This window comes from Vibrio hepatarius (assembly GCF_001274785.1).
GTDB classification, from domain to species: domain Bacteria; phylum Pseudomonadota; class Gammaproteobacteria; order Enterobacterales; family Vibrionaceae; genus Vibrio; species Vibrio hepatarius.
Map to the genome: position 1 here is coordinate 57,672 of NZ_LHPI01000006.1, position 57,671 is coordinate 115,342.

54 protein-coding genes (1 of these 54 only partly in view) are annotated in these 57,671 nt (G+C 47.0%); 22 read left to right on the forward strand and 32 right to left on the reverse strand.

All coding sequences use genetic code 11. From position 1 onward, the window contains the following. Positions 1–86 carry the end of a GntP family permease gene (locus tag AKJ31_RS08575; protein ID WP_053408692.1) on the forward strand. Its footprint begins 1,270 nt before the window's first position, so the window shows 86 of its 1,356 coding nt (coding positions 1,271–1,356); its start codon lies beyond the left edge, outside the window; the stop codon is at positions 84–86. Positions 87–96: 10 nt separating this feature from the next. Beyond that, complete coding sequence (locus AKJ31_RS08580) at positions 97–1,227, forward strand: glycerate kinase (RefSeq protein WP_053408693.1); 1,131 nt, start codon at positions 97–99, stop codon at positions 1,225–1,227. A 194-nt stretch (positions 1,228–1,421) separates the two neighbouring features. Here the strand turns inward: AKJ31_RS08580 and acnB are convergent, their stop codons facing one another. The 4 genes from acnB to hrpB all read right to left on the reverse strand — a co-directional run bounded on the left by acnB (position 1,422) and on the right by hrpB (position 11,779). Next, positions 1,422–4,019 carry a bifunctional aconitate hydratase 2/2-methylisocitrate dehydratase gene (gene acnB / locus AKJ31_RS08585; protein WP_053408694.1) on the reverse strand — a complete coding sequence of 866 codons (2,598 nt, stop codon included), beginning with the start codon at positions 4,017–4,019 and terminating at the stop codon, positions 1,422–1,424. Positions 4,020–4,316: 297 nt separating this feature from the next. Then, a complete protein-coding gene (locus AKJ31_RS08590; protein ID WP_053408695.1) occupies positions 4,317–6,611 on the reverse strand; it encodes a patatin-like phospholipase family protein in 2,295 nt (764 codons plus the stop codon). Positions 6,612–6,947: 336 nt separating this feature from the next. Then, positions 6,948–9,323, reverse strand: a complete 2,376-nt coding sequence (mrcB, locus tag AKJ31_RS08595) for a penicillin-binding protein 1B (protein WP_053408696.1) — start codon at positions 9,321–9,323, stop codon at positions 6,948–6,950. Beyond that, positions 9,320–11,779, reverse strand: coding sequence for an ATP-dependent helicase HrpB (hrpB, locus tag AKJ31_RS08600; protein WP_053408839.1), 2,460 nt, complete (start codon positions 11,777–11,779; stop codon positions 9,320–9,322). The genes mrcB and hrpB overlap by 4 nt, the downstream gene beginning before the upstream one ends. Before the next feature lie 54 nt (positions 11,780–11,833). Here hrpB and sfsA point away from each other — a divergent pair, with 54 nt between their 5' ends. The 7 genes from sfsA to panC all read left to right on the forward strand — a co-directional run bounded on the left by sfsA (position 11,834) and on the right by panC (position 17,765). After that, positions 11,834–12,547, forward strand: a complete 714-nt coding sequence (gene sfsA, locus AKJ31_RS08605; RefSeq protein WP_053408697.1) for a DNA/RNA nuclease SfsA — start codon at positions 11,834–11,836, stop codon at positions 12,545–12,547. Between the two features lie 139 nt (positions 12,548–12,686). Beyond that, positions 12,687–13,133 (forward strand): RNA polymerase-binding protein DksA, encoded by a 447-nt coding sequence (dksA, locus tag AKJ31_RS08610; RefSeq protein WP_053408698.1) that lies wholly within the window; start codon positions 12,687–12,689, stop codon positions 13,131–13,133. Positions 13,134–13,205: 72 nt separating this feature from the next. Then, the gene (gluQRS, locus tag AKJ31_RS08615) at positions 13,206–14,096 is read left to right on the forward strand and encodes a tRNA glutamyl-Q(34) synthetase GluQRS (protein WP_053408699.1); all 891 of its coding nucleotides are present in this window, start codon (positions 13,206–13,208) and stop codon (positions 14,094–14,096) included. An 85-nt stretch (positions 14,097–14,181) separates the two neighbouring features. Continuing rightward, positions 14,182–15,549, forward strand: coding sequence for a polynucleotide adenylyltransferase PcnB (gene pcnB, locus AKJ31_RS08620; protein WP_053408700.1), 1,368 nt, complete (start codon positions 14,182–14,184; stop codon positions 15,547–15,549). Further along, positions 15,546–16,031, forward strand: a complete 486-nt coding sequence (gene folK / locus AKJ31_RS08625) for a 2-amino-4-hydroxy-6-hydroxymethyldihydropteridine diphosphokinase (RefSeq protein WP_053408701.1) — start codon at positions 15,546–15,548, stop codon at positions 16,029–16,031. Before pcnB ends, folK (AKJ31_RS08625) begins: the two co-directional genes overlap by 4 nt. 23 nt (positions 16,032–16,054) lie before the next feature. After that, on the forward strand, positions 16,055–16,849 hold the full coding sequence (gene panB / locus AKJ31_RS08630) for a 3-methyl-2-oxobutanoate hydroxymethyltransferase (RefSeq protein ID WP_053408702.1): 795 nt from the start codon (positions 16,055–16,057) through the stop codon (positions 16,847–16,849). Between the two features lie 13 nt (positions 16,850–16,862). Then, complete coding sequence (panC, locus tag AKJ31_RS08635; protein ID WP_053408703.1) at positions 16,863–17,765, forward strand: pantoate--beta-alanine ligase; 903 nt, start codon at positions 16,863–16,865, stop codon at positions 17,763–17,765. A gap of 54 nt (positions 17,766–17,819) precedes the next feature. Here panC and AKJ31_RS08640 read toward each other — a convergent pair whose 3' ends face one another. From AKJ31_RS08640 to AKJ31_RS08650, 3 genes are all read right to left on the reverse strand, one after another. Next, positions 17,820–18,590, reverse strand: a complete 771-nt coding sequence (locus AKJ31_RS08640; protein WP_053408704.1) for an ABC transporter permease — start codon at positions 18,588–18,590, stop codon at positions 17,820–17,822. Then, positions 18,591–19,505 carry an ABC transporter ATP-binding protein gene (locus AKJ31_RS08645; protein ID WP_053408705.1) on the reverse strand — a complete coding sequence of 305 codons (915 nt, stop codon included), beginning with the start codon at positions 19,503–19,505 and terminating at the stop codon, positions 18,591–18,593. It lies immediately after the preceding gene. Positions 19,506–19,700: 195 nt separating this feature from the next. Then, positions 19,701–21,371, reverse strand: coding sequence for a SulP family inorganic anion transporter (locus AKJ31_RS08650; protein ID WP_053408706.1), 1,671 nt, complete (start codon positions 21,369–21,371; stop codon positions 19,701–19,703). 282 nt (positions 21,372–21,653) lie between these two features. Between AKJ31_RS08650 and can the strand changes: the two genes are divergently transcribed. Further along, positions 21,654–22,322: a carbonate dehydratase gene (gene can, locus AKJ31_RS08655; protein WP_053408707.1), complete on the forward strand. Its 669-nt coding sequence runs from the start codon at positions 21,654–21,656 to the stop codon at positions 22,320–22,322. 49 nt (positions 22,323–22,371) lie between these two features. Here can and hpt read toward each other — a convergent pair whose 3' ends face one another. Beyond that, the gene (hpt, locus tag AKJ31_RS08660; RefSeq protein WP_053408708.1) at positions 22,372–22,902 is read right to left on the reverse strand and encodes a hypoxanthine phosphoribosyltransferase; all 531 of its coding nucleotides are present in this window, start codon (positions 22,900–22,902) and stop codon (positions 22,372–22,374) included. A gap of 297 nt (positions 22,903–23,199) precedes the next feature. On the opposite strand from hpt, the gene AKJ31_RS08665 reads away from it, so the two are divergent. Continuing rightward, the gene (locus AKJ31_RS08665) at positions 23,200–23,814 is read left to right on the forward strand and encodes a LuxR/HapR/OpaR family quorum-sensing transcriptional regulator (RefSeq protein WP_053408709.1); all 615 of its coding nucleotides are present in this window, start codon (positions 23,200–23,202) and stop codon (positions 23,812–23,814) included. 141 nt (positions 23,815–23,955) lie between these two features. On the opposite strand, the gene lpdA is transcribed toward AKJ31_RS08665, so the two are convergent. From lpdA to xerD, 7 genes are all read right to left on the reverse strand, one after another. Further along, positions 23,956–25,386: a dihydrolipoyl dehydrogenase gene (gene lpdA, locus AKJ31_RS08670; RefSeq protein WP_053408710.1), complete on the reverse strand. Its 1,431-nt coding sequence runs from the start codon at positions 25,384–25,386 to the stop codon at positions 23,956–23,958. A gap of 268 nt (positions 25,387–25,654) precedes the next feature. After that, positions 25,655–27,562 (reverse strand): pyruvate dehydrogenase complex dihydrolipoyllysine-residue acetyltransferase, encoded by a 1,908-nt coding sequence (aceF, locus tag AKJ31_RS08675; protein WP_053408711.1) that lies wholly within the window; start codon positions 27,560–27,562, stop codon positions 25,655–25,657. A 19-nt stretch (positions 27,563–27,581) separates the two neighbouring features. Beyond that, positions 27,582–30,245 carry a pyruvate dehydrogenase (acetyl-transferring), homodimeric type gene (gene aceE, locus AKJ31_RS08680; protein ID WP_053408712.1) on the reverse strand — a complete coding sequence of 888 codons (2,664 nt, stop codon included), beginning with the start codon at positions 30,243–30,245 and terminating at the stop codon, positions 27,582–27,584. Positions 30,246–30,294: 49 nt separating this feature from the next. Continuing rightward, positions 30,295–31,062: a pyruvate dehydrogenase complex transcriptional repressor PdhR gene (pdhR, locus tag AKJ31_RS08685; RefSeq protein WP_053408713.1), complete on the reverse strand. Its 768-nt coding sequence runs from the start codon at positions 31,060–31,062 to the stop codon at positions 30,295–30,297. A gap of 426 nt (positions 31,063–31,488) precedes the next feature. Further along, the gene (gene recJ, locus AKJ31_RS08690) at positions 31,489–33,228 is read right to left on the reverse strand and encodes a single-stranded-DNA-specific exonuclease RecJ (protein WP_053408714.1); all 1,740 of its coding nucleotides are present in this window, start codon (positions 33,226–33,228) and stop codon (positions 31,489–31,491) included. Between the two features lie 39 nt (positions 33,229–33,267). Beyond that, entirely contained in the window at positions 33,268–34,011 is a 744-nt protein-coding gene (locus tag AKJ31_RS08695; RefSeq protein WP_053408715.1) for a thioredoxin fold domain-containing protein, read from the reverse strand. 28 nt (positions 34,012–34,039) lie between these two features. Next, positions 34,040–34,936, reverse strand: a complete 897-nt coding sequence (gene xerD, locus AKJ31_RS08700; protein ID WP_053408840.1) for a site-specific tyrosine recombinase XerD — start codon at positions 34,934–34,936, stop codon at positions 34,040–34,042. Positions 34,937–35,098: 162 nt separating this feature from the next. On the opposite strand from xerD, the gene fldB reads away from it, so the two are divergent. Beyond that, positions 35,099–35,620: a flavodoxin FldB gene (fldB, locus tag AKJ31_RS08705; RefSeq protein WP_053408716.1), complete on the forward strand. Its 522-nt coding sequence runs from the start codon at positions 35,099–35,101 to the stop codon at positions 35,618–35,620. A gap of 79 nt (positions 35,621–35,699) precedes the next feature. On the opposite strand, the gene ampD is transcribed toward fldB, so the two are convergent. Next, positions 35,700–36,245 carry a 1,6-anhydro-N-acetylmuramyl-L-alanine amidase AmpD gene (ampD, locus tag AKJ31_RS08710; RefSeq protein WP_053408717.1) on the reverse strand — a complete coding sequence of 182 codons (546 nt, stop codon included), beginning with the start codon at positions 36,243–36,245 and terminating at the stop codon, positions 35,700–35,702. A gap of 133 nt (positions 36,246–36,378) precedes the next feature. Here ampD and nadC point away from each other — a divergent pair, with 133 nt between their 5' ends. The 8 genes from nadC to yacG all read left to right on the forward strand — a co-directional run bounded on the left by nadC (position 36,379) and on the right by yacG (position 43,491). After that, the gene (gene nadC / locus AKJ31_RS08715) at positions 36,379–37,281 is read left to right on the forward strand and encodes a carboxylating nicotinate-nucleotide diphosphorylase (protein WP_053408718.1); all 903 of its coding nucleotides are present in this window, start codon (positions 36,379–36,381) and stop codon (positions 37,279–37,281) included. Positions 37,282–37,558: 277 nt separating this feature from the next. Then, on the forward strand, positions 37,559–37,981 hold the full coding sequence (locus AKJ31_RS08720; RefSeq protein ID WP_053408719.1) for a pilin: 423 nt from the start codon (positions 37,559–37,561) through the stop codon (positions 37,979–37,981). A 3-nt stretch (positions 37,982–37,984) separates the two neighbouring features. Further along, entirely contained in the window at positions 37,985–39,673 is a 1,689-nt protein-coding gene (gene pilB / locus AKJ31_RS08725) for a type IV-A pilus assembly ATPase PilB (RefSeq protein ID WP_053408720.1), read from the forward strand. A 14-nt stretch (positions 39,674–39,687) separates the two neighbouring features. Then, the gene (locus tag AKJ31_RS08730) at positions 39,688–40,914 is read left to right on the forward strand and encodes a type II secretion system F family protein (RefSeq protein WP_053408721.1); all 1,227 of its coding nucleotides are present in this window, start codon (positions 39,688–39,690) and stop codon (positions 40,912–40,914) included. Between the two features lie 67 nt (positions 40,915–40,981). Then, entirely contained in the window at positions 40,982–41,851 is an 870-nt protein-coding gene (locus AKJ31_RS08735) for a prepilin peptidase (RefSeq protein WP_053408722.1), read from the forward strand. A gap of 1 nt (position 41,852) precedes the next feature. After that, positions 41,853–42,461, forward strand: coding sequence for a dephospho-CoA kinase (gene coaE, locus AKJ31_RS08740; protein ID WP_053408723.1), 609 nt, complete (start codon positions 41,853–41,855; stop codon positions 42,459–42,461). Between the two features lie 34 nt (positions 42,462–42,495). Continuing rightward, positions 42,496–43,236, forward strand: a complete 741-nt coding sequence (gene zapD / locus AKJ31_RS08745) for a cell division protein ZapD (RefSeq protein ID WP_053408724.1) — start codon at positions 42,496–42,498, stop codon at positions 43,234–43,236. Between the two features lie 60 nt (positions 43,237–43,296). After that, positions 43,297–43,491 carry a DNA gyrase inhibitor YacG gene (gene yacG / locus AKJ31_RS08750; protein WP_053408725.1) on the forward strand — a complete coding sequence of 65 codons (195 nt, stop codon included), beginning with the start codon at positions 43,297–43,299 and terminating at the stop codon, positions 43,489–43,491. Between the two features lie 338 nt (positions 43,492–43,829). Here yacG and rplS read toward each other — a convergent pair whose 3' ends face one another. From rplS to ffh, 5 genes are all read right to left on the reverse strand, one after another. Next, positions 43,830–44,183, reverse strand: coding sequence for a 50S ribosomal protein L19 (gene rplS / locus AKJ31_RS08755; protein ID WP_053408726.1), 354 nt, complete (start codon positions 44,181–44,183; stop codon positions 43,830–43,832). Between the two features lie 41 nt (positions 44,184–44,224). After that, complete coding sequence (trmD, locus tag AKJ31_RS08760; protein WP_053408727.1) at positions 44,225–44,968, reverse strand: tRNA (guanosine(37)-N1)-methyltransferase TrmD; 744 nt, start codon at positions 44,966–44,968, stop codon at positions 44,225–44,227. A gap of 25 nt (positions 44,969–44,993) precedes the next feature. After that, on the reverse strand, positions 44,994–45,542 hold the full coding sequence (rimM, locus tag AKJ31_RS08765) for a ribosome maturation factor RimM (RefSeq protein ID WP_053408728.1): 549 nt from the start codon (positions 45,540–45,542) through the stop codon (positions 44,994–44,996). 29 nt (positions 45,543–45,571) lie between these two features. Next, on the reverse strand, positions 45,572–45,820 hold the full coding sequence (gene rpsP / locus AKJ31_RS08770) for a 30S ribosomal protein S16 (RefSeq protein ID WP_005379962.1): 249 nt from the start codon (positions 45,818–45,820) through the stop codon (positions 45,572–45,574). Positions 45,821–46,028: 208 nt separating this feature from the next. Further along, entirely contained in the window at positions 46,029–47,402 is a 1,374-nt protein-coding gene (gene ffh, locus AKJ31_RS08775) for a signal recognition particle protein (protein WP_053408729.1), read from the reverse strand. A gap of 206 nt (positions 47,403–47,608) precedes the next feature. Between ffh and AKJ31_RS08780 the strand changes: the two genes are divergently transcribed. Together AKJ31_RS08780 and AKJ31_RS08785 are read left to right on the forward strand one after the other, a co-directional pair. Beyond that, positions 47,609–48,403 carry a cytochrome C assembly family protein gene (locus AKJ31_RS08780; protein WP_053408730.1) on the forward strand — a complete coding sequence of 265 codons (795 nt, stop codon included), beginning with the start codon at positions 47,609–47,611 and terminating at the stop codon, positions 48,401–48,403. A 120-nt stretch (positions 48,404–48,523) separates the two neighbouring features. Beyond that, positions 48,524–49,807 (forward strand): HlyC/CorC family transporter, encoded by a 1,284-nt coding sequence (locus tag AKJ31_RS08785; protein ID WP_053408731.1) that lies wholly within the window; start codon positions 48,524–48,526, stop codon positions 49,805–49,807. Between the two features lie 57 nt (positions 49,808–49,864). Here AKJ31_RS08785 and rpoS read toward each other — a convergent pair whose 3' ends face one another. From rpoS to folB, 11 genes are all read right to left on the reverse strand, one after another. After that, complete coding sequence (gene rpoS, locus AKJ31_RS08790) at positions 49,865–50,857, reverse strand: RNA polymerase sigma factor RpoS (protein ID WP_053408732.1); 993 nt, start codon at positions 50,855–50,857, stop codon at positions 49,865–49,867. 78 nt (positions 50,858–50,935) lie between these two features. Further along, the gene (locus AKJ31_RS08795) at positions 50,936–51,844 is read right to left on the reverse strand and encodes a peptidoglycan DD-metalloendopeptidase family protein (protein WP_053408733.1); all 909 of its coding nucleotides are present in this window, start codon (positions 51,842–51,844) and stop codon (positions 50,936–50,938) included. Between the two features lie 2 nt (positions 51,845–51,846). Beyond that, positions 51,847–52,473, reverse strand: a complete 627-nt coding sequence (locus AKJ31_RS08800; protein WP_053408734.1) for a protein-L-isoaspartate(D-aspartate) O-methyltransferase — start codon at positions 52,471–52,473, stop codon at positions 51,847–51,849. A gap of 2 nt (positions 52,474–52,475) precedes the next feature. Then, positions 52,476–53,234: a 5'/3'-nucleotidase SurE gene (gene surE, locus AKJ31_RS08805; protein ID WP_053408735.1), complete on the reverse strand. Its 759-nt coding sequence runs from the start codon at positions 53,232–53,234 to the stop codon at positions 52,476–52,478. After that, on the reverse strand, positions 53,234–54,277 hold the full coding sequence (gene truD / locus AKJ31_RS08810; protein ID WP_053408736.1) for a tRNA pseudouridine(13) synthase TruD: 1,044 nt from the start codon (positions 54,275–54,277) through the stop codon (positions 53,234–53,236). Before truD ends, surE begins: the two co-directional genes overlap by 1 nt. Before the next feature lie 52 nt (positions 54,278–54,329). Then, entirely contained in the window at positions 54,330–54,806 is a 477-nt protein-coding gene (ispF, locus tag AKJ31_RS08815) for a 2-C-methyl-D-erythritol 2,4-cyclodiphosphate synthase (RefSeq protein ID WP_053408737.1), read from the reverse strand. A gap of 3 nt (positions 54,807–54,809) precedes the next feature. Next, on the reverse strand, positions 54,810–55,514 hold the full coding sequence (gene ispD / locus AKJ31_RS08820) for a 2-C-methyl-D-erythritol 4-phosphate cytidylyltransferase (protein ID WP_053408738.1): 705 nt from the start codon (positions 55,512–55,514) through the stop codon (positions 54,810–54,812). Next, complete coding sequence (ftsB, locus tag AKJ31_RS08825) at positions 55,514–55,792, reverse strand: cell division protein FtsB (RefSeq protein ID WP_053408739.1); 279 nt, start codon at positions 55,790–55,792, stop codon at positions 55,514–55,516. Before ftsB ends, ispD begins: the two co-directional genes overlap by 1 nt. Positions 55,793–55,904: 112 nt before the next feature. Further along, positions 55,905–56,708, reverse strand: coding sequence for an undecaprenyl-diphosphate phosphatase (locus tag AKJ31_RS08830; protein WP_053408740.1), 804 nt, complete (start codon positions 56,706–56,708; stop codon positions 55,905–55,907). Positions 56,709–56,721: 13 nt separating this feature from the next. Further along, positions 56,722–57,216 carry a 2-amino-4-hydroxy-6-hydroxymethyldihydropteridine diphosphokinase gene (gene folK, locus AKJ31_RS08835; protein ID WP_053408741.1) on the reverse strand — a complete coding sequence of 165 codons (495 nt, stop codon included), beginning with the start codon at positions 57,214–57,216 and terminating at the stop codon, positions 56,722–56,724. Then, positions 57,213–57,566 carry a bifunctional dihydroneopterin aldolase/7,8-dihydroneopterin epimerase gene (folB, locus tag AKJ31_RS08840; RefSeq protein WP_053408742.1) on the reverse strand — a complete coding sequence of 118 codons (354 nt, stop codon included), beginning with the start codon at positions 57,564–57,566 and terminating at the stop codon, positions 57,213–57,215. The genes folK (AKJ31_RS08835) and folB overlap by 4 nt, the downstream gene beginning before the upstream one ends. Between the last annotated feature and the right edge of the window lie 105 nt (positions 57,567–57,671).

A 57,671-nucleotide genomic window follows, 5' to 3' on the forward strand; every position in this document is an offset into this window, starting at 1 on the left:
CGTACCGTGCACAAACCGCTGCGACATTCGTTCAAGGTGTAACGGCAATGACGCTGGTTTACATCCTGAGCCTAGTTTTACTGTAAGAGAGATTTCATGAAGATAGTTATTGCACCTGATTCTTTTAAAGAAAGTCTGTCCGCAATGGAAGTGGCGACGTGTATCGAAAAAGGATTTAAACAAGTCTTTCCTCACGCAGACTACGTCAAAGTTCCGATGGCAGATGGTGGCGAAGGTACGGTGCAATCCCTAGTGGATGCAACGGGTGGCCGAATTGTCACTTGCCAAGTAACCGGTCCACTAGGGCAGCCTGTTGAAGGATTTTATGGTCTACTCGGTGACGGCGATACCGCCGTTATCGAAATGGCCGCGGCTTCGGGTTTGCATTTGGTGCCACCAGCCAACAGAAACCCGTTAATTACTACCTCATTCGGTACGGGGGAGTTGATTCAAGCGGCATTAGAGCAAAACGTAAAACGCATCATTGTAGGGTTAGGTGGCAGTGCCACTAACGATGCGGGTCTGGGCATGTTGCAAGCTTTGGGGGCTCAATGTACAGACGCACAAGGTTTTGCTTTACCTGCTGGCGGGGCTGCACTCAACAGCCTTACGGCAATTGACCTTTCAACGCTGGATGCTCGTCTTCAAAACACCGAACTCTTGGTCGCTTGTGATGTGGATAATCCGCTCTGTGGTACTCACGGCGCCTCTGCGGTATTTGGTCCGCAAAAAGGCGCTACAGCAGAAATGGTAGAAACCCTCGATAACGCGTTGAAGCAGTTTGCTAACGTGGTTAAGAGTGATCTCAATAAAGACATTCTTCAGTTATCTGGCGGTGGCGCGGCTGGTGGTATGGGTGCAGCTTTAGTCGGCGTGCTAAACGCTGAGCTTCAACCGGGTGTAGATATCGTTATCGAGGCGCTCAAACTCGATAACTTAGTGCAAGACGCGGATCTTGTGATCACCGGTGAAGGCCGTATCGACAGCCAAACAATTCATGGAAAAACACCTATCGGTGTCGCTCGTACCGCCAAGCGTTACGATAAGAAAGTTATCGCGATTGCGGGCTGTTTTACTCCTGACTATAGTGTGGTCCATGAACACGGTTTGGATGCAGTATTTGCTATCGTTAACCGCTCGGTTGACCTTGCCACGGCGCTGCAAGAAGCCGAGCTCAATCTTCAGCAAACGTCACGAAATATCGCCGCCTTGCTTAAACTCGCATAACCAAGCGTACCGTAAACCAATACAACAAAAGCCACTGAGTTCAGTGGCTTTTTTCTTGCCTTCAGTTTTCCTATAAATGCCTTGTTTGCCAACCTTTCATAGTATCCTCAGTCTGCTTAGACTATCAGCAGACAATAAAAAAGCCGCCGATTTTCATCGACGGCTTTAACGATTACCAGTTATCTAACTTGAGCTTATGCTGGCTCTTGGAAGATCACTGTGTCCGCTTTCTTAGTGTACTGATCCATCTTATGGAAGTTCAGGTAACGGTAAGTATCCGCTGCTGTCGCGTTGATCTTCGCCGCGAACTCCAAGTACTCTTCCTTAGTTGGAATACGGCCAAGAATTGCACCTACTGCCGCTAGCTCTGCAGAAGATAGGTAGACATTCGCACCAGTACCTAGACGGTTCGGGAAGTTACGCGTTGAAGTCGACATTACGGTCGCTTTGTCTGCTACGCGCGCTTGGTTACCCATACATAGCGAACATCCTGGCGTTTCGATACGAACACCAGCACGGCCGTAGATACCGTAGTAACCTTCTTCCGTTAGCTGGTCGCGGTCCATCTTAGTTGGCGGAGCCACCCATAGACGCGTATCCAGTGAACCACCCCATTGCTCAAGCAGTTTACCTGCTGCGCGGAAGTGACCGATGTTGGTCATACATGAACCGATGAATACTTCATCGATTTGTGTACCTTGAACTTCTGAAAGTAGACGTGCGTCATCAGGATCGTTTGGCGCACATAGGATTGGTTCGTTGATTTCCGCTAGGTCAATCTCGATCACGTGTGCGTATTCCGCATCCGCGTCCGCTTCCATTAGCTCTGGATTATCTAACCACTCTTGCATCGCCGTGATACGACGCTCGATAGTACGACGGTCGCCGTAACCTTCCGAGATCATCCACTTAAGCATAGTGATGTTCGAGTTTAGGTACTCTTCGATTGACTCTTGAGACAGTTTAACGGTACAACCTGCTGCTGAACGCTCTGCTGACGCATCTGAAAGTTCGAACGCTTGCTCAACCGTTAGGTGCTCAACACCTTCGATCTCTAGTACGCGACCAGAGAATTCGTTGATCTTACCCGCTTTCTCTACTGTCAGAAGACCTTGCTTGATGCCGTAGTAAGGGATTGCATGGACTAGGTCACGTAGCGTGATACCCGGCTGCATTTCACCTTTAAAGCGAACCAAGATTGACTCTGGCATATCCAGTGGCATAACGCCCGTTGCCGCTGCGAATGCAACCAGACCTGAACCTGCTGGGAATGAGATACCTAGTGGGAAACGAGTATGCGAGTCACCACCTGTACCTACAGTATCAGGCAATAGCATACGGTTTAGCCACGAGTGGATAACACCGTCACCCGGACGCAGAGAAACACCACCACGGTTCATGATGAAATCAGGCAATGTATGGTGAGTGTTCACGTCAACTGGTTTAGGGTATGCAGAAGTGTGACAGAAAGACTGCATCACTAGGTCTGCTGAGAAGCCAAGACACGCAAGGTCTTTAAGCTCATCACGCGTCATAGGACCCGTGGTATCCTGAGAACCAACCGTAGTCATCTTAGGCTCACAGTAAGTACCCGGACGAACACCTTCTACGCCACACGCTTTACCAACCATCTTCTGAGCAAGCGAGTAACCTTTGCCTGTATCAGCAACGTCACCTGGCTTACGGAAGATATCAGTAGGCTCTAGACCTAGAGACTGACGAGCTTTGTCTGTCAGACCACGACCGATGATCAATGGGATACGACCACCAGCACGTACTTCGTCGATCAGTACGTCTGTTTTTAGTTTGAACTGAGCCAAAGTTTCGCCAGTTTCGTGGTTACATACTTTGCCTTCAAATGGGTAAACGTCAATCACGTCGCCCATGTTCAACTTAGATACGTCAACTTCGATTGGTAGCGCACCCGCATCTTCCATGGTGTTAAAGAAGATAGGAGCAATCTTACCGCCCAGTACATAACCGCCTGCGCGTTTGTTTGGTACGTTAGGGATATCATCACCCATGAACCAAAGCACTGAGTTGGTTGCAGATTTACGAGAAGAACCCGTACCAACTACGTCACCAACATAAACTAGCTGATGACCTTTCGCTTGTAGCTCTTCGATCTGTTTGATTGGACCGATGCTACCAGGCTGGTCTGGGTTGATACCTTCACGCTCGTTCTTAAGCATCGCAAGTGCGTGAACTGGGATATCAGGACGAGACCATGCATCTGGTGCTGGAGACAGGTCATCGGTGTTAGTCTCACCTGTCACCTTGAATACTGTCAGAGTGATCTTTTCTTGTAGCTGAGGTTTAGATAGGAACCATTCCGCATCAGCCCAAGATTGTAGAACTTGTTGTGCAAACGCGTTACCTGCTTTCGCTTTCTCTTCCACATCGTAGAAAGCATCAAACATAAGCAGAGTATGAGATAGCGCTTTTGCAGCGATTGCTGCTAGTGCATCGTCATCCAATAGATCGACTAATGGCGCGATGTTGTAACCACCTTGCATTGTACCTAGCAGTTGTGCCGCTTTTTCACGGCTGACTAACGGAGAAGAGACTTCGCCTTTTGCTACTGCAGTCAGGAAACCGGCTTTAACATACGCAGCTTCATCTACACCAGGTGGAATACGGTTCTCTAGAAGATCAAGAAGAAACTCTTCTTCACCTTGAGGGGGATTTTTAAGAAGTTCCACAAGGCCTGCAACTTGCTCGGCATCTAGTGGTTTAGGAACAACTCCTTCAGCAGCACGCTCTTCGACGTGTTTACGGTAGGCTTCAAGCACGACTTTTTCCTCTCATTGCGGCTCCTCCCCTTTATTGCTATTTATTCAAAGAATAAGGGAGTGAGCATCCTTGGAAACTTGGCTCTCCTTGCCATATTTTTCATTCAATTTGAGTGAGAAACAGCGCCAGAGAGGCCAAACTGTGGGCAGTAGAATAGCAAATTTAACCTATAATTAAAATCTCATCATTTTGACCAACATAGCAACTTAAGACTAAAGTTTTATGATTTTCACCCACTTATCATGACGATTCCCGCTAGGTAAGAATAGTAACCCAGTCACGAGAATCGCGTCTTATCACTTAAATGTGGTGCCGATGATCAAGTAAATCGAATCGTAGCGTTGTTCAGTACGACCATAACCAAACATGATTGGGCCAATCGGAGAATCAATTCCGGCAAACACTGAACCCGCGGCGTATAACGGCGCTTCGTTCAAAGTAATATCCGGATCAGACCAGACACCACCGTACTCAATCGAGCCGCCTAAATAGAATGGTGACGTAAACAAGCCAAAGTCGTTATCGAACCATTTATAGCGATAGATTAAGCTACCAAAGACTTTGTTGCTGCCGATTAGGCTGTTTCTTGGAATGCCGGACAGATGAAGAAATCCACCAATCGAGCGAGGATCAATAGGCACCGAAGACTCTTCGTTCTCCACCATGCCCACATCCATATTTGCGACCAAAGTATGGCGAGAAAAGCTGCGCGCCGCTTTCAACTTTGCGCCTAACTCATAAGATATGTCGTCGCTGTCCTCGTCCTCGATATCCCCCGAACTGCTGCTTCGGTCACGCGACATAAGATAGTTGAGATTAAAATAGACGCCCTTGGTCGGCAGCATAAAGTTATCCAAGGTATCGATGCGGTAATTGATAAAAGCACCGAGTCTGTCGTAATTAACATCCCCCAAAGTTGGTAACGTAGAAAACGCACCTCGACCATCGGTGTACCGGATCCCGACTTTTAACTCTTCCCACAGGGTTCGCTGGTAACCAAACGCTAACTCAGTTTCCCATTCGGTATAGGATACGGGTAAGAAATCTTTCGACGCACTGAGACTGGTGCCATCAAACCCTGACACAGGGGCGTTACGGCTATTGTCGCCATAGGAGAGTCCTAACGTCATGAAGGTTTTCTGCCCTGAAAAGAACGGACTGTATAGCTCACCTTCAATCAGCTTATCGGTGCCCATTTCCAGATTGGTACGAAATTCAGCACCGTGGCTGTTCAGGTCGGTAAAGTTGGTCGAAATACCAATAGAATATTGGCTATCGGTATCGAAATCGTCTTCTAGGAAGAATCGAAAGTTAACGTAGTTCGGCCCCCAAGACTTCTCGTTGACGTCCACAATCAGCGTATCTTGCCCATCAACTTCTGCATAGCGGTAAGTAATCAACTCAAAACGGTCCAATGCGTATAAGTCTAGGACGCTTTTTTCCGCTTCCGCTGCGGTGTAGATATTGCCAGCTTCTAGGTTAAGACGGTTTTCCAACAAGGTATCGGTATAGTGGGTATTGTTGTTGATGATGACTTTGTCGACTTCAATCTCATCCCCGTAACGTAACTTACGACGCGCATCTTCCTTCGCATCGATATAGTGCTGGTACTCAGCACTCGACAAGCTGTAGCGTTGCAAAAGCGCTCGGTTCTGCATCGCGATTTGATAACCTTTGTCAAAGGCTTCCGGCATACGATTAAACTCGGTCGTCTCCATATCCGCGACGTTTGGGCGCAGGAATACATCTTGATCGGTTAAGTGCTCGGCTTGGCGCGACGTACTGCTACGGACAAGATAATTAGAGAGCTGGTCCGCGACGGTAAACAAGGTGGTAAAGTCTTCCTCACCTTTGTACGCGGTACTGATATCCACGGCGATCACTACGTCTGCACCCAGTTCACGCGCAACATCGACGGGCATATTATTCGTCACACCGCCATCCACCAGCATACGCCCGTTGAGGCGATACGGTGGCAGTGCGCCTGGCACTGACATACTCGCCATCATCGCATCGACGAGATAACCGTCGCCAATTACCACAGGTTCTAACTCAACAATGTCGGTCGCGACAGAGCGATAAGGGATAGCGAGTTCATCAAATGAAGCGAAAGGTGGCAAGTTACCCGTCGTTTCACGCAGGATACGCAGCATGCCTTGGCCTTGTACAATGCCTTTGGAACCACGTACCTCGCCCCAGCGCAGACCTAAATCGGTAGTCAATTGATAACGGTCTTCGTATTCTTTGTCTCGAACACGACGGTCACCGCGGTTCACCCTGTCGCGATAACCGCTGTTCCAATCTACGGTATCGACAAAGCTTTCAATTTCATCCGCGCTCAGGCCAGTCGCGTACATCCCTCCGACGTACGCGCCCATACTTGTGCCAGTGATGTAGTCGACTGGGACTCGCAATTCTTCAAGCGCCTTTAGCACGCCGATGTGCGCTGCACCTTTTGCGCCACCGCCAGCCAATACCACGGCTACTTTTTTACGTGGAGGCTGCTCTGGTGATTCTTGTTGTTCGCTGGCTGACACTTTGTGGGTGACCAATGCGGTGCACGCCAACATCAACCCAAGCAATTTATACATCCCAGAATTCCTTTCTTATTATATTAGGGCGTGTTGACCTTTCGTGGTTAAATTTTGTTCGAGATAAAAGCGTTTTAATCGCGGCGAGAGGTTTGCCGCCTAGTATTCTAAGCAAAATACCTCTCAACAAAGAGTAAAACGCTTTTAGCCGAACCCTTTGGGCAGCGTTTGTGGCTCCTTTCTACTGCGTTATCGGCTTATCAGGTAGAGTAACTACATTTCAAAGCCTCTGCCTTGTATAAAGAATCCACAAACTGCTGCAAAATCATCTCGAAAGGTCAACACGCCCTAGTGCCGATACACACCTGTTTCACGCGCTGATTCTTTTGACTCGCTTTACCAAGTAAACAGTTTCTTTATCCACTCAACGGGTTGGTTCTCACAGTGCTGCTTAAACTCCCCATTGATATCCCAAACTGGCAACTTAAATGAGCTATGACAACTCAAGGCTAATTCACCTTGGCTTGATTGCTTAAAGCCCACCGTACTGATCCCTTTTGGCCAAGGTAGGGTTAGTTTTTCTGGGATTCGATGCTTGAGATAATCGGCATAGACTCTCAGGGCACCACTCGCGCCAGTCAACTTGGTCGACTTATTGTCATCACGACCCAACCAAATCGTCGTCACCTCACGGCCGTCCACGCCGACAAACCAGCTATCACGGGTATCATTGCTGGTGCCGGTTTTACCCGCCAGTGCTGCCCAACCAAATTGTTGATTGAGGTAACGTCCGGTGCCTTCAAGCACGCCGCGTTTCATCGCGTAAGTCGTGAGCCAAGCCGCTTGTTGATCAACACTTTGATGAACTTTAGGTAACGATTGATACAGGACGTTGCCCTCTAGGTCAACGACTGAACGTAACGCTGATAACTCGGCTTTGCGCCCTGAGTTGGTGATGGTTTGATACATCTGCGCAACTTGGAACGGTGTTAGGGTAAAAGATCCCAATAACATTGACGGTACTGGTTTGATCTCACTGCGATCCACACCGAGTTTTTCCAAGGTATTCATTACATTTGGAATACCAAGCTGCACACCCAATTGAACCGTTGGTACGTTGTAAGATTTCGCCAATGCCAGATACAGTGGCACGTCACCACGGTATTTACGGTCGTAGTTGCGCGGGGACCAAACCGAACCTTGGCTGCCTTTCAAACTAATAGGTTTATCTTGCAGTGTCGTCGCTAGGTTGTATTTTTCTGGCTGCTCCAATGCTGTCAAGTACACCGCTGGCTTGACTAGCGAACCGATTTGGCGGCTAGCATTCAATGCACGGTTAAATCCATCATAACCCGTACGCTTACCACCAACCATAGCGCGGATTTCACCCGAGTGTCGGTCTACAGCGATCGCCGCGCCTTCCAACGATTTACCCGCGACTTTACTCAGTTCCGGGATTTTCTTCGCGATGGCATTTTCCAACTCTTGTTGTGATACCGGATCGAGCGAGGTGAAGACTCTCAGTCCTTTCTCAGCCTGAAACGCTTCGCCCACTTTCTCTTTCAATTCGATCTGCAGCTGCTGGAAATAGGCTGGCTGCCTACTGGCAATTTGCGGGTTATCTTGAATATCCAGCGGACGACTCGCCGCCATGTCATACTCACTTGCAGTAAGCAAGTTTTGCTGCATCATCAGACGCAGAACTAAATCACGACGTTCTCTCGCACGTTCAGGGTAACGCACCGGGTTGTAATAAGACGGGCCTTTCACCATTCCGACCAGTAACGCAAGTTGGTCGATGCGCAGCTCTTGCACCGGCTGACCAAAATACAAGCGCGACGCCAAACCAAATCCATGAATCGCTTCACCGCGGCTCTGGCCTAAGTAGACTTCGTTTAAGTAAGCTTCGAGAATACGGTCTTTGCTGTATCGATAATCCAAAATCAGCGCAATGTAGGCTTCACGGAGCTTACGCCACAAGGTGCGGTCACTGGATAGGAACAAGTTTTTAGCTAATTGCTGGGTCAAGGTGCTGCCGCCTTGGACAGTGCGTCCGGCCTTGACGTTTGCCACCATGGCGCGGGCAATCGCAAACGGCGATACGCCATCGTGTTGATAAAAATCGCGGTCTTCGGTGACCAGCAAAGCATCAACCATCACTTCTGGGAATTGGTCGCGGCGCAAGAACAGACGCTGCTCATCCTGATTCTTCTCTAACATGCCCAACATCTTAGGCTCAATTCGCAAATAGCCTAAGTCACCTTTCTTATCCAACGACTGGATACGCTGCAAACCACTTTGGTTAAAGTGCAGCATGATACGACGGTCAGGTTCAGGGCCATCGGTAAACTCAAACGGACGACGGATAAGCTCAATCTTACTCGACGACGAAGAGTATTCACCAGCGTAGCGCGGCTGACGTACTTTACGGTAGTTCAAAACGTCGAGCTCATTGCGCACTTCCTGAATGGAAATCGAATCGCCCGGAGCAAGGTTTAGAATCCTTGCATACACCACGGTTGGTAGCGAGAACAGTTGCCCATCGAAGCGCTGGCGAACGACGCTGTCTAGGTAAATACCGACAAACAATAAAATTGCGAAGCCAGCCAATCCGACTTTCCAGCCGATACTCCAAAGCTTCTTCAACCACACACGTTGGTTAGACTTGTTTGGTGAACGTTTTGGCGATTTGGTCGTACGTTTACGAGCGGGCTTTTTAGCGGTTGTCGCTTTCTTCGTTTTATTGCCCGTTGTGGTCGTTTTTTTGGTCATGAATTCAACTGTCGCTTAGTCTTGTTAGTAGCCACATGGCTAGCAGGATCGTCTGGCCAAACATGCTTGGGATAGCGGCCTTTCATCTCTTTTTGCACTTCCTTGTAAGCGCCGCTCCAGAAACTGGCGAGGTCACGAGTCACCTGCAGCGGTCGTTGCGCCGGAGACAATAGCTCCAACACCAATGTTTTTCTTCCTTGTGCAATCGTCGGAGAGCTCTGCTCACCAAAGACCTCTTGCATGCGGACAGATAAAATAGGTTCCTGCCCTTGTTGATAACGGATCTTTTTATTTGATCCGGTCGGCACCTGATAATGCGTCGGTAACCACTGGTCGATCTCTTGGTTGAGCGGCCAACCAATGTACGCCATCAAAGCTTGGTTAAGCTCGACCTTGCTCAGCCCTTTCACGGAGTTGATCCCGTTTAAATAAGGCTCAAGCCATAGGGTTAAATTGTCCACCAGCGCGTCGTCATCCAGACTCGGCCAGTCATACTCAGGTAACCAATCTTTTGCGCAACGCAGGCGCTCGAGTGTTTCAAGGCTATGCGTTGTCCAATTTAATACCGAAAGCCCTTTGCGGCGAATGAAATTGAGTAAAGCTTCGGTCATTTTTTCGCTAGACGGTTCAGGCAGCGACTGCCTTGAGACCACCAGACGACCAATGCTCATCTGGCGCTCGGCAACCAATCGGCCTTTCGCTTCATCCCAATCCACCACTTCTTGTTCGACAAACAGATTTGGGCAGTGCTGCTGCAAACTGGCGATGTCAAGTTCGGCCGCCTGATAAATCATCGATGAATCTGACTTGCTGCGCATCAAGTCGACAGCGACCAGATAATCGCTTGCGGCAAGTTTCTCCTCGGCAGCGATTTCCGCACCGTGGCCGTTAGCCAGTAAAAAACGTCCTTGCTGATTTCCGCGTCGCTGCGCGATACGGTCAGGAAAGCCCATCGCCAGCAAGACGGGAACTAACCCTTCATCGACGTCACTCAGGGAAAACGATGCAGCGAGCTTTTTACTCAGTATCTGCGCGCGTTGTTGTACCACTTTCTGTTTGCTGTGCTTTGAGTGGATCGCGCGGTGGACACTATGGGTAAAATCGACGATGTGTCGTTCCGGTTCTTCGAGTAGTGCAACAACCAATGCCGCCGTACTCGCGTATACACCACTTTTCGCGCCAGCCAGTATCGCGGCACTGCGCGGTTCGACGCCCAGCTCAGCGGCGAGCTTACCCGCCGAGGTTAACTGAAGCTGGTTATCCATCAGATTAAGCGCAATCAGCAGTGAACGCGCTTGGTTCAGTGCGCTGCTTGGCGGGGTATCTAACCATTTAAGCTCGTTGGCATCTTGAGCGCCCCACTGCGCGAGTTCCAACGCCAAGCTTGCCAAATCCGAATGAAGAATTTCTGCCTCAGGCACTTCAACTTGTTGTTTGAGTTGGCTTTCACTAAAAAGGCGCAAACAAATACCCGGTTCGATACGTCCTGCTCGCCCTGCTCTTTGTTCGGCAGAAGATTGTGCGATACGCACCTGCTCTAAACGTGTTACACCACTTTTCAGGTCAAACTTCGCCACTCGCTCCAAGCCAGAATCGACCACCAAACGAATTCCTTCGATGGTCAAGGAAGTCTCGGCAATGTTGGTGGCAAGCACCACTTTTCTTTTACCCGCTGGCGCAGGCTGGATGGCCGCTTGTTGTTCGGCAAAACTCAACTGCCCGTATAAAGGACACACTTGAATGTCGGCAGATAGATGGGTGAGTCGATCTTGAACGCGCTTAATCGCCGCAACGCCAGGTAGAAAGGCCAGCAAAGAGCCGCTTTCTTTTGTCATTAGGCTTTCGATCTGACGGCTCATGCTTTCTTCAAACCGTTCATTGGTTTTCAACGGCTGATAACGAAACTCCACCGGAAAACTACGCCCGTTTGATTCAATGTATTGCGCCTCAGGTAGTAACTGACATAGCGCACGCTGGTCTAAAGTGGCAGACATCACCACCAACTTTAAATCGTCACGTAAGGCATCTTGGATCTCGAGACAAAACGCTAACGCAGTGTCAGCGTGGATGCTACGTTCATGGAATTCATCAAAAATAACCAGCTCTACACCTTGTAGCTCAGGGTCAGACTGCAGCATTCTCGTGAGAATTCCTTCGGTCACAATTTCTAGTTTGGTCTTAGCACTGACTTTCGTTTCCCCACGAACTCGGTAACCGATTCGCTCACCGACAGGCTCGCCCAACTGCTGCGCTAGATAGCGGGCAATATTGCGCGCGGCCAAGCGCCTTGGTTCAAGCATGATGATTTTGCCGCTGACGATACCCTGTTCGACGAGCTTTAGCGGGAAGTGAGTAGATTTACCGGCGCCAGGTGCGGCTTTGAGCACAACCTGGCTAGCGGAGCGGACAGCAGAAAGCAGCTCTGGCATCACGCCTTCAATCGGCAATTGTGACAATGTAAAAACCTTGTGGTGTAATGATGCAAACATTGTACATAAATCCAGTATTAAATGAAGTTTGAACCTAGATTAGAAGCCGCTACGCTTGTTAAACGCTATAAACGCTTTTTGGCTGACATTACTTTGCCTGACGGCAGTGAACGCACCATTCATTGCGCAAATACCGGGGCGATGACCGGGTGTGCCGACGCAGGGAATACCGTGTGGTACTCCACCTCAGACAATCCAAAGCGCAAGTATCCAAACAGTTGGGAACTGAGTGAAACGGCCGCTGGTCATAAAATCTGCATAAATACTGCGCGCGCAAACCAACTTGCGGTCGAAGCGATAGAGTCAGGCGTGATTGAAGAGTTGCAAGGATATGATCAACTTCAAACAGAAGTTAAATATGGCAGTGAAAATAGCCGGATTGATATCTTGCTCAACTCAAAAAGCCGACCAAACTGTTATATAGAAGTTAAAAGCGTCACCCTTTTGGATGATCACGTCGAGGGACAGGGATATTTCCCCGACGCTGTGACGACTCGTGGACAAAAGCACCTACGAGAACTCTCAGAAGTGAGACAAAATGGTGACAGAGCCGTACTTTTATTCACTGTTTTACACTCGGGCATTGAAAAAGTATCTGCCGCGCACCATATAGACGCGAAATATTCACAATTACTGAAAACGGCACTGGAACAAGGGGTGGAAGTACTCTGCTATAAAGCAGAACTTTCCGACACTGAAATGAGGCTAGTGAAAGCGATAGAATTTATCGATTAACGATAAAAGTGATGTCGTCTTCACATTGACAACAAGTTTACAATTCAGAGTTTGCCTCGATTAGTTCTTTTTGCTATAGATACCCGCCTTAAAATTAACTGCTGAGTGCAGTTGACTAGGTGTTAGTAGGAGATGCTGCATGCCAGAATCAAAGAAAAAAGCGCTAGGCATCCTAGCCATTGCAGGGGTTGAGCCATATCAGGAAAAACCAGGTGAAGAGTACATGTCACCTGAGCAAATGGCTCATTTTACAAAAATTTTGACAGCTTGGCGTAACCAGCTCAGGGAAGAAGTCGAACGTACTGTTCACCATATGCAGGACGAAGCAGCAAATTTCCCAGATCCAGTTGACCGTGCTTCGCAGGAAGAAGAATTTAGCCTTGAACTTCGTAACCGTGACCGTGAGCGTCGCCTAATCAAGAAGATCGAGAAAACCCTAGATAAAATCGAAGACGACGATTTCGGCTTCTGTGAATCTTGTGGTATCGAAATTGGTATTCGCCGTCTAGAGGCGCGTCCTACTGCTGACCTTTGTATCGACTGTAAAACACTTGCAGAGATCAAAGAGAAACAGATGCAAGGTTAATCACCAGATTGTCTGTATTGAGAAAGGGAGCTTTGGCTCCCTTTTTGGTTTAAAGAGAAACACGAAATCGTTATGAGTTACATTGGTCGCTTTGCCCCATCCCCTTCAGGTCCACTTCATTTTGGTTCTTTAGTCGCCGCACTAGGCAGCTACTTTCAAGCCAAAGCGAACAATGGCAAATGGTTGGTGCGCATCGAAGACTTAGACCCACCACGGGAAATGCCAGGCGCGTCATCCTTGATTCTCAACACCCTAGATGCGTATCAACTGCATTGGGACGGCGAAGTGGTCTACCAAAGCCAGCGACACGGCCTGTATCAAGAACAAATTGACGCTTGGTTGGCGTCCGGTCAGGCGTATTACTGCCAATGTACTCGCAAGCAGATTAAAGCTAGCGGTGGCTTTTATACTGGTACTTGCCGCGATTTAGGCTTGAACAACAGCTCACACTGCGCGATTCGATTGAAGATGACTCACCCGGTATATCACTTTGATGACCGCAAACACGGCCAACTCACCATACCAAAAGCTCTGGCAGATGAAGATTTCATTATAAAACGCAGAGATGGGTTATATGCGTACAACCTTGCGGTAGTATTGGACGATATCGACCAAGGCATCACCGAGGTCGTACGTGGCGCGGACCTTATTGAACCAACAGGCCGGCAGATAAGCTTGTATAACATGCTTGGGCAAACGCCTGTCAGCTATCTGCACTTGCCACTGGCACTCGATAGCAACGGACACAAATTGTCCAAACAGAATCACGCCCCGGCGATCGATAACTCGAATCCAAAGCCTGCATTACTGGACGCGATGCGCTTCCTTGGTTTTGCAATGAGCACCGATATCGAGCAATCAGATATTTCAGAAATCATCGCTTGGGGAGTAAAAACATGGCAGATAAAGCAACTATCAGACTCGATCGAAATCACACCGCGATTCTCAAACAGCTCTCTGTAAGCTATTATTAGCCGCAAATTCGCCCTAATAGGCACAAATTAGCCTGAAGCAAGGTTGGTTTTCACCACATTATTGCCAGAAGCACATGAATAAAAACGACTATACACCAAGCGAAACAAACAGTTATCCAGAGCTAGCTCTGAATGTCATAACTCGCCAAGAGCATAATATCTCTCGCAAGCAAATCAGCGATAATGCATTGAAGGTGCTATACAGACTTCATGGTGCAGGCTTTGACGCATACCTCGTCGGCGGCGGGGTACGTGACCTGCTCCTTGGTCAGCAGCCGAAAGATTTCGATATCGCGACCAATGCCACCCCTGAGCAAATTCGTCAGTTGTTTAAAAACTGTCGCCTGATCGGCCGCCGTTTCCGTCTCGCTCACATCATGTTTGGCCGCGACATCATCGAAGTGGCGACCTTCCGTGGTCACCACCAAGAGCCGAGCAAAAACGTCGCTCAGCAATCCAAAGAAGGCATGCTGCTGCGTGACAATGTTTACGGCAGTATCGATGAAGATGCCGAGCGTCGTGACTTCACCGTAAACTCGATGTACTACAGCATTGCCGACTACTCCATCCACGACTACGCACGCGGCATGGAAGACCTAGACGACAAATTGGTACGTCTGATCGGTGATCCAGAAACACGTTACCGCGAAGATCCTGTGCGTATGCTGCGTGCGGTTCGCTTTGCGGTGAAACTCGACTTCGATATCGAAGAAGATACGGCGGCGCCAATCGAAGAGATGGCAACGTTGCTGAGAGATATTCCACCAGCGCGTCTCTACGAAGAGTCTCTGAAAATGCTGCAATCGGGTCACGGTTTAGAAACCTACCACCTGATGCGCGAATACAACTTGTTCCAGCAGCTGTTCCCGACTATCTCTGAGTTCTTTACCGAAGATTACTCGTCGCACACCGAACAGATGTTAGATCTGGTTCTGGATGCGACTGACCAGCGCATTGAAGAAGGCAAGCGCATCAACCCAGCGTTTATGTTTGCGGCGATGCTTTGGTACCCACTGCAAGCGAAAGCCGAGTGGTTGATGGAAAAACGCGACCTGTCGTACTACGACGCAATTATGGAAGCGAGCAACCACGTACTGGACGAACAAGTCCGTACTATCGCGATTCCACGCCGTCACACCGCGACGATCCGCGAAATCTGGCAGTTGCAGTTGCGTATGCCTCGTCGTAACGGCAAACGAGCGTTCCGCTTAATGGAACTCAACAAGTTCCGTGCGGGCTTTGATTTCCTCGAAATGCGCGGCGAAATCGAAGGTGGCGAAACAGCCGCACTCGCGAAATGGTGGAACACATTCCAATCAGCAGGGCGCAACATGCGTCAAGCGATGGTAGCGGATGTTGATGGTGGCTCTCCGAGCTCCGGCGCACCGAAAAAACGTCGTCGTAAAAACTTCCGTAAAAATAAGCCTAAGGCGACATCATGATCACGGTATTTATTGCGGTAGGGAGTAACCTTGCCGATCCCGTTGGTCAGGCCAAAAATGCGATCCAAGCACTGCGCAAACTTCCGAAATCGGAATTTGTGAAGAGCTCGAGCCTTTACAGCAGCACGCCAATGGGACCGCAAGACCAACCGGATTACATTAACGCCGTGGTCGAAATCAAAACAGAATTAACGCCACTTGAACTGCTCGACTGCACCCAAGCGATCGAGTTAGAGCAAGGGCGCGTCCGTAAAGAAGAACGCTGGGGCCCAAGAACCTTAGATCTCGATATCATTCTTTACGGCAATGAGGTGATCGATTCCGAGCGTCTTATCGTTCCCCACTATGGAATGAAAGAGCGTGAATTTGTGCTCTACCCGCTCGCGGAAATCGCACCAAATTTAACCCTCCCATGCGGGAGCAGGCTAGAAGACTTGTTAACTGTCGTAGATAAGAATGGCCTGAATATTTGGCAATCATAGCCAACTCCTTAAAAGGAAAAATCATGAAAAAAATTACCATAAACGACCTAATGAAATGGAAGCAGGAAGGTCGTAAATTTGCTACTTCTACCGCTTATGATGCGAGTTTTGCCCAGCTGTTTGAGAGCCAGGAAATGCCGGTTCTTTTAGTCGGAGACTCTTTAGGCATGGTTCTACAAGGAACCCGTGACACATTGCCTGTCACTGTAGAAGATATTGCTTACCATACACGCTGCGTTCGAGCAGGTAGCCCAAACTGTTTGCTGATGGCTGACATGCCATTTATGAGCTACGCGACGCCAGAGCAAGCTTGTGAAAGCGCCGCTCAACTTATGCGTGCTGGCGCAAACATGGTAAAAATTGAAGGTGGCGACTGGTTAGTCGACACAGTAAAAATGCTGACGGAGCGCGCAGTCCCTGTCTGTGCCCACTTAGGCCTAACACCGCAATCGGTGAACATTTTCGGCGGCTTCAAAGTTCAAGGTCGTGAGCAAGACAAAGCAGACCGTATGGTACGTGACGCTCTGGCGCTACAAGAAGCCGGCGCGCAGATCATTCTGCTGGAGTGTGTTCCGCAAGAACTCGCGGCGCGCATTACCGAAGTGTGTGATGTACCGGTCATCGGTATCGGCGCGGGTAACGTCACCGACGGTCAAATTCTCGTGATGCACGATATGTTCGGCATCTCAGCTAACTACATGCCTAAGTTCTCAAAAGATTTCCTAGCGGAAACTGGTGATATGCGCAAAGCTGTTGCTAAGTATAAAGCGGATGTCGAAAGCGGCGCTTTCCCAGACGAATCCCATACTATTGCCTGAGGAGCTAGTTATCATGCAGACTTTTGCTGACATTGCCGCGCTTCGCGAGCAAATAAAACAGTACAAGCGTGACGGTCGTAAGATCGCTTTTGTACCGACTATGGGTAACTTGCACGAAGGTCACCTGACGCTGGTACGTAAAGCACGCGAGCACGCCGACGTCGTGGTGGTAAGCATCTTTGTCAACCCAATGCAGTTTGACCGTGCTGACGATCTCAATAACTACCCACGCACGTTGGAAGACGATCTGGCGAAGTTGAGCGGCGAAGCGGTTGAGCTAGTGTTTACCCCGACACCAGAAATCATGTACCCAGAAGGTTTGGACAAACAGACCTACGTTGAAGTGCCAGTATTATCGGGCATCTTGGAAGGGGCGTCTCGTCCGGGTCACTTCCGTGGTGTCTCTACGATTGTGACAAAGCTGTTTAACATCGTTCAACCAGATGTGGCTTGCTTCGGTGAGAAAGACTTCCAGCAACTCGCGATTATTCGCAAGATGACTGAAGACCTAGCGATGGATATCGAAATCATTGGAGTGCCAACCGTGCGTGAAATGGACGGTTTGGCGATGAGTTCTCGTAATGGTCTGCTGACTCTGGATGAGCGTCAACGCGCGCCTGTATTGGCTCGCACCATGCGATGGATCAGCAGTGCAATGCGCGGCGGCCGCGATGATTACGATTCGATCATTGAAGACGCAAGCGACCAGCTAAGAGCAGCGGGTTTACATCCGGATGAAATCTTTATCCGTGATGCGCGTACCCTGCAAGCGATCACCACAGAGACGACTCAAGCGGTGATCCTAATGTCTGCTTTCTTGGGTAAAGCCCGTCTGATCGACAATCAAGTGGTTGAAATGACGGTTGAATCGAAAGATGAAGACAGCAGTTCAGCCGATGCTGAAACCAGCGAATAAGTCTGAGAGACAAAAAAGGGTTGGCAATGCCAACCCTTTTTAATTCTGCCGCGCTTATGAACGAAGGCCAATCCCGCGGGTAACCAAGTAGTGCGCAATTGCGTAAAGAGCGATAACAAATACACCTAGCACGCCAAACGAGGTAACGATACCCACGTCTGAAACCCCGAGAAAACCGTAACGGAACGCGTTCACCATGTACACAATCGGGTTGATTTTCGACACACCTTGCCAGAACTCAGGCAACAAACTGATCGAGTAAAACACCCCACCGAGATAGGTCAATGGCGTTAACACGAAGGTCGGAATAATCGAGATATCGTCAAACGTTTTGGCGTAAACCGCGTTAATAAGCCCGCCTAGAGCAAACACGACCGACGTCATAAACACCGTCGCCACAATAATGCCCCAGTGTTCCACTTGCAGGTCAACAAACAATAACGACACACAGGTAACGATCGCGCCAACCAATAGGCCACGCGTCACCCCACCCATCACGTAGCCCGCAATGATCACGTAATTTGGCACTGGTGCCACTAACAATTCTTCAATGTTTTTCTGCAGCTTAGCGCTGAAAAACGACGAAGCCACGTTCGAGTACGAGTTGGTGATCACCGACATCATGATAAGGCCCGGAACGATGTATTCCATGTAGCTAAAGCCGTTCATTTCACCGATTCGCGAACCAATCAGGTTACCGAAAATAATGAAATAGAGCGTCATAGTGATCGCTGGCGGAACTAAGGTCTGCACCCAGATACGGGTAAAGCGAGTGACTTCTTTATTTAATAGGCTACAAAATGCAGTCCAATACAAACGGTACATCTACTTGCTCCCCTCTCTGACAATACTGACGAACAACTCTTCTAAACGGTTGGCTTTGTTACGCATCGACAGAACTCTAATGCCCTGCTCGCTGAGTTGAGCAAAAATGTCATTTAGACCTTTGGTCTTCTCGATTTCGATCTCCAGCGATCCTGAATCCATTTTCTGCGCAACCACACCTTCTAAAGTTGGTTCCGGTGAGCCGTCTTCTAGGTCGAGGATAAAGGTTTCGACTTGCAGCTTACTGAGCAGGTTCTTCATCGTGGTGTTTTCAATCAACTCACCTTTGTTGATGATGCCGATGTTGCGACACAGCATTTCAGCTTCTTCTAGGTAGTGAGTGGTGAGAATAATGGTAATCCCCTGCTGGTTGATCTCTTTGAGGAACTGCCACATTGAGCGGCGCAGTTCGATATCGACCCCAGCAGTAGGTTCATCAAGGATCAGCAATTGTGGCTCATGCATCAAGGCACGCGCGATCATCAATCGACGCTTCATACCGCCGGATAGATTTCTTGAACGTTCGCTACGTTTTTCCCAAAGATCGAGCTTTTTAAGATACTTTTCTGCTCTTTGTTTCGCAAGAGGCTTAGGCACACCGTAGTAACCCGCTTGCTGCAGAACGATCTGCTCAACCGTTTCAAACTGGTTAAAGTTGAATTCTTGTGGCACGAGACCGAGATTCTGCTTCGCCAATTCCAGTTCTTTATCGATGTCATGACCAAACACGGTTACCTTGCCCGAAGTTTTGTTCACCAACGAAGAAATCACTCCGATCGTGGTCGACTTACCTGCCCCGTTAGGGCCTAGCAAAGCGTAGAAATCTCCTTTTTCAACGTTTAAGCTCACTCCTTTTAGCGCTTCAAAACCGCCGGCATAAGTTTTGCGGAGCTGTTCAATTTCTAGTGCGTACATACTCTTTCTTATTGTGCTGAGTCGTGAATGGCGATTAGTCTATCGTTAGGCAAAGTTGATTACAATTAAACCTTTCCATTTTTTTAGAAATATTGATATTTCACTTCTCGCAAAGATCATCTTCGCGATAAATCGCGGATAATAAAACGCCCCAGCAAAGCTGAGGCGCAGTAGTAAAACTAAGCGGTAATAAGCTTAAACGGCTTGGTATTGTTGCTCGTCGCTATCTACGTGTTTGATCGCGGCTTTCAGCGCTTCATACCTAAACTTATACACGTTGTCATTCGGTACGAGGTCGACAACGTGGAATTTTTCCAGTTGCTGACGAGTGTTTTCGTTTGGACACAATAAGTAGACCTGACAGTTTGCATCAAGCGCGTCTTTGATGGCGTTTTCTAGCGCCAGACCAACAGTGACATCAATCATCGGCACGTCGGTTAAATCAAGGATCATCACTTCGTAATCCGAAATACTAGTGTGCTGACGAGAGATCGCTTTCGATACACTGAAAATCATCGGCCCTGACAGATAGAAGAACAGTACCTTACTTCTTGCTCTATCGAGTAACGCCCTTTCACTGTCAGTTAGCGGCACGTCATCGTCATCGGCGTCACTGATCGCTTTGACTTGGCGTGCCTGTTCACGGCTAAGACGCTCAATCACGATAACGTTAGAGATAAAGACCCCAAGGCCGACCGCGACGATCAGGTCAACAAACACCGTCAATAACATCACGCCGTACATGATCACCATGCCCTGCACGCTGACTTTGTGTGCTCGCTGGATAAAACTCCAATCCAGAATGTTAAAGCCAACATAGACAGCAATACCCGCCAGCACCGCCATTGGGATAGGTTCGGTCAAACCGCCTGCGACCAGTACCACCAACGCTAATACCAGCGCGCGAATTACCCCAGACAACGGCGAACGCGCACCAACCTGAATATTGGTTACCGTTCCCATGGTCGCCCCCGCACCTGGCAACGCACCGAACAGACCCGAAATCATGTTCGCTAAACCTTGACCGCGCAGTTCTTTGTCGGAGTCGTGTTCTTTACGCGTCAGAGAGTCACCAATGACTGCGGTCAAAAGCGTATCGATACATCCCAACGTACCAAGTACCAAGGCGTCAATCACCATCTCGGTAAACATTTCCGCGTTGATATGTGGAACAACCAAGCTTGGCAAGCCTGCCGGGATCTCACCAATACGGCGAATGGACTCAGAATCAAATAGGATTACCGACAGCAGCGTAACCGCGACCAACGCAACCAACTGAGCTGGGACATACTTGCGATACTGTTGAGGGAAAAAGAACAGGATGCCCAGTGTCAGCGCGCCAAGAAATAACTCGCTGAACTTCATATTGGCCACGGTATCCGGCAACGCGGTCAAGGTACCAACCACACCACCCGCGGGTGCAGCGTGACCAAGTAGTGGTGATAACTGCAAGATAATCAAGATAACGCCGATTCCCGACATAAAGCCGGATATCACGCTATATGGCATCAAAGTGATGTATTTTCCTAGCTTAAGCGTACCAATCAAGATCTGGAACGCGCCCGCCATCATCACCACGGTGAACGTCATAGCTATACCACTTTCTGGGTACTTCGCCACCATACTGGTTAGTACTGCGGTCATGATCACCGTCATAGGACCGGTCGGCTCTGAAATAAGGGTATTGGAACCGCCAAACAGCGAGGCAAACAAGCCCACCATTATCGCGCCCCATAAACCCGCTTCCGCTCCAGCGCCTGAAGCAACACCAAATGCTAGTGCAAGCGGCAAAGAGATAATCGCGGTGGTGACACCACCAAATACATCCCCTTTGAGGTTGATATCATCAAAACGACTTCCGAACACAACTCAACTCCACAATAGAACTCACCAAATTGACGCGATATGCGCCGAACTGCACTGAATTGCAGATATAAACCGAATTTTAACAAATATTACCTAACTGAGATAAGTATTAACGGTCAACGATCGGTTATCCGTTATAACAATTAGTTAGGATGTCTACTAAGTTTATGTTTTTTAGCCCTCGAACTAGTCAGATGAGTGCTAGTTTGCTCATTTATTGCGAGAACGAAATTGTAACATTGTGTATAGTAATACAAGTATTTTTTAAGGATTACTAACAAGATGCCGGAAATTAAACAGCTATTTGAAAATAACTCTAAGTGGTCTGAGTCGATCAAAGCTGAACGACCTGAATATTTTGCCAAGTTGGAAGAAGGCCAAAACCCAGGATTTTTATGGATCGGGTGCTCAGATAGTCGCGTACCAGCTGAACGTCTGACGGGTCTTTACTCTGGCGAATTGTTTGTCCACCGCAACGTGGCTAACCAAGTAATTCATACCGATTTGAACTGTTTGTCTGTGGTGCAATACGCAGTCGACGTACTCAAAGTGAAACACATCATTGTGTGTGGTCACTATGGTTGTGGCGGTGTTAACGCTGCTATCGACAATCCGCAGCTAGGCTTGATCAACAACTGGTTGTTACACATCCGTGATCTATACTTCAAGCACCGTAGCTACTTAGACCAAATGCCATTGGCGGATCGCGCTGACAAATTAGGCGAGCTAAACGTTGCTGAACAGGTCTATAACCTCGGCAACTCGACAATTATGCAAAATGCTTGGGAGCGCGGCCAAGACGTAGAGCTACACGGTGTGGTTTATGGTATTGGCGATGGAAAACTGGAGTATTTGGGCGTGCGATCTAATTCTCGTAACAGCCTAGATACCTCTTACCAAAAAGCGATGGAAGAGATCCTTAACCCAGAACATAAGCTGCTGTGTCGCTAAGCGCAGCCCACTAGAAAAAGCGCCCACATGATGTGGGCGTTTTTGTAGCTTATTCCTGAGGAACAACTTTACCGATAAACGGTAGGTGGCGGTATTTTTGTGCGTAGTCGATACCCACACCAACCACAAATTCATCAGGGATTGAAAAACCAATCCAATCAACCGGAACTTCCACTTCACGACGTGACGGTTTATCAAGCAGAGTACAAATCGCGATAGACTTTGGTTCACGTAGTGACAAGATTTCACGGATCTTATTCAGTGTGTTACCTGTATCGATGATGTCTTCAACAATCACCACATCTTTACCTTTGATGTCATCATGAAGGTCTTTCAGGATACGAACGTCACGCGAGCTTTCCATAGTATTGCCGTAGCTAGAAGCAGTCATGAAATCGATTTGATGAGTCAGTTCGATATTACGTGCTAAGTCCGCCAAGAATACAAATGAACCGCGTAACAGGCCAACCAGAACTAAATCGTCACTGCCTTTGTATCGAGCAGTAATTTGCTTACCAAGTTCACGTACACGTTCCTGAACCTCTTGCTCAGAAATCATTACTTCTACTGTATGTTTCATACTAATCTCGTTTATCGCGTTTTAACCAGTACCTACAGTGTAGATACTCGTTGATGGTTTTGAGCGCGTAGTTTAACACTGCATAAGAGCAAGGAAAAAGTCTCAACCCTCAGAAATTCAGCAACGACAACTTAAACCATATGACATACCACACGTATATTAACAATTATGGTTATAAAGTAACCTGAAAACATTGACCTTCCGCATATGCACCATTACACTCATTATGCTTTTAAGCAAATAATAAAATACTAAATAGGGCAAAGCCCAACCAACTCACTTGGCAAGGAAATTGAAATGGACTCTATAGCTAAAAGGCCTCGTACGCGCCTGTCTCCTCAAAAGAGAAAACAACAACTGATGGAAATCTCATTAGAAGTGTTTGCTCGCCGAGGTATCGGTCGTGGTGGTCATGCGGATATCGCTGAAATTGCTCAAGTTTCAGTCGCAACAGTATTTAACTACTTCCCAACTCGCGAAGATTTGGTTGATGACGTACTTAACTACGTAGTTCGCCAGTTTTCTAACTTTCTTTCGGACAACATCGATCTCGATATGCACGCAAAGGAGAACCTCGCTAACCTAACATCGGCGATGGTTGAGCTTGTGGTGAATGACTGTCATTGGTTGAAAGTATGGTTTGAGTGGAGTGCGTCAACTCGCGATGAAGTTTGGCCGCTGTTTGTTACAACCAACCGTACGAATCAGTTATTGGTACAGAACATGTTCATCAAAGCGATTGAGCGTGGTGAAGTGTGTGACCAGCATGATCCCGCGGATCTGGCAACGCTGTTCCACGGCATCTGCTACTCACTGTTCGTACAAGCTAACCGCATCAAAAATCCTGATGCTCTAGCAACTCTGACACAGAGCTACCTAGACATGTTATGCATCTACAACCGTGATCACTAAGATCAAGAAGCAATAGCACACAAGGCTGATGGTAAACATCGGCCTTTTTTATTGCCTGAATATACCTAGGCTTATCAGACTGACCCAGATATAAAAAAACCGCTGAACTTGTCAGCGGTTTTCTTCAAGCTTTAAGAAAAATTACTTTTTCTTCTTAACTGCTTTTTTGTTTGGAAGGTCAGTGATAGAACCTTCAAATACTTCAGCAGCTAGACCCACAGACTCGTGTAGAGTTGGGTGAGCGTGAATAGTTAGAGCGATATCTTCTGCATCACAACCCATCTCGATCGCAAGACCGATTTCGCCTAGTAGTTCACCACCGTTAGTACCAACGATAGCACCACCGATTACGCGATGAGTTTCTTTGTCGAAGATTAGCTTAGTCATACCGTCTGCACAGTCAGATGCGATTGCACGACCTGATGCTGCCCAAGGGAATGTTGCCACTTCGTACTTGATGCCTTCTTCTTTCGCTTCTTTCTCAGTCTTACCAACCCAAGCCACTTCTGGCTCAGTGTACGCGATTGAAGGAATAACTTTAGGGTCAAAGTAGTGCTTCTTACCAGAGATAACTTCAGCCGCTACGTGACCTTCATGCACACCTTTGTGAGCAAGCATTGGTTGACCAACGACATCACCGATCGCGAAGATGTGAGGAACGTTAGTACGCATTTGCTTGTCAACGTTGATGAAGCCGCGCTCGTCAATTTCTAGACCCGCTTTTTCACCATCGATAAGTTTGCCGTTTGGTACACGACCGATAGCAACTAGAACAGCATCGTAGCGCTCTGCTTCAGCAGGTGCTTTCTTGCCTTCCATTGAAACGTAGATACCGTCTTCTTTCGCTTCAACAGCTGTTACTTTTGTTTCCAGCATTAGCTTGAACTTGTCTTTGATACGCTTGGTGTAAACCTTAACGATATCTTTGTCTGCTGCAGGGATAACCTGGTCAAACATCTCAACAACTTCAACTTTAGAACCTAGAGAGTGGTAAACCGTACCCATTTCTAGACCGATGATACCACCACCCATGATAAGCAGTTTTTCTGGCACTTCTTTCAGTTCAAGAGCGTCAGTAGAATCCCAAATACGTGGGTCTTCATGCGGGATAAATGGCAGTTTGATTGGACGAGAACCAGCTGCAATGATCGCGTTGTCGAAGTTAACCACAGTTGACTCGCCTTCACCTTCAACAAGGATAGAGTTAGGGCCAGTGAACTTACCGTAACCATTAACCACTGTTACGTTACGCATCTTAGCCATACCGCCAAGACCACCAGTTAGTTGGTTAACAACTTTTTCTTTCCAGATACGGATCTTGTTGATGTCTGTTTGCGGTTCGCCGAATACAACGCCGTGCTCAGCCATCGCTTTCGCTTCTTCGATAACTTTAGAAACGTGCAGAAGTGCTTTTGATGGGATACAACCCACGTTTAGACATACACCACCTAGAGTGCTGTAACGTTCAACAAGTACAGTTTCAAGACCTAAGTCTGCACAACGGAAGGCAGCGGAGTAACCAGCAGGACCAGAACCAAGTACAACAACTTGGGCTTTAATTTCTTTGCTCATTTTGACCTCTTGTAGTCATTATCCCTAACAGGCTGAGTGGGTATCGATTTTATATGTTTAAGAGTTATTCGTTTTAAACAGTTATTTTCAGACCGCCAACAGTTTACAGAGATGTTAATGGTGTGAAAAGTAAATCAATTTAGCCTGTGAGCTAGACAACAATTCGATTGTGAAAACCCTGTAGTGAGTAAGGGCGATAACCAAATTGTCCGGTAGTTATTATTAGCAGAGGCGGCTAAATTGCCGCCTCTCATTCATCTAACTTCTATTAAAGAACTAGACGACGAATGTCAGATAGACATGCGTTTAGGTAAGTGATGAAGCGCGCACCTTCAGCACCATCGATCACACGGTGGTCGTATGATAGAGACAGTGGAAGTTGTAGACGCGGTTCGAACTCTTTACCGTTCCATACAGGTTTCATCTCTGACTTAGACACACCTAGGATACCAACTTCTGGCGCGTTTACGATTGGAGTAAACGCCGTACCGCCGATACCACCTAGGCTAGAGATAGTGAAACAGCCACCTTGCATGTCAGCAGCAGTTAGCTTGCCTGCACGTGCTTTCTTAGAAACAGCCATTAGCTCTTCAGATAGCTCGTAGATGCCTTTCTTGTTCACGTCTTTAAATACAGGAACAACTAGACCGTTTGGCGTATCTACTGCGATACCGATGTTCACGTATTTCTTCAGAATTAGGCTCTCACCGTCTTCTGATAGAGAAGAGTTGAACGCAGGGAACGCTTCAAGTGCTTTAGCCGCCGCTTTCATGATGAATACTAGTGGAGTGATCTTCATGCCAGTGTCTTTCTTCGCTTCAATCGCGTTTTGCTCTTTACGGAATGCTTCAAGAGCCGTGATGTCTGCGTTATCCCACTGTGTAACGTGCGGGATCATTACCCAGTTACGGTGTAGGTTGGCACCAGAGATCTTCTTAATGCGAGATAGCGGTTGAACTTCTGTCTCACCGAACTTGCTGAAGTCCACTTTTGGCCATGGTAGTAGACCAAGAGCTGCACCGTCGCCTTTGCCAGATGCTGCAGCACCAGATTCAAGACGCTTAAGCGCTTCTTTCACGTAGTTCTGAACGTCTTCTTTCAGGATACGGCTCTTACGACCAGAACCTTTAACCTTAGAAAGGTTTACGCCGAACTCACGAGCTAGACGACGAACAACTGGAGACGCGTGAGCGTACTCATCGTTCTCTTTGAAATCGCCAGTCGCTGCTGGAGCTGCTGCCGCTGGAGCTTCTGCTTTAGGAGCTGCCGCTGCCGCTGCAGGTGCTGCTGCTTGAGCTGGAGCCGCAGCCGGAGCAGGTGCTGCGCCCGCTACTTCGCCTTCCGTTGTAGAGAAAATCATGATTAGTGAACCAGTAGACACTTTGTCGCCAGCTGCAATCTTGATTTCTTTAACTGTACCAGCGAATGGTGCAGGAACTTCCATAGAAGCTTTGTCGCCTTCTACAGTGATTAGAGATTGCTCTTCTTCCACTGTGTCGCCAACTGCAACCATGATTTCAGTAACTTCTACTTCGTCGCCACCGATATCTGGAACGTTAACTTCTTTTGCCGCAGACGCTGCTGGAGCTGCTGCCGCTGGAGCTTCTACTGCTGTAGGAGCTGCTGGAGCACCTGAACCTGCAGTTTCGAATACCATGATTAGAGAGCCAGTCGATACTTTATCACCTGCTGCTACTTTGATCTCTTTAAGCGTACCAGCGAATGGGGCAGGAACTTCCATAGAAGCTTTGTCGCCTTCTACAGTGATAAGAGATTGCTCTTCTTCGATGCTGTCGCCGATTGCTACCATGATTTCAGTAACTTCAACTTCGTCACCACCGATGTCTGGTACGTGAACTTCTTTCAGTTCTGCCGCTGCTGCTGGAGCTGGAGCCGCTGCTGAAGCCGCTTCTGCCGCAGGAGCAGGTGCAGCGTCTGCTGCACCTTCGGCTTCGAAAATCATGATTAGAGAACCAGTAGAAACCTTGTCGCCTTCTGCAACTTTGATTTCTTTAACGATACCCGCTTGAGAAGCAGGCACTTCCATAGAAGCTTTATCGCCTTCAACAGTGATCAGAGACTGTTCTTCTTCAACCTTGTCGCCAACGCTTACAAGAATCTCAGTAACTTCAACCTCATCCGCACCGATGTCTGGTACATTAATTTCGATTGCCATTTCTTATCTACCTTCTTAATTAAGCGTATAGCGGGTTAGTTTTCTCAGTGTCGATGTCGAATTTCTTAATTGCTTCAGCAATTACAGACTTCTCAACTTCGCCACGTTTCGCCAGTTCAGTTAGCGCTGCTACTACTACGTAACCTGCGTTCACTTCGAAGTGACGACGTAGGTTTTCACGGCTGTCTGAACGACCGAAGCCGTCAGTACCAAGAACTTTGAAAGACTCAGCAGGAATAAATGCACGAACCTGCTCTGCGTAGTTCTTCATGTAGTCAGTTGCTGCGATAGCTGGCTCAGTACCCATTACTGTTTGGATGTAAGGTACTTTCGCTTCCGCTTCTGGGTGAAGCATGTTGAAACGCTCTGCATCTTGACCGTCACGAGTTAGTTCGTTGAATGACGTTACAGAGTAAACATCAGAAGCAACACCGTACTCTTCGCTTAGGATTTGAGCTGCTTTACGTACTTCATTCATGATAGTACCTGAGCTCATTAGCTGAACTTTCGCTTTATCGCCCGTGTAAGTTTCTAGCTTGTAGATACCTTTACGGATGCCTTCTTCAGCGCCTTCTGGCATTGCTGGCATTGCGTAGTTTTCGTTCATTAGCGTTAGGTAGTAGAACACGTTCTCTTGATCTGGACCGTACATGCGACGGATACCGTCTTGCATGATTACTGCTACTTCGTACGCGAATGTTGGGTCGTAAGAGATACAGTTAGGAACCGTACCCGCCATGATGTGCGAGTGACCGTCTTCGTGCTGTAGACCTTCACCGTTCAGCGTTGTACGACCAGCGGTTGCGCCTAGTAGGAAACCACGTGCTTGTTGGTCGCCCGCCATCCACGCCATGTCGCCAACACGTTGGAAGCCGAACATTGAGTAGTAGATGTAGAACGGGATCATTGGTAGGTCGTTTGTCGAGTATGAAGTCGCAGCAGCAACCCATGAAGACATAGCACCTAGCTCGTTGATACCTTCTTGCAGAACCTGACCTGATGTTGCTTCTTTGTAGTAAGAAACGATGTCACGGTCTTGTGGTGTGTAGTTCTGGCCGTGCGGGTTGTAAATACCGATTTGACGGAACAGACCTTCCATACCGAATGTACGCGCTTCGTCAGCAATGATAGGAACGATGTTCTTACCAATGTTCTTGTTCTTAAGCAGAACGTTCAGTGCACGCACGAATGCCATAGTAGAAGAGATATCACGCTTCTGTTCTTCTAGTAGAGGCTTGAATTCTTCTAGCTCAGGAACGACTAGTTCTTGAGTGAAGTTTGGCAAACGCTGTGGCGTGTAGCCGTGTAGCGCTTTACGACGAGCGTGCAGGTATTCGTACTCTTTTGAACCTTCTTCAAGTTTCAGGTACGGAAGTTCTTTCACAGCTTCGTCAGTTAGGATGTCTTGTAGACCTAGACGATCACGTAGGTGTAGTACGTGAGTCATATCCATCTTCTTAACTTGGTGCGCGATGTTCTTACCTTCAGCCGCTTCACCCATGCCGTAACCTTTAACAGTCTTAGCTAGGATAACTGTTGGACGACCTTTAGTTTCTGCCGCGTTTTTGTAAGCAGCGTAAAGCTTAGAAGACTCGTGACCACCACGCTTAAGTGCGAAGATTTCGTCGTCAGTCATGTCAGCAACGAGTGCAGCAGTTTCTGGGTACTTACCGAAGAAGTGCTCACGTACGTATGCGCCATCTTTCGCTTTGAACGTTTGGTAATCGCCATCGATTGTTTCGTTCATAAGCTGCAGAAGCTTACCAGTGGTGTCTTTCGCTAGTAGAGAATCCCAGTTGTTACCCCAGATTACTTTCACTACGTTCCAGCCAGCACCTTTGAACAGACCTTCAAGTTCTTGAATGATCTTACCGTTACCCATTACAGGGCCGTCTAGACGCTGTAGGTTACAGTTGATTAGGAAACATAGGTTGTCTAGCTTCTCACGCGCAGCGAAAGAGATAGCACCACGTGATTCTGGCTCATCCATCTCACCGTCACCTAGGAACGCGTATACGCGCTGCTCAGAAGTATCTTTCATGCCGCGGCCTTCAAGGTACTTAAGGAAACGAGCTTGGTAGATCGCAGAGATCGGACCTAGACCCATAGATACGGTTGGGAACTGCCAGAATTCAGGCATTAGTTTAGGGTGCGGGTATGATGGGATACCTTTACCATCTACTTCTTGGCGGAAGTTGTCTAGCTGCTCTTCAGTTAGACGACCTTCAACGAATGCGCGAGAGTAGATACCTGGTGAGATGTGACCTTGGTAGTAAACTAGGTCGCCACCATCCTTCTCGTTTGGAGCACGGAAGAAATGGTTGAAACATGTTTCGTAGAATGCAGCAGAAGACTGGAAAGACGCCATGTGGCCGCCTAGTTCTAGGTCTTTCTTCGACGCACGTAGAACGATCATGATTGCGTTCCAGCGGATGATGGAACGAATACGACGCTCAAGTGTTGTGTCACCTGGGTAAGCTGGTTCTTGATCTGCTGGAATCGTGTTGATGTAGTTCGTGGTGATACCAGTTGGCATGTCAACACCGTCTAGACGTGCTTTATCTAGAACTTGCTCAAGTAGGAACTGAGCACGCTCTACGCCTTCTTCACGTACAACTGACTCAAGTGCTTGTAGCCATTCTTGAGTTTCCAGTGCATCTACGTCATGCTTCATATCAGACATGGCGATCTATCCTTCTGTTGGTTGGATCTATAAAACTAGCAAATCGTCGTTATGAGTCATTGCCCTGTTGCATTCGACGTAAAGAGCGTTCACGACGAGACTCTTCTCTTGTCAAATCCAACAATGTTTCTTCAATATAAGCTAAATGTGAGTGAGACATCTCGCGCGCCTTTTCTGGCTGACCTGAGACGATCGCATCCACGATATTAGCTCGGTGTTTACTTACTTTTTCGACCGCTTCAGGGCGGCGACGTAACAATTTAAAATTCTGCAGAATATTTTGCTCAAGCAAAGGTGCCAAACTACGAACGATGTGCAGCAGTACTACGTTGTGAGCCGCTTCGGTCAGGGCAATTAAAAACTGCATGACTTCCGCTGATTCCGCTTCTACGTCGTTGTTTGATTGTTCTTTGCCGATTCGTTCAAGGCAGGCTTGAATGCGTGCAAAATCTTCTTCGGTACCACGAACGGCTGCAAAGTAAGCGGCAATACCTTCCATCGCATGACGCGTTTCCAGTAAATCCAGCTGAGTTTCAGAGTGGCTAGACAATAAATTTAGCAGAGGATCGGAAAAACTTTTCCAGATGTTCTCGCTAACAAAAGTGCCACCACCCTGACGACGAGTAAGAAGACGCTTGGCTTCAAGGCGTTGAATCGCCTCACGGATCGATGGACGAGACACGTCAAACTGTTTTGCCAGCTCGCGCTCTGGTGGCAATTGCTGCCCCGGAGACAGTGTTCCTTCCACAATCAGCCTTTCTAACTCTTGTTCAATCACATCAGAAAGTTTTGGCTGACGAATCCTTTGATAAGCCATATTTATTGTTCTTCTACTCTTTGCAGTCAATTGGTAATACCAATTTTATGTTGGCGAGGAAATTAACATAATTAAAACGCAAGTTCCAGCCAAAAGTTGACCTAAATCATAGAACAGGTCACGGTTAAACACTTTGATAACAATAGTCGATTAAAACACCAATAAAATTGGTCTGACCAATTACAAAATATAAACAGATGGGGAGAAAATGTGCCAGTCATCACATTGTAACGGGTCAGTTTTAAAGAAAGATGAAGAAAAACGAACGGAAGTGATGAATTAAGAAAATAGATAAAGGCTCAATCATCACGAAAAATGGCGATAAAAACACCATCATTAACAAAAAGTAAATATTAGTTTGCAAAACACACTTCTGCCAGTTTATGTCACTAGCAGAAGTGCAAATCGACAGGATGTCGTGAAGTACTATTTCGCCTCGATATGGTCAATCATTAGCTGCAACGATTGGTTGCCGCGAAACTCGTTAATGTCTAGCTTATACGCCAAACGAACGGTTTTGACTGAAGCATCCGGCCAGCGGCGCAAATCGACGTTAAACGCGATGCCATCGATCATGATATTGGTCGGATGCCCTTTATGCAGCGGCTCAAGCATTAGCTTCAAGTGCTTCTCACCCACCAGCTTTTGATGCAGCACTTTAAACTCACCGTCAAACAATGGTTCAGGAAACGCTTGTCCCCATGGCCCACCTGAGCGCAGTAGTTCTGCGGTGTGCATACTGAACTCTTCCGGCTTAAGTTCGCCATCCGATACGATCACGCCTTTGAGCACTGCTTCATCGAGTTCATTTTTAACCGCTTCATCAAACAACTTGGCGAAGCGTTCAAAATCTTTTTCTAAAATCGTCAAACCTGCCGCCATCGCGTGACCACCAAATTTCACGATCAAACTAGGGTTTTGTGTATCAATACGATCTAAGGTATCGCGCATATGTAAACCGGGAATGGAGCGACAAGAACCTTTAATACTACCTTCTCCGCCATCGGCAAACGCGATCACCGGGCGGTGGAATTTATCTTTAACTCTCGATGCAAGAATACCGATAACCCCTTGGTGCCAATCGCGTTGGAACAGGACTAACCCGTGAGGTAGTTTGCTGTTTTCACCAAACTGAAGCCGCTCACAAAAAGCCATCGCTTCTTGCTTCATTCCTTCTTCGATTTCTTTACGCGTTTGGTTTAAACCGTCCAGTTCACTCGCCATGCGACGTGCGGCGTGGATGTTGTTGCTCATCAGCAGTTCAACACCAAACGACATATCATCCAGTCGGCCCGCCGCATTGATGCGAGGTCCTAAGGCAAAACCAAAATCTGAGGCAACGATACGTCTTGCGTCGCGCTTAGCGACTTCGATCAGTGCTTGAATTCCAGGACGGGCTTTGCCAGCGCGAATACGCTGAAGTCCTTGATGAACTAAGATTCGGTTGTTTTCATCCAGAGGTACAACATCGGCAACAGTACCAAGAGCGACTAGATCCACCAGCTCCATCAGTTTTGGCTCAGCCATACCTTGTTGTTCAAACCAACCGTTCTTTCGCATATGAACACACAGCGCCATCATCAGATAAAACGCCACGCCAACACCCGCCAGCGCTTTAGACGGAAATGCGCACTCTTGTAGGTTTGGGTTCACCATAGCATCAACGTCTGGCAACTCATGGCCCGGTAAATGGTGGTCGGTCACCAATACCTTCAGCCCTTGCTGCTTAGCATAACGAACGCCTTCAATCGACGAGACGCCGTTGTCCACGGTCATGATCACTTGCGCGCCAATTTCAATCGCTTGATCGACCACTTCCGGGCTTAACCCGTAGCCGTCTTCAAAACGATTCGGCACTAAGTAATCGACGTTATGAGAGCCTAACATTCTCAGCGCAAGGACCGATAGAGCGGAACTGGTCGCGCCATCTGCGTCGAAGTCGCCGACAACAATAATACGCTTGTTGTGCTGAATTGCCTCAAACAACAATTCCACAGCATCGTTAATGCCGTGCATTTTTTGGTACGAATGCAGCGAGCGCACCGCCGTTTGCAGCTGCTCAAGAGATGTGACGCCACGATTGATGTAAATGCGCTTAAGAATCGGCGCAATAGAGTCTGGTAAAAGAGATAAATCGGGTTCTGGTCGACGTTGAATTTCTATCATAGATATAAGCAGAGCCTCAGTGACGAGGCTCTTTATTGATTACTGAGTTTGTTGAAGACGTTTGTAAAGGTCTGCTGGCGGCAAGTACCCACCAACCATTTCGCCATTCGGCAGGAAAACCGCTGGTGTGCCGCTAACACCCAGTTCACGTCCTAATGCAAATTGTTGTTTTACAATCTCTTGATACTTAGCAAAATCTTCCCCCTTTTCAGGGAAGGTACGATTAATTTTGCCGTTGTGCATCGCCGCTTGCTGATCTTCCGCTCCCCAGATCGCAGCCATTTGGTCAGCAACCATGCCTGTTGGACCTTGGCGAGGATAAGCCATGTAACGCACCGTGATGCCTAAATCGTTGTAACCTTGCATTTGGCTATGAAGTCGAACACAGTAACCACATGTAATATCGGTAAATACCGAGACAACGTACTTCTCGTCTTCAGCTTTAAACACAATCATGTTGTCTTTTTGTTCTTCGATCTTAGCCGCGTTGATTGGCGCTTGGCGCTTAGCCAGCACGTCCTCGTACTGACCATTTTCATCTAACTTGTAAAGCGTACCCGCTAGAAAGTAGTCACCGTTAGGCGAAGCAAATAGCACTCCACCGCTGGTCTGCACTTCCACCAAACCGTCAATATCGGCTGGTACGGCATCGGTTACTTGCAGTCCAAGCTTGGCAAAGCGTTGCTGCAACTGCTCTTTGTCTATCTTAACTTCGGCTGCAGAAACTTGAGTTGCAACCAAAAGTGGTAACGTCAGAAGACTTATTCGGCGTAATACGCTCATTAAATTCACCTTTTGTTTTCAGCAAGCTTTATGCTCTTGGATGATGCTCGCTGTGTAGCTGTTTCAATCTCTCTGTTGCTACATGAGTATAGATTTGCGTGGTCGACAAGTCACTATGGCCTAGCAACATCTGAACCACACGTAGATCCGCTCCGTAGTTGAGCAAGTGTGTCGCAAACGCATGGCGTAATACGTGCGGTGACAGTTGTTCACTGTCAATCCCAGCCAGTACCGCATAATGCTTAATACGATGCCAGAATGTTTGCCGCGTCATCTGCCTTGCACGTTTGCTCGGAAATACAACGTCAGAGGTATTTTCTCCTAATAGCTCAGACCTGCCCTGTTGGAGAAAAGTTTCAATCCAATCAACAGCATTCTCACCCATAGGTACAAGACGCTCTTTTCCGCCTTTACCAGTTACACGCACCACACCTTGACGTAAGCTGATGTTTTCCATAGTCAAACTGACCAACTCAGTAACGCGCAACCCGGTTGCATATAATAACTCCAACATGGCCTTGTCGCGCAACTCCATTGCATCATTTGGGTCAGGCGCATTGAGCAACGCATCAACTTGCTCTTCGCTTAGGTCTTTTGGCAAGCGCTTTGGCAGCTTTGGACTCACCAATAAAGCACTCGGGTCGTCGGCACGAACTTTTTCACGATGAAGGTACTGGAACAAACGGCGAATCGCCGACAGCATGCGTGCACGAGAAGTTTGTTTGTAATTCTGGTCAGCCAACCAAGATTGGTACTCTTGTAAGCCAGATAGACTAATGAAGTTAAGACGATAGTTGTTCGCTTCCATCCACTGGATTAACTTGTTGAGATCATTACGATAAGAGGCCAAAGTATTCTCAGATAGGCCTCTTTCCATCCACATGGCATCTAAAAACTGCTCTACGATTCCTTGATCAGGGGACATGACTTCAGACACAACATTCCTCGAATTATGATTCTGCTGTCAATGTAAGTGTCTAGAAGAGATAAAGCCATAAAAAATGCCTTTCAAAGTGGATATTCGCTGCAAAGCACGCCATTTTGTGGTTAGAATTCGCTATCTAGTCCAGCGAAAGAAAAGAAAGTTATGAAAATCGGTCTATTTTACGGCTCTACAACTTGTTATACCGAAATGGCAGCAGAGAAAATTCGTGCCATTATTGGCGAAGATATGGTCGACATTCACAATGTGAAAGAATCTCCATTATCTTTAATGACAGAGTACGACTTTCTTATTCTGGGCATCTCGACCTGGGATTTTGGTGAAATTCAGGAAGACTGGAATGAAATATGGGATCAAATCGGTGGCGTCACACTAAATGGCAAAACCGTCGCATTATTCGGCTTAGGCGATCAAGAAGGCTATGGCGAATGGTATTTAGATGCGATGGGGATGTTGCACGACGAGCTGAAAAAGAGCGGAGCTAATATCATCGGCTACTGGCCAAAAGATGACAGCTACGAGTTTGAAGCGTCGAAGGCACTCACCGAAGACGGCAGCCAGTTTGTAGGTTTGGCTTTGGATGAAGATTCTCAATACGAACTGAGCGATGATCGCATCGCCACTTGGGTCGAGCAGATCCTAATCGAATACCAAGATACGCTATAAATAACATATTGCCTGATAAGGCTTCTTCACCAATCACTCCCACAGTGAAAATGGAAGCCTTGTTGCAAACTACCCCGTCCTACTTTTCCAGCATCGTGCGGTATCTTACCCAATCAAACACTAAACCCGGGTCGGTTTTTCTTAGTGGCGCGATGTACTGATGACCAGTGATACGCGGCAAGGTTATTTGCGGATAACACTGCTGCAACTGACGAGTTAACACCGCCAACGAGTGATATTGCTCGTCGGTATAGGCCACGAAATCACTGCCTTCCAACTCAATACCAATCGAGTAGTCATTGCACTTTTCTCTACCAGCAAAACTAGACGCGCCCGCGTGCCAGGCCCTCGCACTGAATGGCACAAATTGAACCACTTCTCCATCGCGGCGAATCAAACAATGCGCAGAAACCCCCATCTTATGAATGACGTTAAAAAATGGATGTTCCTCAGGGTCCAATTTCCCAGTAAAAAACTTCTCAATGTAAGGCCCACCAAACTCTCCCGGCGGTAAGCTGATATTGTGAATAACCAACAGAGAAATGTCCGTTTCGTCGCTTCTTTGGTCAAAAAATGGTGAAGGGACATGACGCGCTTGTTTATACCAGCCGTGGTTATCGATCATAATTGCTTATTCACTCGTTGTTGGTTCTTGGCAATTTTATCTTTTTGCCGTTGAAATGCGAGAATAATGGCTGAATTTCACTCGCAGTCAGCGTATCATTCCCAGCTCCAATTAACTGCGTATTAGATTTGCGATGAAAAACACACACAATAGCCAAGAACGTCTTGAATACTTAAAACAACAACTACCTCTTGAGATCTCTCGTGCTGTGGCGGACACCCTGAAAGAAGATTTGGGCGGCACTTTGGATCCTGCGGCCGATATCACAGCAAGTCTAATCCCTGCCGATGCGCAAAATGAAGCGACCATTATTACTCGTGAACACGGCGTTTTTTGCGGTCAAGCGTGGGCAGATGAAGTGTTCAAACAGCTGGCTGAGCAAGAAAATGGCAGTGCGGTAAAAATAGAATGGCACGTAAAAGACGGCGATAAAGTCGAGCCAAACCAAGTTCTGTGTACCTTATCTGGATCTTCACGCATGCTACTCACTGGTGAGCGCAACGCGATGAACTTCATCCAAACCCTATCCGGTTGCGCGACAACGGTGGCTGAATACGCAGAGAAGTTAGCTGGCACAGATTGCCGCCTACTCGACACCCGTAAGACGGTTCCCGGTTTACGTAGTGCGCTGAAATACGCAGTAGCGTGTGGTGGAGGCTTTAACCATCGCATTGGTGTTTTTGACGCTTACTTAATTAAAGAGAACCACATCATCGCGAATGGTGGCATTGCACAAACCATCAAAACCGCCAAAGAGCTCAACCCAGGTAAACCAGTTGAAGTCGAAACAGAGAGCTTAGATGAACTCAAAGAAGCGATCGAAGCTGGCGCAGACATCATTATGTTGGATAACTTTACCAAAGAGATGATGCGTGAAGCCGTTGCGATCAATGCAGGTCGAGCGGCATTAGAGAACTCGGGCAACATTACGTTAGAAACGATTCGTGAGTACGCAGAAACTGGAGTTGATTACATTTCAGTTGGCGCACTAACAAAACACGTTCGCGCAATGGATTTGTCGATGCGCTTTAAGTAGTAAATGTAAGTAGTGCCTTCCCAGAATTCACTTTTTTTGGAATAAAGCTCTTATTTTTCAACCACTAAATGGAGATCATCAGATCTCCATTTTTGTTTTAAATGTGAGAAAAATACTACAAAATTTTGCAGTCAGTCGAATTAATTTGCGCACTAAATGAAAGTGTCATGCAACTTTTACCAATCGACTCGGAAACCCTACCTCGCACAATACCCAGTGCAAATTATCCCATCTATTCTCTCTTTCACATTTCGCATTCCATCCACGGAGAGAAACAATGCAAAACCAACAACGTCGTAAACAAAAAGGCTTTACGCTTATTGAATTAATGATCGTCGTAGCGATCATTGGTGTTTTAGCTGCAATCGCAGTTCCTCAATACCAAAAATATGTCGCAAAGAGCGAAGCCTCCGCTGCTCTTGCTTCAATCACTGGTCATAGAGCTAACGTAGAAACTTACGTGCTTACTGAAGGTAGCTTCCCTACCTCAGCAGCAGTACCTGTACCTAACTCACCTCTAGGAACTATCTCATACGATAACGCTACATCAGCAGCTGGAGATATCGTCTTTACATTTAAAGCGTCAGGTGTAAGTCCAGAAGTAGTAAGCAAAAAAGTTTCTCTAAAACGCACAGGGGCAGGAGCTTGGAGTTGTGCATCTGATGTTGCATCAGACTTGAAACCGAAAGGTTGCTCATAATTGATGATAACCACCCTACCATCTATCTTGCGCCAAGCGAATCTAATAGATACGACGCAAGAGGTTCGAGTGATAGAACATATTGATGCTTCAGGTGGTACTGTGCCTGAAGCATTAATCTCTCTCGGTCTGATGGACAATAGAGAGCTCACCAGTGAGCTCTCTAAGATTTTTGGTTTACCGGAAACTAACCTCTCTCAATTTGATTACGCAGAGTTGTGCAATCGCCTCGGTCTACGTGAACTGATCACTCGTTTACATGCTTTACCGTTAGAACAAAACGGCCAATTGTTAACGGTTGCGATCGCCGATCCTACTGATATGGAAGTGGAAGACGAGTTTCGCTTTGCTACTGGACTGCAAGTTGACCTTGTCCTCGCCGATTTTAAAGCGCTGCAAAGTGCCATACGCAGGCTTTACGGGAAAGCGATTTCTGGTACACAAAACAGCAAGAAAGACATCAACGAGCAAGAACTCGCTAACCTTGTTGATATCTCCGCCGACGAAGTCAACACCGTAGAAGACCTTAGCAAGGACGAAGCGCCTGTTAGCCGCTACATCAACCAAATCCTTTTGGACGCGGTACGTAAAGGTGCGTCGGATATCCATTTTGAGCCGTATGAAGAATCCTACCGCGTTAGACTGCGTTGTGATGGGATATTGATAGAAACGCAGCAACCCGCACACCACCTCAGCCGTCGCCTCTCTGCTCGTATAAAAATCCTCTCTAAACTCGATATCGCCGAGCGTCGCCTGCCACAAGATGGACGAATCAAGCTTAAGCTCAATGAGACAACGGCTATTGATATGCGTGTCTCTACCCTACCTACCTTGTGGGGCGAAAAAATCGTTCTGCGCTTGCTAGATAGTAGTGAAGCCAACCTCAACATTGATTCTCTTGGCTACAACGAACAGCAAAAAGCACTGTATTTAAAAGCACTGAAAAAGCCACAAGGAATGATCTTGATGACCGGCCCGACAGGTAGCGGTAAAACCGTCTCCCTCTACACTGGTCTGAAAATTCTCAACACCCAAGAAGTTAATATTGCCACCGCTGAAGACCCTGTGGAAATTAACCTTCCGGGTATCAATCAAGTCCAAGTACAGCCGCAAATAGGTTTCGGCTTTGCACAAGCTCTACGCGCCTTTCTACGCCAAGACCCAGATATCGTTATGGTTGGTGAGATTCGCGACTTTGAAACCGCTGAAATTGCCGTAAAAGCAGCTCAAACCGGACACTTAGTGCTTTCAACACTCCATACCAACTCAGCCGCAGAAAGCGTCGTACGACTTAGTAACATGGGTATAGAACCATACAACGTCGCTTCATCCCTCAGCCTGATCATTGCGCAGCGATTAGCAAGAAGGCTCTGTAACCACTGCAAAGAACCTTATCAACCAACCGCTGAACTACTGGAACATATGGATATTCCGGCGGGCGTGACCCTATATCAAGCTTCTAGTGATGGGTGTGCAGACTGCAACCAAGGCTACTCTGGACGAGTAGGTATTTATGAAGTGATGGGGTTTAGTCGTGCCCTAGCCCAAGCCGTCGCCGAAGGGGCGTCCATCATAGAGATAGAACAACTTGCCAAACAGGAAGGCATGAAAACTCTCAAAGAATCTGGAATAGAAAAAATGATTCAAGGCATTACCAGCTTGAGTGAGCTGCAGCGCGTCTTGTTCTTGTAAGAAGGGTATCAACAGTGAAAACGACACAAACAAATCAACTTAAAAGTTATCGTTGGAAAGGCGTAAACAGTGTTGGTAGGAAGGTATCTGGACAACTGCTGGCTCTGAGTGAAACTGAAGTCAAAGATCGGCTTAAAGAGCAGCACATACAAATTAAGAAGCTACGCAAAGGTAGCGTCTCTGTTATCACTAAAGCGACTCAACGAGTTAAAGCTCGAGATATTACGATATTAACGCGCCAGCTTTCCACCATGCTGACTACGGGCGTGCCTCTAGTACAGGCACTCAAGCTGGTCACTGATAACCACCGTAAAGCGGAGATGAAATCTATCCTATTGCAGATTATTAAAGGCGTAGAGTCTGGTACTCCGATTTCTAAATCCTTAAGAACGGCAAGTCAGCACTTCGATACGCTCTATGTTGATCTTGTCGCAACGGGCGAGCAATCGGGCAACTTAGCGGAAGTATTTGAACGAATCGCGACTTATAGAGAAAAATCCGAACAACTTAGAGCAAAGGTCATCAAAGCCCTGATCTATCCGTCCATGGTTGTGCTGACCGCGTTAGGGGTATCGTACCTCATGCTGACACAAGTTATCCCGCAGTTTGAAAGCATGTTTCAAGGCTTCGGAGCTGAATTACCTTATTTTACTCAGCAAGTTCTCAAGCTCTCTCACCTAGCTCAAGCATACGGAGGAATGACGGCTTTAACTCTTATCGCTACGGTACTTGTTATGAAATTTATTCGAAAGAAGTCTTTTCGTGCCCGCCTAATTTCCAGCCGTTTGGGGCTTAAAATTCCTGTTATTGGCAGCATTCTGACTAAGGCATCGATTGCCAAGTTTGCCCGGACACTGGCAACCAGTTTTAGTGCTGGTATCCCTATTCTTTCATGTTTAAAGGCTTCAGCTAAAACCGCCAACAATGTTCATTTCCAAACCGCCATTGATGGGGTTTATACCGATACGTCTGCGGGTATGCCAATGTATATCGCGATGCGTAACTCGGAATCGTTCCCTGAAATGGTGTTGCAGATGATTATGATAGGTGAAGAGTCTGGCCGATTGGACGACATGCTCAACAAAGTCGCGACGATTTACGAGTTCGAAATTGATAATACCGTGGACAACTTAGGTAAAATTTTAGAGCCGCTTATTATTATCTTCTTGGGCGTCGTGGTTGGCGGGCTTGTGGTTGCAATGTACTTACCAATATTTAATTTAATGAGTGTGTTAGGCTAGGAATCGATTTGCCACGGAGCACTTCGTTGATAATCTTAGTAGATACTTTGCAAATAACGGCACTTTAATGGAACTGTTTGATTTTTACCCTTGGCTATTCCCAACTCTCGCAACACTCTTTGGCTTAATCGTTGGTAGCTTTCTCAACGTCGTAATTCATCGGCTACCAAAGATGATGGAACGCGAATGGCGCCAAGAATGCGCAGACAGTTTTCCAGAGTATCAAATTACGCCGCCTTCTGGAGTCTATAACCTAAGTGTACCTAGGTCGACTTGTCCGAAGTGTGAAACTCAGCTTCGAGTAATAGACAACATTCCAGTGCTCAGTTGGCTACTGCTGAAAGGCAAGTGCCATCACTGCAGCCATCCAATCAGTATTCGCTATCCGCTAGTCGAGTTGCTCACTGGCGCACTCTGTTTTCTGGTCGCTTACCAGTTCGGCTTTAGTTACTTTGCGATTGCGCTGCTGTTTTTCACTTTTGTTTTGATTGCTGCGACGTTTATCGATCTTGATACGATGCTCTTGCCTGACTCTTTAACGCTGCCTCTGATTTGGTTTGGCATTACTTTAGCGCTGCTTCAAATCAGTCCAGTAGTTCTTCAAGACTCCGTTATCGGCGCAATCGCAGGATACTTATCACTATGGTCGGTATATTGGTTATTTAAGTTAGTAACGGGCAAAGAGGGCATGGGTTATGGCGATTTTAAGCTGCTGGCCGCACTGGGTGCTTGGCTTGGCTGGCAATACCTACCTATGATCATTCTGCTTTCTTCTTTTGTTGGCGTCATATTTGGCATCATACAACTGCGTCTCAAACAACAAGGCATTGATAAAGCTTTTCCTTTCGGCCCTTATTTGGCAATTGCTGGCTGGATTTGTATGATGTGGGGCAATGAGATTTTAGATTGGTATTTAACAAGTTTTGTCGGACTCTAATATGCCTTTTGTAGTGGGATTAACAGGTGGTATCGCCAGTGGCAAAACCACCGTCGCGAATATGTTTCATGAACAGTTTGGTATCGAGATCGTCGATGCAGATATCGTCGCTCGAGAGGTTGTTGAACCGGGCAGCCAAGGTCTAGCCGCTATTGAGCAAAAGTTTGGCGCATCGATATTACTCAACGACGGTTCACTTAATCGTGCAAAATTAAGGGAAATCATCTTTTCTCAACCAGAAGAAAAAGCGTGGTTAAACGCCCTTCTTCATCCCCTTATTCGACAACAAATGCTGGCGGACTTAGCCAACGTCACTTCACCTTACGCTTTGTTGGTCATTCCTCTGATGGTCGAAAACAACTTACAGTCTCTCGCCGATACTGTCGTCGTGGTTGATGTCGATGAAGAAACCCAGCTTCGACGCACGTCAGAAAGAGATAATGTTAGCCGCGAACAAGCGCAATCTATTTTGGCGTCCCAAGCAACTCGCGAGCAACGATTAGCTATCGCTGACCATGTGATTAAAAATCACGCAGAAAACCAGAAACTTTTGCCTCAAATCACAGTATTGCACAAAAAGTTCCTAGAAATGTGTAGGGGAAATCTGTGAGAATAAAGGCAGAATCACTCACAGCTGCACTTTAATGACCACGCATTATTTCGAACATCCATTAAACGAAAAGACTCGTATCTACCTTAGGGTCGAATCATTGCTGAATCAGCTCAACATCGCGGCTGATTTTAATGATGACATGCAGCATTTAGTCTTTTACCGTTCACTGTTTGATTTACTTGAAATTTTTGAGCAAATCCAGCTTAAAAGTGAATTGGCGAAAGATATAGAAAAGCAACGCCTAACGTATCGTTCATGGCTTAACATTGATGGTGTCGACCAAGAAATGCTGCTCGGTATTCTCAATGATGTGGATGCCGTACACAGTAAATTGATGAGCGCCGAGCGTTTTGGCCAAAGTCTTAAAGAAGATCGCTTCTTAAGTGCCATTCGCCAAAGGTTCAATTTGCCCGGAGGTTCGTGTTGTTTCGACTTACCCGCTTTACATCACTGGTTGCACCTTCCATGTGACAACAAAAAAGCCGACGCCGCACGTTGGATGAGCTCATTACTGCCACTTGCAGAGGCATTAAAGCTCTGGCTTAAGCTCACCAGAGAAACCGGTCAATTCAGATCGCGAGTCGCGCGTACAGGTTTTTATCAGAGTGATGCGGAAGAAGCCAACATTCTGCGACTTGAAATCCCGATGCACTTTGGCGTGTATCCAATGATCTCAGGGCACAAGAACCGCTTTGCGATTAAGTTTATTGATTTCTCGTCTGGGCAAGCATCATCGAACGACGTCGAGTTTAACTTAGCCGTATGCAGCTAAGACTCACCAAACACGTTATAATCTAGCCCATCGATACGTCACAACGTTCAGAGAAGTACCATGTCTAAAATTACTATCGTTCCCTGCCCACAATGTGGCACGGATGTAGAGTGGGGAGAACAAAGCCCTCACCGCCCTTTTTGCAGCAAAAAATGCCAGATGATCGATTTTGGCGAATGGGCTGATGAAGAGAATGCCATTGCTGGCGCTCCCGATATGTCGGACAGTGATGGTTGGTCGGAAGATCAATATTAAGAAGTTCTAGGTTCTAAAGATAAAGAAAGTTGGCGTGAGAGCGTCAACTTTTTTATTGCCTGTTGAAAGTGAGTCCGCTGCCGCTTTTCTGCCACTCTCGAGTTAAGGGCCTTTCCATTTCATATTCGGTTTAATTTCAGACGTGTTTTATACACATCAGCAATATGTTTAGCTCAGAACGCAGATATTTTTCTTTCTATCTAGGAAGAGGCGCGGAGTTTACGCCAGTAAATGAGCACCGATGACAACGGTAGAAAGGAAAATAGCCAGTTATGAGCAAACATAAAAAAACGGAGCCCAAAAGGACTCCGTTTAACATGAGAACGCTAGTTATAGCATTACTTCTTAGCAAGTTTCTCTTTAATACGAGCAGACTTACCTGAACGCTCACGTAGGTAGTACAGCTTGGCACGACGTACTGCACCACGGCGTTTAACTTCGATGCTATTAACGATTGGAGAGTGTGTTTGGAACGTACGCTCAACACCTTCACCGTTAGAGATCTTACGTACAGTGAAAGCAGAGTGTAGACCACGGTTACGGATAGCGATTACAACGCCTTCGAAAGCCTGTAGACGCTCACGGTCACCTTCTTTTACCTTAACTTGAACAACAACAGTGTCACCTGGTGCAAATTTAGGTAGGTCTGATTTCATTTGCTCTTGCTCAAGAGCTTTGATGATGTTACTCATTTTTTAAATTCCTAGAATAAACTGATACTAAATAAATTAGGTTACTTGTTCTGATGTTCTTTAACGAACTCAGCAAGTAATTGTTCCTGTTCGTCAGTCAGAGCTAGGTTTTCCAGGAGCTCTGGTCTTCTTAGCCAAGTACGGCCTAGCGACTGCTTTAATCGCCAGCGACGAATTTCCTTGTGATTACCAGACTTGAGTACCGTAGGTACTTCTTTGCCATCCAGTATCTCGGGACGCGTATAATGGGGGCAATCCAACAAGCCATTAGCAAAAGAATCTTCTTCTGCTGACGCAAAATCTCCCAAAACCCCCGGAATAAACCGAGATACTGAGTCAATTAACGTCATGGCTGGTATTTCACCACCCGTCATCACAAAATCCCCAATTGACCATTCTTCGTCAACTTCAGATTGAATGATGCGCTCATCTACCCCTTCGTAGCGACCACAAATAAGAAGTAAATTCTCGTTTGTTGCCAGCTCTTCAACCCCTTGTTGGTCAAGCTTACGACCTTGAGGTGATAGATAGATAACTTTCGTCTTTCCCGGTGATGTCTTTTTGGCCGTATGAATAGCATCGCGCAAAGGCTGTACCATCATTAACATGCCAGGACCACCACCATAAGGTCTATCATCAACAGTGCGATGTTTGTCGTGAGTGAAATCTCTAGGATTCCATGTCTCAATCGACAAGAGACCTTTTTTAACCGCTTGGCCTGTTACTCCGAAATCAGTAACGCTGCGGAACATTTCAGGAAAAAGGCTAATTACGCCAATCCACATTGTTCTATCGCTCCGTTACTTGGAGTTAAAATCCAGGATCCCAGTCAACTTCGATCCGTTGAGCTTCGCGATCAATATGCTTGATCACTTGCTCTTCAAGGAACGGGATTAAACGTTCCTTTTGCCCGAAAGCATCTTTCAGATTTGCTTTAACAACCAAAACATCGTTGGAGCCTGTTTCTAATAAATCAGAAACAGTACCAAGGTCATAACCGTTACCAGTTACTACTTGCATACCAATCAAATCACGCCAGTAGAACTCATCTTCTGGCAATTCTGGAAGTACTGCAGGGTCAATCAAGATTTCAAAGTTAGTCATTAACTGCGCATCTTCGCGCACATCAAGACCATCCAGCTTTACCACCAAACCTTTGTTATGGCGCTTCCAGCTTTCTACTTTGTACTCAACCCACTTGCCACCTTGTTCTACGAACCAAGGGCAGTAATCAAATATGCTTTCAGTATTGTCTGTGTAGGAAAAAACTTTGAGCCAGCCACGAATGCCATAAGTAGCACCAAACTTACCTACAACAATCTTATCGCTACTCATTGTTTCTTTACCTTTCATCGACATAAGCTAATTTCAACTTCTTAATTTAAGAATTAAGCCGCTTTTTGAGCGTCTTTAACTAGCTTAGCTACGCGGTCAGATACAGATGCGCCTTGACCAACCCAGTGGTTAACGCGATCTAGGTCTAGACGTAGACCTTCTTCTTGACCTTTAGCAGTTGGGTTGAAGAAACCAACTTTCTCGATGAAACGGCCAGTTGCAGCATTGCGGCTGTCCGCAACTACGATTTGATAAAATGGACGCTTCTTAGCGCCGTGACGTGCCAAACGAATGGTTACCATGTCGTCCTCTTTGCTTTCTCAAAAATAAAATTAACCCCAGAAACCATTTATCGCTAAATAGTTTGGGGTCTCGTGCCAAAATAAAGCTCCGGAATTTTACTCTTATTCCGAAGCAATGCAAGGTCTTTAGCTATTTTTTCACCAACATAAATCAGGATTTAAGTTTGTGACTCAGCTAACACCTTGAAATTTTTGTAGCTAGGTGTATTTAACGACCAAATGGGTTAAAGCCGCCGCCGCCACCCATCATGCCTTGCATGTTACGCATCATGCCTTTCATGCCACCTTTCTGCATTTTCTTCATCATTTTCTGCATCTGGGTGAACTGCTTAAGCAAGCGGTTAACATCTTGTACCTGAGTGCCTGAACCTGCTGCGATACGCTTCTTGCGTGAACCTTTGATAAGTTCAGGACGCTGACGTTCTTTCATCGTCATCGAGTTGATGATCGCTTCCATTTGCTTAAACATCTTGTCATCGACTTTGTCTTTGACGTTGTCAGGTAGCTGGGACATGCCTGGTAGCTTGTCCATCATTCCCATCATGCCACCCATGTTTTGCATTTGGCCTAGCTGCTCGCGGAAGTCTTCAAGGTCAAAACCTTTCTTCTCTTTGAACTTCTTAGCCAGCTTTTCTGCTTTCTCTTGGTCTACGTTTCGTTGCAAGTCTTCGATAAGCGACAAAACGTCACCCATACCAAGGATACGAGACGCCACGCGATCAGGATGGAAAGGTTCCAGCGCATCGGTTTTCTCACCCACACCCAAGAACTTGATTGGCTTACCAGTAATATGACGAACCGAAAGTGCCGCACCACCGCGCGCATCACCATCAACTTTGGTCAAGATAACACCGGTCAATGGCAGCGCGTCACCGAATGCTTTTGCAGTATTCGCCGCATCTTGACCTGTCATTGCATCGACAACGAACAGGGTTTCAACAGGGTTAATCGCAGTATGAAGATCCTGAATCTCAGACATCATCTGCTCATCAATCGCCAAACGACCCGCAGTATCGACAATCAATACGTCATAGAATTTCTTCTTCGCATGATCAATCGCACCGTTAGCAATATCAATTGGCTTTTGATCTGGCGATGACGGGAAGAAGTCAACACCGAGGTCAGACGCGAGCGTTTCTAGCTGTTTAATCGCTGCTGGACGATAAACGTCGGCAGACACAACTAGAACTTTTTTCTTTTCGCGCTCTTTTAGGAGCTTAGATAGCTTACCTACCGATGTGGTTTTACCCGCACCTTGTAGGCCCGCCATCAGGATCACAGCCGGTGGCTGCGCCGCTAAGTTAAGGGCTTCGTTTGATTCACCCATGACCGCTTCAAGTTCACCTTGAACGATCTTAATAAACTCTTGACCTGGAGTGAGAGATTTAGATACCTCAACACCTACAGCTGCTTCCTTTACGCGCTTAATGAAATCGCGGACAACAGGCAGCGCTACGTCAGCTTCCAGTAGTGCCATACGCACTTCACGCAGCGTCTCTTTAATGTTGTCTTCGGTCAGGCGACCTTTACCGCTGATATTTTTCAGCGTTTTGGACAATCGATCCGTTAAATTCTCAAACATCTTAAGTCTCTTTACCCGGGCGTTTGTGTTCAAACTCACCCTAAATTTCGCGACAAACTACTGCGAGTATACCTGAGCCAAAGGTACTGTGCACAGCTCTAATCAGTTTTGACATCTCAAGTCACGTAAATGAAGCTGATAAGTCATGGCTCAAGTCGTTGAGTCAGGGTATAATTTGTTAAAAATCCACCAGCTTTTAGAGAACCATGGACAACTTAATCGCCGTTGTTGCTGTTATACTCTACGCCTTAGCAATAGCGACAATCATACCGGGCTTAGTGCATCAAACCGGTATTCGAGTAAAAACTGTTTTTGTCAGTGCTTCGTTAGCGCTTATTTTTCATGCCTGGCTTCTAAGCGGTCTTATCATTGAGGCTTCTGGTCAAAACCTCAGTATTCTTAACGTTGCGTCTTTAATCAGTTTTATTATTTCTCTGGTCATGAGCATTGCGATGCTTAAGACGCGTCTGTGGTTTTTGCTGCCCGTTGTATACAGTTTTGCTGCAATTAACTTGGGTGCGGCTGCATTTTTACCGAGCACTTTTATTACCCACCTCGAGCAAGATCCAAAACTTCTAATTCATATCTCGCTGGCATTGTTCTCCTATTCCACCCTAACCATTGGCGCACTATACGCACTGCAATTGGCTTGGCTGGATCATAAACTCAAGACCAAGAAAGCTCAGGCAATTAACCCTAATCTGCCACCACTATTAATGGTCGAAAGACAGCTGTTTAATATTATCTTGGTTGGTACGCTATTATTGACAGGGACATTGTTGACCGGATTCGTCTTCGTGCAGGATATGTTTGCACAAGGAAAAGCGCACAAAGGTATCCTCTCATTCATCGCCTGGATTATTTACGCGGTGCTGCTTTGGGGTCATTACCAGAAAGGTTGGCGCGGTCGTAAAGTCACTTGGTTTGCCGTTGCCGGCGCAACGCTGCTCACTCTCGCTTACTTTGGTAGCCGCTTTGTGCGAGAGATCATTCTTAACTAAACTATGTCGAAAAGGTGTATACTCTACACCTTCTTAACATTACCGCATCCCTTACTGAGTTTGACTTAAAGACGTAAATAGGTCATAAATCAGCCAAACACCACAAGGAAAAGATAAGCTTTGGACGACATATCAACGGGTATCTTATTTGCGCTACTCGCGTGTCTGATCGTAATTTCAGGATATTTTTCAGGTTCAGAGACAGGGATGATGGCTTTGAACCGCTACCGCCTAAAGCACTTGGCAAACACGGGGCACAAAGGTGCTAAACGTGTGGAGAAACTGCTCGATCGCCCTGATCGTCTTATCGGCCTGATCCTCATCGGCAACAACTTAGTCAACATTCTCGCATCTGCTATCGCCACCATATTAGGCATGAGACTCTATGGCGACTTAGGGGTAGCCATTGCGACGGGCGCCCTGACCCTCGTCGTGCTGGTCTTTGCTGAAGTGACACCAAAAACCCTCGCGGCGCTATACCCTGAAAAAGTCTCTTATGCGAGTAGTATCCTGCTCGGCATCTTGATGAAGCTTTTATCGCCACTGGTTATCTTCGTTAACTTTATTACTAACGGCTTTATCCGTTTGCTCGGTATAAAAGCAGTACACGGTGGGGACGATCATTTAAGTTCAGAAGAGCTCAGAACCGTAGTAAATGAAGCGGGTAGCCTTATCCCGACTCGCCACCAAGATATGTTGATTTCGATCCTCGACCTTGAGCACGTTACCGTGAATGACATTATGGTGCCACGTAATGAAATCACAGGTATCGACATTAACGACGATTGGAAGTCAATCGTTCGTCAGCTCACTCACTCACCACACGGTCGAGTCGTGCTTTATCGCGACCAAATAGATGAAGTGGTTGGCATGTTGCGTCTACGCGAATCTTACCGTTTGATGCTGGAAAAGAACGAATTTACTAAAGAGACGTTATTGAGAGCCGCGGATGAAGTGTACTTTATTCCAGAAAGCACCCCACTCAACGTCCAATTGCTCAAGTTCCAGCGCAACAAACAGCGCATCGGTTTGATTGTTGATGAGTACGGCGACATCATTGGTTTGGTTACTCTCGAAGATATCTTGGAAGAAATTGTGGGGGAATTTACTACCTCTATTGCACCAAGCTTGTCTGAAGAGATCACTCCGCAGATTGATGGCAGTTTCCTAATAGAAGGCAGCGCCAACATCCGTGACATCAACAAAGGTCTTAAGTGGAAACTCCCGACTGACGGCCCGAGAACATTGAACGGACTCATTTTGGAACACCTAGAAGATATTCCCGAAAGTCACCTTAGCGTTCAAGTTTCAGGTCACCCGATGGAAATCGTCGAACTGGAAGAAAATCGCATCAAGCTGGTCAAGGTTTTCCCTAAACCAGCCAAGAAGAACAAAGCGAAGTAACACAGACAAATAAAAAAGCCTTGGAATTCCAAGGCTTTTTTATTATTTAAATCCGGCTTATTCTTCGGTCACACTAAACAAGCTTTCCATATTCAAACCTTGTTTCACCAAGATTTCTCTTAGGCGGCGCAGACCTTCTACTTGGATTTGACGAACACGTTCACGGGTAAGGTTGATCTCGTGGCCAACTTCTTCCAATGTTGACGGTTCATAACCCAGTAAACCAAATCGACGGGCGAGAACTTCTTTCTGTTTTGGATTCAGTTCATCTAACCAATGGATCAGTGAGCTCTTGATATCGTCATCCTGCGTTGAAACCTCAGGATCTGAGTTATTTTGGTCAGGGATAATATCCAGTAGCGCTTTTTCGCTGTCGCCACCAATTGGTGTATCGACCGAACTGATTCGTTCATTCAAGCGCAGCATTTTGCTGACATCGTCAACTGGCTTATCCAACTGAGTCGCGATTTCTTCCGCCGTTGGTTCATGGTCAAGCTTCTGAGATAGCTCACGCGCGGTGCGCAAGTAGATATTCAGCTCTTTCACAACATGAATAGGTAGACGAATGGTACGCGTTTGGTTCATCAAAGCACGCTCGATGGTCTGACGAATCCACCATGTCGCATAAGTAGAGAAGCGGAAGCCTCGTTCTGGGTCAAATTTTTCAACCGCACGAATAAGACCTAGGTTACCTTCTTCAATCAGATCCAGTAGTGCCAAGCCACGATTGCTGTATCGACGTGAGATTTTTACCACTAGACGCAGGTTACTTTCGATCATGCGTTTACGTGCTGCTTCGTCTCCGCGCAGTGCGCGACGAGCGTACAGAACTTCTTCTTCTGCGGTAAGTAGTGGAGAAAAACCAATTTCGCCCAAGTAAAGTTGGGTCGCGTCTAAGCTTTTTGCTGACGCATCAAACTCTTCGCGCTCTTTGGTTTCTGGAGTGGATTTGATCTTAGAGGGTGTAGACAATTCTTCGCCGACTTGAAACGATTCCGTTGTTCCAACTTCGAATTCTTCGACTTTCGTTGCTGTATTGCTGATACTCATAGCGCCTCCCCTGGCGAGCTAGCAAGACATTACTACGTCTAATGTCGCTATATTACCTAGTCATTACACAGTAAGTAGTTACGGTAAGTAGCGTTTTGGATTCACCGACTTACCTTGATAGCGAATTTCAAAGTGCAAGCGTACACTGTTGGCACCGGAGCTGCCCATTGTTGCGATTTTCTGGCCAGCTTTGACACTTTGTCCTTCACGAACTAGCAACCGATCATTGTGAGCATAAGCACTCAGGTAGTTATCATTGTGTTTGACTATCACAAGGTTTCCGTACCCGCGTAATGCGTTGCCCGAATATACAACTGTACCCTCTGCTGTTGAAACGATAGATTGACCACGCTGTCCAGCGATATCAATCCCCTTGTTACCTTGATCTCCAGCAGAAAAGTTCTTAATCACTCTCCCTTTTGTTGGCCATAACCACTTGGAAATTTTATTGTTCTTTGGCTTTGGCGTACTAACAGTTTTGTTAACATTTTGTTTACCGTTAGAACCAACATACTCCTTTGGTTTAGATTGTTCAACCTTCTTTGGTGGATCTTTTCTAGCCATATTTGGTGATGTTTTTGTGCTACTTTTTATAACTCCTTGATTCGAGTTTTTGCTCGGAATCGAAGGTGTTGACACTACTGGTGGAGGTGTTGTTACTGCAACTGGTCCCGCACCAGTTCCACCATATGCTGGTGCAGTATAGGCAGGTTGCCAAAGCTTGAGTTTCTGACCTGGATAGATGGTATATGGAGGGGTAAGGTCGTTGTAACGGATGATCTCTTTTACATCTTTATCTGTGAGGTATGCGATAAAATAAAGCGTATCACCCCGTTCAACTTGATAGTAGCTGCCTCGATAGCTGCCACGAGCGATCGAATTGTAATCTTTCTTCAATCCTGACACTGGTGCAGGGGAATGCGCAGCGCACCCTACCAGCACACTGCATATACCCAGCATCAACAACGAATTAGATTTCAACGACATTTTTAAGCAAGATCACCAGCCACTAACGGAACAAAACGAACAAGTTCAATAACTTCTGAAAGGAATGTATCACCTTGACGAGTAATTTTCAGCAGCTTCTGCTCGTCTGTACCGACAGGAATCACCATAATTCCACCTTCGCTTAGCTGATCGAGCAACGCAGGAGGCACTTGCTCTGCCGCCGCAGTGACGATGATGGCGTCAAAGGGGGCCTTGGCAGCCCAACCTAACCATCCGTCGCTGTGTTTGGTTGAAACGTTATAGATATCAAGCTGTTTCAATCGGCGTTTCGCTTCCCATTGTAGTGATTTGATACGTTCAACAGAAAACACATGCTCAACCAACTGAGCTAATACCGCCGTCTGGTAGCCTGAACCTGTTCCTACCTCTAGGACTTTGCTGGAATGGTTAAGTTCCAGCACCTCTGTCATTTTGGCAACAATATAAGGCTGAGAGATCGTCTGTCCCTGACCAATAGGCAACGCGTTGTTGTCGTAAGCCTGATGCATCATCGCCTGAGAAACGAATCGCTCTCGTGGGATTGCACGAATAGCTTCTAACACCTCTGTGCTTTGAATGCCATTCAATACAAGGAATTCAACCAATCTGTCTGCTTGTGGGTTTGCCATCCTTACTTACCCTTTAACCAATCACCCATACTCGCTAACGACTCATGCGCGGTTAAGTCGACTTGTAAAGGAGTCACTGAGACATACCCTTGGTCAACCGCGTAAAAGTCAGTCCCTTCACCAGCGTCTTGTTCTTTACCAGGAGGACCTAACCAATAAATATCATGACCACGAGGATCTTGCTGCTTGATCATCTCTTCAGCGTGATGACGAGCACCTAAACGCGTGACCTGAATGCCTTTGAGTTGTTCAACTGGCAGATCCGGCACATTAACGTTCAGCAGACGGTTCGTAGGTATTGGCGCATTAAGGTGCTGGTCAACGATCTGTCGCGCAATTGTCGCTGCAGTCGCGAAGTGATGTTTGCCAACTAATGAAAACGCGACCGATTGAACGCCGAGAAAGTGCCCTTCCATCGCCGCCGCGACCGTACCAGAATAGAGCACGTCGTCGCCTAAGTTTGCACCATGGTTGATCCCCGTTAATACAAGATCCGGCAGATCATTTTTCATTAATTCATTTAACGCAAAATGCACACAGTCTGTTGGCGTACCTTGCACAGAATAAACTTGATGCGCGATTGCAGTAACGCGCAACGGTTGCTCTAAGGTCAAAGAATTCGATGCGCCTGAACGGTTTCTATCCGGCGCAACTATCGTGACATCCGCGATATCTTTCAGGGATTCAGCAAGCGCATGGATACCTTCAGCATGAACGCCATCATCATTGCTTAATAAAACCTTCAGCGCTTTGGTTTCCATTAGTAGCTACGCTCCACTTCGATCTCTTCAATCAGCTCACGTACGATAGCCGTTGCGAAACAACCGGCATCCAACGAAAACTTAAGCGTGACGGAGTTTTCGTCTGAACTCCAAGTTAAATCTTGTGCTTTAAGTGAAATCGCACGTCGGTCATGACGCATACGGTTACCGCGGATCAGCGCCATCAAATCTGGTTCGTTGTCTAAATGTGGCTGCTCTAGCTCCAACGCTCGTGCTTGGGTTGGCAGTTGATTATCGCCTGCCATTGCCGCAGTCAACGCCGCGCTTCCTTTTGCCACTTGATCTGCTGCGGATTGAATGTGTTCGGCATCCACCAGCGACTGTCCTGACGCAGTGTCAATAATGTCGCCTTCCACAACCTGATCAAACAGCCCCTGCTCGATACGCGCAGACAGAATGTTGTTAAAAATCCATGAACGAGCCGCCGATAGTAGCAAGCTGCGTTTGTTTTGATTACGAGTGCGAACGTTTTCTCGTCCCCAGCGACGTGCTTCGTCTAAGTTGTTTCCTTGATTGCCAAAGCGCTGACTACCGAAGTAGTTCGGTATCCCCGTCTGAGAAATGGATTCTAAACGCTTGAGTACATCTTCAACGTCACTCACTTCCGATAGCGTCACTGTAAAGTGGTTGCCCGCTAGCTCGCCCGGACGCAGCTTTTTGTTGTGTCGCGTAGTTTCTAGGATCTCAATGCTTGGGTACTGAGCCAGAAACTCGCTAAAGTCTGGCGTTTCACCTTTTGGCAAGTGGACACTTAGCCACTGCTCGGTCACCGCATGACGGTCTTTTAGACCAGCCCAGCTTACGTCTTTCGACTTGACGCCACACGCTTTCGCCAGTTCATTAGCAACAAAGCTGGTGTTTTCACCGGATTTACGGATGCGAACCATCAAATGTTCACCGCTACCCGCGAACTCGTAACCCAAGATTTCATTCACTTGGAAGTGTTCTGCTTTCGCTTTAATTTTGCCAGTGGCGGTCGGTTTACCATTGAGGTAAGCCAGAGAAGATAGAATATCAGACATATATTGTTCCATTACGAGCGGGGCTCAATGAGTCACGCCGCACATAACTGTGTTATTGCTTAACCAGTAAAACCACCGCTTCTGTCGCGATGCCTTCTTTTCGTCCTGTGAAACCCAAACGCTCGGTAGTTGTCGCTTTGACATTGACGTTACCAATGTCGGTTTCGAGGTCTTGAGCGATGGTTTGGCACATCGCTTCAATGTGCGGAGCCATTTTTGGCGCTTGAGCCATAATCGTTACATCGGCGTTACCCAATCGGTAACCTTGTTCTTTTACGCGGCGATACACATCGCGCAGTAGGTCTCGGCTATTAGCGCCTTTCCACTTATCATCCGTATCAGGGAAGTGTCGGCCAATATCGCCCGCTGCGATTGCACCTAACAATGCATCACACAGTGCGTGCAAAGCGACATCACCGTCTGAGTGCGCGATCAGCCCTTGTTCATAAGGCACTTCAACACCGCCAATAATGACCGGACCTTCACCGCCAAATTTATGCACATCAAAACCGTGGCCAATTCGAATCATAAGTTATCCTTTATTTCGCTGTAGATAAAACTCAGCAAGCGCCAGATCTTCCGGCTGCGTTATTTTTATATTATCGGCGCTACCTTGAACCAACGCAGGATTTTCTCCCTGCCATTCAAGCGCCGAAGCTTCATCGGTAATCGCCACACCTTGCTCAAGCGCGGCTGACAAAGCCTGAGTTAACTGCTGAGTTCTAAACATTTGTGGAGTTAGGGCATGCCACATTGCTTCGCGATCGACCGTATGGTCGATATCATTATTCTTATTCGCCCGTTTCATCGTGTCACGGACTGGCGACGCTAAAATCGCGCCACATTTGTGCTGGGTCGCGACTTCAATCAAACGGTCGATATCTCGAAGATGAACACACGGTCTTGCTGCATCATGGACGAGCGCCCATTGATAGTTTTCGCTGGCCGCATATTGCAGGGCCGACAACACCGAATCAGCGCGCTCTTTACCACCTGCAACTCGAATAACATTGTCTTGTTGGCTAATGGCTAACTCGGGGTAATAAGGGTCCCCCTCAGTGATCGCCACCACCACTTTGTCTATTAAAGGGTGCGCAAGCAGCTTATTGATGGTGTGTTCTAATACTGTGGTTTGATCAATTTGGAGATATTGCTTAGGTCGATCGGCTTTCATTCTGCTGCCGACACCCGCAGCAGGTACGATTGCGACCACTGAAAGAGTGTTTGGAGATGACATTAACTGTCCTCGCCAATAATGCGGTAGAAAGTCTCCCCTTCTTTGATCATACCTAATTCATGACGGGCGCGTTCTTCGATCGCATCCAAACCCTGACGCAGATCGTCGATCTCAGCAAACATCTCGCTGTTACGCTCTTGCAGGTTTTTATTGACTTGATGCTGAACTTCAATATCCGCGTTCACCAACTGAAAGTCAGCGATGCCATTCTTGCCAAACCACAATTCAAACTGTAGCCAGCCCAAAACCAAAAATAGAGTCAGTGCAAAAATTCGCATAAATTAGATTTAGAGAAGAGAAAAATAAAGACCACATATATACCACAATGTCGCCGTACAGGCGACATTGCTTTAGTTGGTATCAGGTCAGAATGTCTTGTAAAGACTAGGGTTAGTTCATCGACAGGTAAGCAAACAAACCGATGCCCAGTAATAGACGGTAGATCACAAATGGGGTCATACCCATTCGAGAGATCAATTTAAGGAAGAAGTGAATACAGATGTAGGCACTGATAAATGACGTCACGATGCCGGTTAGTAGGAAGCCAACATGGATAGGTTCACCACTGGTAACGAGTTTAAGCCCAAGGTAGCTTCCTGCCAGCATGATGATGGGAATCGACATCAGGAATGAGAATCTTGCTGCGGCTTCACGGGTAAAACCAAGATAAAGCGCCGCAGTGATCGTCGCACCAGAACGCGATGTACCAGGAATCATCGCCAGTGCTTGCGAGATACCAATGAATAGCGACTTTTTCCAATCCGCTGTGTATTCATCATCCGTCAGTGTCGAGTTCTTATCGACATACCAAAGCAACAAACCAAATACGATAGTAGTAGTTGCAATTACCCAAGCGCTACGCAGGTACAGCTCGATAAAGTCTTTCATCAGCAAACCAAACACACACGCAGGTATGGTCGCAATGACGATCATCCATGCCAGTTTGGCTTCTTTGCTACGCTCACCTTTAAAGATCGAAGCAAAGAACGATCTCAGCAGAGAGACCACTTCGCGTCGGAAATAGATCACCACCGCGGCTAAAGTCCCCACGTGCACCGCAACGTCAAACGCCAACCCTTGGTCTTCCCAGCCTAAAATAGCCGATGGCAAAATCAGGTGTGCGGAGCTAGAAATAGGCAAAAACTCAGTCAGGCCTTGAATCAAAGCCAAAATAAACGCTTCAAAATAACTCATTGTATTCTCATTATTATTTGGGGATATCGAACCACGGCTCTACCGAGGTAAGCACTTCCTTATAAGAGGACTCTTGCCAGATTTGGCGTATCATTCGACCATCCTTAGGAACGATAAGTTCAGGGCACAGCTCAACCAACGGTTTAATAACAAAACCGTATTTGTAGATGTCACTGCGTGGTAGCTGTGGATCTTGATCCGACACACAATCGCCAAACAAGATGATGTCGAGGTCGATTGTACGGGGCTGAAACTTGGCTGCGTGCTCTGAGCGTCCCCATTTGAGCTCAATTTGACGTAGCTGTCGCGAAAAATCCGCCAAACTTAACGCCGTTTTCATTTCTACGACAAGATTGAAAAAGGCGTCACTATCAAAGCCAACCGCTTCGCACTCGTAGATGGTCGATAAACGCAAGCCTTCGCCAAGCGTGCTGAGCTCTGCTACAGCAGCCTCGATATGTTTATGCCTTTCCACATTGGAACCTACCCCAATGTAGCTGGTGATCATGCGTGGCCTCGCTCGATGATCACACCAACGCTTTTCGCCTGAGGGACCGCACCCGGCTTGGCTAAACGGATCTTAATCCACGGCACGTTAAAACGCCCCATGATCAATTCAGCGATCTCTTCTGCAACGCGTTCTACCAGTAGAAAACGGCCACCTTCAATATGTTCAAGTACCGCAGCACTCACCGTTGCATAATCCAACGCATCTTTCACATCATCACTTTTACCAGCGGGACGATTGTCGTGTGCCATTTCGATATCGAGTACGAGCTTTTGTTTGATTTCCTGTTCCCAGTCATAAACACCAATAGTCGTAATTACTTCTAATTGCTCGATAAATACTTTATCCATGCGCGTTGCTTCCTTTAGAGGTCGGATACCCAAGTTTACTAAAAAGTCGTACTATTCCCCCCTCAAATTACCACTCTGTAGGTAGTTTGGGAGTCTCAAGCGCGA

Bases quoted from the DNA above. Each gene is read 5' to 3' on its own strand.
- AKJ31_RS08580 (WP_053408693.1), top strand. From the start codon at position 97: ATGAAGATAGTTATTGCACCTGATTCTTTTAAAGAAAGTCTGTCCGCA.
- AKJ31_RS08590 (WP_053408695.1), bottom strand. From the start codon at position 6,611: ATGTATAAATTGCTTGGGTTGATGTTGGCGTGCACCGCATTGGTCACC.
- mrcB (WP_053408696.1), bottom strand. From the start codon at position 9,323: ATGACCAAAAAAACGACCACAACGGGCAATAAAACGAAGAAAGCGACA.
- sfsA (WP_053408697.1), top strand. From the start codon at position 11,834: ATGAAGTTTGAACCTAGATTAGAAGCCGCTACGCTTGTTAAACGCTAT.
- dksA (WP_053408698.1), top strand. From the start codon at position 12,687: ATGCCAGAATCAAAGAAAAAAGCGCTAGGCATCCTAGCCATTGCAGGG.
- gluQRS (WP_053408699.1), top strand. From the start codon at position 13,206: ATGAGTTACATTGGTCGCTTTGCCCCATCCCCTTCAGGTCCACTTCAT.
- pcnB (WP_053408700.1), top strand. From the start codon at position 14,182: ATGAATAAAAACGACTATACACCAAGCGAAACAAACAGTTATCCAGAG.
- folK (WP_053408701.1), top strand. From the start codon at position 15,546: ATGATCACGGTATTTATTGCGGTAGGGAGTAACCTTGCCGATCCCGTT.
- panB (WP_053408702.1), top strand. From the start codon at position 16,055: ATGAAAAAAATTACCATAAACGACCTAATGAAATGGAAGCAGGAAGGT.
- panC (WP_053408703.1), top strand. From the start codon at position 16,863: ATGCAGACTTTTGCTGACATTGCCGCGCTTCGCGAGCAAATAAAACAG.
- AKJ31_RS08640 (WP_053408704.1), bottom strand. From the start codon at position 18,590: ATGTACCGTTTGTATTGGACTGCATTTTGTAGCCTATTAAATAAAGAA.
- AKJ31_RS08645 (WP_053408705.1), bottom strand. From the start codon at position 19,505: ATGTACGCACTAGAAATTGAACAGCTCCGCAAAACTTATGCCGGCGGT.
- can (WP_053408707.1), top strand. From the start codon at position 21,654: ATGCCGGAAATTAAACAGCTATTTGAAAATAACTCTAAGTGGTCTGAG.
- hpt (WP_053408708.1), bottom strand. From the start codon at position 22,902: ATGAAACATACAGTAGAAGTAATGATTTCTGAGCAAGAGGTTCAGGAA.
- AKJ31_RS08665 (WP_053408709.1), top strand. From the start codon at position 23,200: ATGGACTCTATAGCTAAAAGGCCTCGTACGCGCCTGTCTCCTCAAAAG.
- lpdA (WP_053408710.1), bottom strand. From the start codon at position 25,386: ATGAGCAAAGAAATTAAAGCCCAAGTTGTTGTACTTGGTTCTGGTCCT.
- aceF (WP_053408711.1), bottom strand. From the start codon at position 27,562: ATGGCAATCGAAATTAATGTACCAGACATCGGTGCGGATGAGGTTGAA.
- aceE (WP_053408712.1), bottom strand. From the start codon at position 30,245: ATGTCTGATATGAAGCATGACGTAGATGCACTGGAAACTCAAGAATGG.
- pdhR (WP_053408713.1), bottom strand. From the start codon at position 31,062: ATGGCTTATCAAAGGATTCGTCAGCCAAAACTTTCTGATGTGATTGAA.
- recJ (WP_053408714.1), bottom strand. From the start codon at position 33,228: ATGATAGAAATTCAACGTCGACCAGAACCCGATTTATCTCTTTTACCA.
- AKJ31_RS08695 (WP_053408715.1), bottom strand. From the start codon at position 34,011: ATGAGCGTATTACGCCGAATAAGTCTTCTGACGTTACCACTTTTGGTT.
- xerD (WP_053408840.1), bottom strand. From the start codon at position 34,936: ATGTCCCCTGATCAAGGAATCGTAGAGCAGTTTTTAGATGCCATGTGG.
- fldB (WP_053408716.1), top strand. From the start codon at position 35,099: ATGAAAATCGGTCTATTTTACGGCTCTACAACTTGTTATACCGAAATG.
- ampD (WP_053408717.1), bottom strand. From the start codon at position 36,245: ATGATCGATAACCACGGCTGGTATAAACAAGCGCGTCATGTCCCTTCA.
- nadC (WP_053408718.1), top strand. From the start codon at position 36,379: ATGAAAAACACACACAATAGCCAAGAACGTCTTGAATACTTAAAACAA.
- AKJ31_RS08720 (WP_053408719.1), top strand. From the start codon at position 37,559: ATGCAAAACCAACAACGTCGTAAACAAAAAGGCTTTACGCTTATTGAA.
- pilB (WP_053408720.1), top strand. From the start codon at position 37,985: ATGATAACCACCCTACCATCTATCTTGCGCCAAGCGAATCTAATAGAT.
- AKJ31_RS08735 (WP_053408722.1), top strand. From the start codon at position 40,982: ATGGAACTGTTTGATTTTTACCCTTGGCTATTCCCAACTCTCGCAACA.
- coaE (WP_053408723.1), top strand. From the start codon at position 41,853: ATGCCTTTTGTAGTGGGATTAACAGGTGGTATCGCCAGTGGCAAAACC.
- zapD (WP_053408724.1), top strand. From the start codon at position 42,496: ATGACCACGCATTATTTCGAACATCCATTAAACGAAAAGACTCGTATC.
- yacG (WP_053408725.1), top strand. From the start codon at position 43,297: ATGTCTAAAATTACTATCGTTCCCTGCCCACAATGTGGCACGGATGTA.
- rplS (WP_053408726.1), bottom strand. From the start codon at position 44,183: ATGAGTAACATCATCAAAGCTCTTGAGCAAGAGCAAATGAAATCAGAC.
- trmD (WP_053408727.1), bottom strand. From the start codon at position 44,968: ATGTGGATTGGCGTAATTAGCCTTTTTCCTGAAATGTTCCGCAGCGTT.
- rimM (WP_053408728.1), bottom strand. From the start codon at position 45,542: ATGTCGATGAAAGGTAAAGAAACAATGAGTAGCGATAAGATTGTTGTA.
- rpsP (WP_005379962.1), bottom strand. From the start codon at position 45,820: ATGGTAACCATTCGTTTGGCACGTCACGGCGCTAAGAAGCGTCCATTT.
- ffh (WP_053408729.1), bottom strand. From the start codon at position 47,402: ATGTTTGAGAATTTAACGGATCGATTGTCCAAAACGCTGAAAAATATC.
- AKJ31_RS08780 (WP_053408730.1), top strand. From the start codon at position 47,609: ATGGACAACTTAATCGCCGTTGTTGCTGTTATACTCTACGCCTTAGCA.
- rpoS (WP_053408732.1), bottom strand. From the start codon at position 50,857: ATGAGTATCAGCAATACAGCAACGAAAGTCGAAGAATTCGAAGTTGGA.
- AKJ31_RS08795 (WP_053408733.1), bottom strand. From the start codon at position 51,844: ATGTCGTTGAAATCTAATTCGTTGTTGATGCTGGGTATATGCAGTGTG.
- AKJ31_RS08800 (WP_053408734.1), bottom strand. From the start codon at position 52,473: ATGGCAAACCCACAAGCAGACAGATTGGTTGAATTCCTTGTATTGAAT.
- surE (WP_053408735.1), bottom strand. From the start codon at position 53,234: ATGGAAACCAAAGCGCTGAAGGTTTTATTAAGCAATGATGATGGCGTT.
- truD (WP_053408736.1), bottom strand. From the start codon at position 54,277: ATGTCTGATATTCTATCTTCTCTGGCTTACCTCAATGGTAAACCGACC.
- ispF (WP_053408737.1), bottom strand. From the start codon at position 54,806: ATGATTCGAATTGGCCACGGTTTTGATGTGCATAAATTTGGCGGTGAA.
- ispD (WP_053408738.1), bottom strand. From the start codon at position 55,514: ATGTCATCTCCAAACACTCTTTCAGTGGTCGCAATCGTACCTGCTGCG.
- ftsB (WP_053408739.1), bottom strand. From the start codon at position 55,792: ATGCGAATTTTTGCACTGACTCTATTTTTGGTTTTGGGCTGGCTACAG.
- AKJ31_RS08830 (WP_053408740.1), bottom strand. From the start codon at position 56,708: ATGAGTTATTTTGAAGCGTTTATTTTGGCTTTGATTCAAGGCCTGACT.
- folK (WP_053408741.1), bottom strand. From the start codon at position 57,216: ATGATCACCAGCTACATTGGGGTAGGTTCCAATGTGGAAAGGCATAAA.
- folB (WP_053408742.1), bottom strand. From the start codon at position 57,566: ATGGATAAAGTATTTATCGAGCAATTAGAAGTAATTACGACTATTGGT.